General features: G+C 69.7%; 48 protein-coding genes and 1 pseudogene (1 of these 49 running past the window's edge). 28 read left to right on the top strand and 21 right to left on the bottom strand.

What is annotated here, in order from left to right:
• From ACGFY9_RS37500 to ACGFY9_RS37450, 11 genes are all read left to right on the top strand, one after another.
• Window positions 1–1,337: the 3' portion of a hypothetical protein gene (locus ACGFY9_RS37500; RefSeq protein WP_393761814.1), read on the top strand. The gene continues 322 nt to the left of window position 1, outside the view; the window shows 1,337 of its 1,659 coding nt (coding positions 323–1,659); the start codon falls outside the window, past its left edge; the stop codon is at window positions 1,335–1,337.
• Between the two features lie 297 nt (window positions 1,338–1,634).
• Window positions 1,635–1,985: a hypothetical protein gene (locus ACGFY9_RS37495; protein WP_158713371.1), complete on the top strand. Its 351-nt coding sequence runs from the start codon at window positions 1,635–1,637 to the stop codon at window positions 1,983–1,985.
• 204 nt (window positions 1,986–2,189) lie between these two features.
• A complete protein-coding gene (pstC, locus tag ACGFY9_RS37490; protein ID WP_393761812.1) occupies window positions 2,190–3,194 on the top strand; it encodes a phosphate ABC transporter permease subunit PstC in 1,005 nt (334 codons plus the stop codon).
• Between the two features lie 55 nt (window positions 3,195–3,249).
• Window positions 3,250–4,512, top strand: coding sequence for a phosphate ABC transporter permease PstA (pstA, locus tag ACGFY9_RS37485; protein ID WP_393761810.1), 1,263 nt, complete (start codon window positions 3,250–3,252; stop codon window positions 4,510–4,512).
• Window positions 4,509–6,206, top strand: a complete 1,698-nt coding sequence (pstS, locus tag ACGFY9_RS37480) for a phosphate ABC transporter substrate-binding protein PstS (protein WP_393761808.1) — start codon at window positions 4,509–4,511, stop codon at window positions 6,204–6,206. Before pstA ends, pstS begins: the two co-directional genes overlap by 4 nt.
• Window positions 6,206–8,671 carry a hypothetical protein gene (locus ACGFY9_RS37475; protein WP_393761806.1) on the top strand — a complete coding sequence of 822 codons (2,466 nt, stop codon included), beginning with the start codon at window positions 6,206–6,208 and terminating at the stop codon, window positions 8,669–8,671. Before pstS ends, ACGFY9_RS37475 begins: the two co-directional genes overlap by 1 nt.
• Before the next feature lie 261 nt (window positions 8,672–8,932).
• Entirely contained in the window at window positions 8,933–9,910 is a 978-nt protein-coding gene (locus ACGFY9_RS37470; protein WP_393761804.1) for a substrate-binding domain-containing protein, read from the top strand.
• 99 nt (window positions 9,911–10,009) lie between these two features.
• Window positions 10,010–11,686, top strand: a complete 1,677-nt coding sequence (locus tag ACGFY9_RS37465) for a hypothetical protein (RefSeq protein ID WP_393761802.1) — start codon at window positions 10,010–10,012, stop codon at window positions 11,684–11,686.
• A gap of 154 nt (window positions 11,687–11,840) precedes the next feature.
• Window positions 11,841–12,803: a sortase gene (locus ACGFY9_RS37460; RefSeq protein WP_393761800.1), complete on the top strand. Its 963-nt coding sequence runs from the start codon at window positions 11,841–11,843 to the stop codon at window positions 12,801–12,803.
• A gap of 36 nt (window positions 12,804–12,839) precedes the next feature.
• Window positions 12,840–13,709, top strand: a complete 870-nt coding sequence (locus ACGFY9_RS37455; RefSeq protein WP_393761798.1) for a phosphate ABC transporter ATP-binding protein — start codon at window positions 12,840–12,842, stop codon at window positions 13,707–13,709.
• Window positions 13,706–14,443 carry a hypothetical protein gene (locus ACGFY9_RS37450; RefSeq protein ID WP_393761796.1) on the top strand — a complete coding sequence of 246 codons (738 nt, stop codon included), beginning with the start codon at window positions 13,706–13,708 and terminating at the stop codon, window positions 14,441–14,443. Before ACGFY9_RS37455 ends, ACGFY9_RS37450 begins: the two co-directional genes overlap by 4 nt.
• Before the next feature lie 220 nt (window positions 14,444–14,663).
• Here the strand turns inward: ACGFY9_RS37450 and ACGFY9_RS37445 are convergent, their stop codons facing one another.
• The 3 genes from ACGFY9_RS37445 to ACGFY9_RS37435 form a co-directional block, all read right to left on the bottom strand.
• Window positions 14,664–16,304, bottom strand: coding sequence for a phospho-sugar mutase (locus tag ACGFY9_RS37445; RefSeq protein WP_393761794.1), 1,641 nt, complete (start codon window positions 16,302–16,304; stop codon window positions 14,664–14,666).
• Window positions 16,305–16,539: 235 nt separating this feature from the next.
• Window positions 16,540–17,364 carry a purine-nucleoside phosphorylase gene (locus ACGFY9_RS37440; protein ID WP_033280227.1) on the bottom strand — a complete coding sequence of 275 codons (825 nt, stop codon included), beginning with the start codon at window positions 17,362–17,364 and terminating at the stop codon, window positions 16,540–16,542.
• 140 nt (window positions 17,365–17,504) lie between these two features.
• Window positions 17,505–17,942: a gamma-glutamylcyclotransferase gene (locus tag ACGFY9_RS37435; protein ID WP_019055782.1), complete on the bottom strand. Its 438-nt coding sequence runs from the start codon at window positions 17,940–17,942 to the stop codon at window positions 17,505–17,507.
• A gap of 142 nt (window positions 17,943–18,084) precedes the next feature.
• Here ACGFY9_RS37435 and ACGFY9_RS37430 point away from each other — a divergent pair, with 142 nt between their 5' ends.
• Together ACGFY9_RS37430 and ACGFY9_RS37425 are read left to right on the top strand one after the other, a co-directional pair.
• Window positions 18,085–19,533, top strand: coding sequence for an NAD(P)H-quinone dehydrogenase (locus ACGFY9_RS37430; RefSeq protein ID WP_318018421.1), 1,449 nt, complete (start codon window positions 18,085–18,087; stop codon window positions 19,531–19,533).
• Window positions 19,534–19,697: 164 nt separating this feature from the next.
• The gene (locus tag ACGFY9_RS37425; protein ID WP_393761791.1) at window positions 19,698–20,663 is read left to right on the top strand and encodes a DeoR/GlpR family DNA-binding transcription regulator; all 966 of its coding nucleotides are present in this window, start codon (window positions 19,698–19,700) and stop codon (window positions 20,661–20,663) included.
• A gap of 151 nt (window positions 20,664–20,814) precedes the next feature.
• On the opposite strand, the gene ACGFY9_RS37420 is transcribed toward ACGFY9_RS37425, so the two are convergent.
• Together ACGFY9_RS37420 and ACGFY9_RS37415 are read right to left on the bottom strand one after the other, a co-directional pair.
• Entirely contained in the window at window positions 20,815–21,390 is a 576-nt protein-coding gene (locus ACGFY9_RS37420) for a TetR/AcrR family transcriptional regulator (RefSeq protein WP_393761789.1), read from the bottom strand.
• A gap of 116 nt (window positions 21,391–21,506) precedes the next feature.
• Complete coding sequence (locus ACGFY9_RS37415) at window positions 21,507–23,279, bottom strand: acetyl/propionyl/methylcrotonyl-CoA carboxylase subunit alpha (protein ID WP_393761787.1); 1,773 nt, start codon at window positions 23,277–23,279, stop codon at window positions 21,507–21,509.
• A 389-nt stretch (window positions 23,280–23,668) separates the two neighbouring features.
• Between ACGFY9_RS37415 and ACGFY9_RS37410 the strand changes: the two genes are divergently transcribed.
• A complete protein-coding gene (locus tag ACGFY9_RS37410) occupies window positions 23,669–24,145 on the top strand; it encodes a hypothetical protein (protein ID WP_393761785.1) in 477 nt (158 codons plus the stop codon).
• Here the strand turns inward: ACGFY9_RS37410 and ACGFY9_RS37405 are convergent, their stop codons facing one another.
• Together ACGFY9_RS37405 and mmpB are read right to left on the bottom strand one after the other, a co-directional pair.
• Window positions 24,146–24,766 carry a Maf family protein gene (locus tag ACGFY9_RS37405; protein ID WP_393761783.1) on the bottom strand — a complete coding sequence of 207 codons (621 nt, stop codon included), beginning with the start codon at window positions 24,764–24,766 and terminating at the stop codon, window positions 24,146–24,148.
• A gap of 37 nt (window positions 24,767–24,803) precedes the next feature.
• A complete protein-coding gene (mmpB, locus tag ACGFY9_RS37400; protein ID WP_393761781.1) occupies window positions 24,804–24,935 on the bottom strand; it encodes a morphogenic membrane protein MmpB in 132 nt (43 codons plus the stop codon).
• A gap of 139 nt (window positions 24,936–25,074) precedes the next feature.
• Here mmpB and ACGFY9_RS37395 point away from each other — a divergent pair, with 139 nt between their 5' ends.
• Entirely contained in the window at window positions 25,075–26,166 is a 1,092-nt protein-coding gene (locus ACGFY9_RS37395; protein ID WP_393761779.1) for an SGNH/GDSL hydrolase family protein, read from the top strand.
• 56 nt (window positions 26,167–26,222) lie between these two features.
• On the opposite strand, the gene ACGFY9_RS37390 is transcribed toward ACGFY9_RS37395, so the two are convergent.
• Window positions 26,223–26,432 carry an acyl-CoA carboxylase subunit epsilon gene (locus tag ACGFY9_RS37390; protein ID WP_393761777.1) on the bottom strand — a complete coding sequence of 70 codons (210 nt, stop codon included), beginning with the start codon at window positions 26,430–26,432 and terminating at the stop codon, window positions 26,223–26,225.
• Window positions 26,433–26,445: 13 nt separating this feature from the next.
• Window positions 26,446–28,047: an acyl-CoA carboxylase subunit beta gene (locus ACGFY9_RS37385; RefSeq protein WP_393761775.1), complete on the bottom strand. Its 1,602-nt coding sequence runs from the start codon at window positions 28,045–28,047 to the stop codon at window positions 26,446–26,448.
• 136 nt (window positions 28,048–28,183) lie between these two features.
• Between ACGFY9_RS37385 and ACGFY9_RS37380 the strand changes: the two genes are divergently transcribed.
• Together ACGFY9_RS37380 and ACGFY9_RS37375 are read left to right on the top strand one after the other, a co-directional pair.
• The gene (locus tag ACGFY9_RS37380; protein ID WP_393761773.1) at window positions 28,184–29,047 is read left to right on the top strand and encodes a biotin--[acetyl-CoA-carboxylase] ligase; all 864 of its coding nucleotides are present in this window, start codon (window positions 28,184–28,186) and stop codon (window positions 29,045–29,047) included.
• A 118-nt stretch (window positions 29,048–29,165) separates the two neighbouring features.
• Complete coding sequence (locus ACGFY9_RS37375) at window positions 29,166–30,293, top strand: adenylate/guanylate cyclase domain-containing protein (RefSeq protein ID WP_393761771.1); 1,128 nt, start codon at window positions 29,166–29,168, stop codon at window positions 30,291–30,293.
• A gap of 4 nt (window positions 30,294–30,297) precedes the next feature.
• Here ACGFY9_RS37375 and ACGFY9_RS37370 read toward each other — a convergent pair whose 3' ends face one another.
• Window positions 30,298–30,903 carry a hypothetical protein gene (locus tag ACGFY9_RS37370; RefSeq protein ID WP_393761769.1) on the bottom strand — a complete coding sequence of 202 codons (606 nt, stop codon included), beginning with the start codon at window positions 30,901–30,903 and terminating at the stop codon, window positions 30,298–30,300.
• Between the two features lie 146 nt (window positions 30,904–31,049).
• Here ACGFY9_RS37370 and ACGFY9_RS37365 point away from each other — a divergent pair, with 146 nt between their 5' ends.
• From ACGFY9_RS37365 to hutH, 3 genes are all read left to right on the top strand, one after another.
• Window positions 31,050–31,844 carry an enoyl-CoA hydratase/isomerase family protein gene (locus ACGFY9_RS37365; protein ID WP_393761767.1) on the top strand — a complete coding sequence of 265 codons (795 nt, stop codon included), beginning with the start codon at window positions 31,050–31,052 and terminating at the stop codon, window positions 31,842–31,844.
• 397 nt (window positions 31,845–32,241) lie between these two features.
• Window positions 32,242–33,387: a diguanylate cyclase domain-containing protein gene (locus ACGFY9_RS37360; RefSeq protein ID WP_393761765.1), complete on the top strand. Its 1,146-nt coding sequence runs from the start codon at window positions 32,242–32,244 to the stop codon at window positions 33,385–33,387.
• 75 nt (window positions 33,388–33,462) lie between these two features.
• The gene (gene hutH / locus ACGFY9_RS37355) at window positions 33,463–35,001 is read left to right on the top strand and encodes a histidine ammonia-lyase (protein WP_393761920.1); all 1,539 of its coding nucleotides are present in this window, start codon (window positions 33,463–33,465) and stop codon (window positions 34,999–35,001) included.
• A gap of 42 nt (window positions 35,002–35,043) precedes the next feature.
• Here hutH and ACGFY9_RS37350 read toward each other — a convergent pair whose 3' ends face one another.
• Window positions 35,044–35,856: a hypothetical protein gene (locus ACGFY9_RS37350; RefSeq protein ID WP_393761763.1), complete on the bottom strand. Its 813-nt coding sequence runs from the start codon at window positions 35,854–35,856 to the stop codon at window positions 35,044–35,046.
• Between the two features lie 41 nt (window positions 35,857–35,897).
• Complete coding sequence (locus ACGFY9_RS37345; RefSeq protein ID WP_393761918.1) at window positions 35,898–36,191, bottom strand: LAETG motif-containing sortase-dependent surface protein; 294 nt, start codon at window positions 36,189–36,191, stop codon at window positions 35,898–35,900.
• Window positions 36,192–36,321: 130 nt separating this feature from the next.
• Here ACGFY9_RS37345 and ACGFY9_RS37340 point away from each other — a divergent pair, with 130 nt between their 5' ends.
• Window positions 36,322–36,675 (top strand): hypothetical protein, encoded by a 354-nt coding sequence (locus ACGFY9_RS37340; protein ID WP_328679704.1) that lies wholly within the window; start codon window positions 36,322–36,324, stop codon window positions 36,673–36,675.
• 229 nt (window positions 36,676–36,904) lie between these two features.
• The gene (locus tag ACGFY9_RS37335) at window positions 36,905–38,155 is read left to right on the top strand and encodes an Ig-like domain-containing protein (protein WP_393761761.1); all 1,251 of its coding nucleotides are present in this window, start codon (window positions 36,905–36,907) and stop codon (window positions 38,153–38,155) included.
• An 81-nt stretch (window positions 38,156–38,236) separates the two neighbouring features.
• On the opposite strand, the gene ACGFY9_RS37330 is transcribed toward ACGFY9_RS37335, so the two are convergent.
• From ACGFY9_RS37330 to ACGFY9_RS37320, 3 genes and pseudogenes are all read right to left on the bottom strand, one after another.
• Window positions 38,237–38,803, bottom strand: coding sequence for a DUF6817 domain-containing protein (locus ACGFY9_RS37330; RefSeq protein ID WP_393761759.1), 567 nt, complete (start codon window positions 38,801–38,803; stop codon window positions 38,237–38,239).
• Window positions 38,804–38,859: 56 nt separating this feature from the next.
• Window positions 38,860–39,300 (bottom strand): annotated as a pseudogene (locus tag ACGFY9_RS37325) (transposase family protein); the annotation flags it as partial.
• A 12-nt stretch (window positions 39,301–39,312) separates the two neighbouring features.
• Window positions 39,313–40,272 (bottom strand): SMP-30/gluconolactonase/LRE family protein, encoded by a 960-nt coding sequence (locus tag ACGFY9_RS37320; RefSeq protein WP_393761757.1) that lies wholly within the window; start codon window positions 40,270–40,272, stop codon window positions 39,313–39,315.
• Between the two features lie 373 nt (window positions 40,273–40,645).
• Here ACGFY9_RS37320 and ACGFY9_RS37315 point away from each other — a divergent pair, with 373 nt between their 5' ends.
• Window positions 40,646–41,254, top strand: coding sequence for an exonuclease domain-containing protein (locus ACGFY9_RS37315; RefSeq protein ID WP_393761755.1), 609 nt, complete (start codon window positions 40,646–40,648; stop codon window positions 41,252–41,254).
• Window positions 41,255–41,293: 39 nt separating this feature from the next.
• Here ACGFY9_RS37315 and ACGFY9_RS37310 read toward each other — a convergent pair whose 3' ends face one another.
• The 5 genes from ACGFY9_RS37310 to ACGFY9_RS37290 are packed head-to-tail and all read right to left on the bottom strand — an operon-like array spanning window position 41,294 to window position 48,037.
• Entirely contained in the window at window positions 41,294–41,659 is a 366-nt protein-coding gene (locus ACGFY9_RS37310) for an Imm50 family immunity protein (RefSeq protein WP_393761753.1), read from the bottom strand.
• Window positions 41,649–42,146 (bottom strand): Imm50 family immunity protein, encoded by a 498-nt coding sequence (locus tag ACGFY9_RS37305; protein WP_393761751.1) that lies wholly within the window; start codon window positions 42,144–42,146, stop codon window positions 41,649–41,651. The genes ACGFY9_RS37310 and ACGFY9_RS37305 overlap by 11 nt, the downstream gene beginning before the upstream one ends.
• A complete protein-coding gene (locus ACGFY9_RS37300; protein ID WP_393761749.1) occupies window positions 42,136–46,797 on the bottom strand; it encodes a putative T7SS-secreted protein in 4,662 nt (1,553 codons plus the stop codon). Before ACGFY9_RS37300 ends, ACGFY9_RS37305 begins: the two co-directional genes overlap by 11 nt.
• A complete protein-coding gene (locus ACGFY9_RS37295; protein WP_393761747.1) occupies window positions 46,797–47,483 on the bottom strand; it encodes a hypothetical protein in 687 nt (228 codons plus the stop codon). The genes ACGFY9_RS37300 and ACGFY9_RS37295 overlap by 1 nt, the downstream gene beginning before the upstream one ends.
• Complete coding sequence (locus ACGFY9_RS37290) at window positions 47,480–48,037, bottom strand: hypothetical protein (RefSeq protein ID WP_393761745.1); 558 nt, start codon at window positions 48,035–48,037, stop codon at window positions 47,480–47,482. Before ACGFY9_RS37290 ends, ACGFY9_RS37295 begins: the two co-directional genes overlap by 4 nt.
• Window positions 48,038–48,247: 210 nt before the next feature.
• Between ACGFY9_RS37290 and ACGFY9_RS37285 the strand changes: the two genes are divergently transcribed.
• The 4 genes from ACGFY9_RS37285 (at window position 48,248) to ACGFY9_RS37270 (ending at window position 54,750) form a co-directional block, all read left to right on the top strand.
• A complete protein-coding gene (locus ACGFY9_RS37285) occupies window positions 48,248–49,714 on the top strand; it encodes an ABC transporter permease (RefSeq protein WP_393761743.1) in 1,467 nt (488 codons plus the stop codon).
• Window positions 49,715–49,857: 143 nt separating this feature from the next.
• The gene (locus tag ACGFY9_RS37280; protein WP_393761741.1) at window positions 49,858–50,544 is read left to right on the top strand and encodes an ABC transporter ATP-binding protein; all 687 of its coding nucleotides are present in this window, start codon (window positions 49,858–49,860) and stop codon (window positions 50,542–50,544) included.
• 278 nt (window positions 50,545–50,822) lie between these two features.
• On the top strand, window positions 50,823–54,155 hold the full coding sequence (locus ACGFY9_RS37275; RefSeq protein WP_393761739.1) for a S8 family serine peptidase: 3,333 nt from the start codon (window positions 50,823–50,825) through the stop codon (window positions 54,153–54,155).
• An 82-nt stretch (window positions 54,156–54,237) separates the two neighbouring features.
• Window positions 54,238–54,750: a hypothetical protein gene (locus ACGFY9_RS37270; protein WP_393761737.1), complete on the top strand. Its 513-nt coding sequence runs from the start codon at window positions 54,238–54,240 to the stop codon at window positions 54,748–54,750.
• Here ACGFY9_RS37270 and ACGFY9_RS37265 read toward each other — a convergent pair.
• Complete coding sequence (locus ACGFY9_RS37265; RefSeq protein WP_393761735.1) at window positions 54,740–55,672, bottom strand: helix-turn-helix domain-containing protein; 933 nt, start codon at window positions 55,670–55,672, stop codon at window positions 54,740–54,742. The genes ACGFY9_RS37270 and ACGFY9_RS37265 overlap by 11 nt on opposite strands.
• Before the next feature lie 173 nt (window positions 55,673–55,845).
• Here ACGFY9_RS37265 and ACGFY9_RS37260 point away from each other — a divergent pair, with 173 nt between their 5' ends.
• Window positions 55,846–56,886 carry an NAD(P)-dependent alcohol dehydrogenase gene (locus ACGFY9_RS37260; protein ID WP_393761734.1) on the top strand — a complete coding sequence of 347 codons (1,041 nt, stop codon included), beginning with the start codon at window positions 55,846–55,848 and terminating at the stop codon, window positions 56,884–56,886.
• Window positions 56,887–57,157 lie beyond the last annotated feature (271 nt).

Raw genomic sequence — 57,157 nt, 5'->3', positions numbered from 1 at the left:
CGCTGCCGTGGCCGGTCCCGGTGTGCGCCGCCCTGCTGGTCCTGGCCTCCGTGACGGCCACCGAGCTACGGGCACGCGCGCGTGCACGCCAGCGGCACAGCGCCCTGGCCGCGACCGACGGGGTCACGGCCGTACCGCCGGACGCGGACGGGCCGGTGCGGCGGGGCGGGCTCTTCTTCAAGTTCGGGGCCGGTATGGCCGTACCCGGTGTCGTCCTGCTCGCCACCTCCGGCCTGTGGCACGCGGCGGACGACCGCCGACTGGCCGTCGCGGAGGGCCTGTTCACGCTGGGCCTGGCACTCACCCTGCTCCTCTCCGGCGCCCTTGGCCGACGCCGGGCGGTCACCCTGCGCGCGGCACCCGCACCCGTCCTGCGCGTCCTCGTCGGCAAGGACGAGCACGAGGACGCCGTGATCTACGCGACGGACGACACGGAGGCGCTACGGCCGCTGTTCACGATCGCGACGAGGGCGGTGGGCGACGACGAGGGGGAGGGGGACGGGGACGACAAGGACGACGAGGCGGCGCGGGAGGAACTGGAGGAACTCCTCGACGCGCACCCGCCCCGTGATCCCGCCCCCCTACGGGAAGCCGTCCTGTACGGCACCCCTTACGACGGCGCCGAGATCCTGCTGTTCACCGCGCCGGAGAAGCCCGGTGAACCGCCCGTGACGCAATGGTCCACCGGGCCCGTACGACCGTTGCCCGAGGGCGACGCGCGGCGGCGGCTCGCCCGGGAGGAGCGGGCGGCGGTGCGGGCGGCGCGGGACGAGGAACTCGCCGCGACCGTGCGGGCGGGGACCACCGTGGTGCCGGTACGGCGCTGGCGGGCGGGGCCGGTGGACTGGCTGGCGAGCTTCCTGACGATGCTGTGGTGCGCGGGGTACTTCCTGTTGGGGGTCGACGACAGCCTCTGGTTTCAAGGGCTGCTCCTCCTCACCGGCCTGCTGTGTGCCGTCCGCGTCCCCGTGAAACTCCGCTGGCGCGTCACCGCCGACCGCACCGGCATCTGGCTGAACCGGCTGCGCGCCCCGCGCCACGTTCCCTGGGACGACCTCCGCTCGGTCCGTCGGGAGTCCTTCGAACTGCAACTGAGGGTGCGCGACGGCGACGACTGGTCGGTGGCCGCGCCCCGCTGGCCCTGGCTGCAACGCAGACGCCAACTCGTCCACCCCTACGACGCGTTGGCCGCCGAACTCGCCGCGATGATCGCCGACCCCGCGCTGCGCCCCACCGGCGAGAGCGAGGAGAAGGAGCGCGGGCGGCCGCTGTGGCCGTTCGCCGTGGGTCTCGGTATCGCCTGGATCGCGGTGCTCGTCACGCGCTGGCTGTCCTGACCGCTGTGCGGGGCGGTGCCCCCATGCCGACGCTTCCGTCCGCTTATTGGCAACGTTGTCCAGACCGCGAGGTGAGCGCTTTCCCTGTGCCTGTCCTAGGGGTTACCTAGGGGATACTTCGACATGAAGCGTGGGCCCGGGCGTCACGTTTGTCTCGTCGCGTTCATCTCCGCCTCAGTAGATTGCTGATGCCGTCCATAGCGCCGTACCTGCGGGTTTTACTCATCAATGGGCGGCAGGGGTGGGGACATGGAGCGGTCCGATGAGGCGGCAAGACCTGCCGTCGCGGTGATGGGCATGAGATGTCAGATCGACATCGACGGCCGGGGCGGGTTCGGCTGGCGGCTGGTCGCCCCCAACGGTCGGGCGGTGGCGGTGTCGCTGACCTCGCACGACAGTCATGCGCGATGTCGTACGGCCTTCGTGCGGCTGTGCGCGCGCCATGCCGAGATGGGCGGTGGCATCCAGCACAGCACCGAGGGCGGCGGCTGGGTGTGGGTGGTGTGGGAGACGTCCGGGCGGCATCTGGCCGGCGCGGCGCGGACGTACGAGCGGCATGCCACATGCCGTGCCGCGTACGACCGTTTCCGCGCGATGCTGCCCGAACTGGTGGGTGCGGGGCCTGAGTTATTCGGGGACAGTAGCTGACGTTCGGTCAACTTGCCTACTCCGTAGGTGAGTTCATCAACTGATACTGCCCATCGGCGAGTTGTCCATGGTGCGGGCGGGGTCGGCGCAACGGTTGTTGCCCCCAGGGAACCTCTCGTTCACACCTCGGGGTGAGCAAGTCAATCGTGGGCCCGGAGCGTCGGGGCCGTGCCTGTGCCGAGACGAACCAGACAGCCGCAGCCCGTGACCGCTCTCGCGGCCGGGCCCGACGACGACGTGCCGAGACGCCTGTACGCCGACCCGGGTCTGCCCGACCGGGTCTTCCGCGCGGTGCTGCGCTCCGGCGGCACCTTCGTGCTGGGCGTCATGCTGCTCGTGGGCGGCTTCCTGCTCTACCGGGCGTGGCTGGCGCTGGACAAGGCCGGCTGGTCCTTCCTCACCACCGCTCAATGGGCGCCGGACCAGGGGAACTTCGGGATCGCGGCCGTGCTCGTCGGGACCGTGCTGATCGCGATCGTCGCCGTCTCCGTGGCCGTACCGCTGGCCACCGGCGCGGCGCTGTACATCTCGGAGTACGCGCCGCCCCGGCTGCGGCAGACCCTGATCAGCGTCGTCGACCTGATGGCCGCCGTGCCGTCCGTGGTCTACGGCCTGTGGGGCGTGTTCTTCCTCCAGGACAAGGTGCTGCCCGTCGCCCGCTGGATCTCCACCTACTTCGGCTGGATCCCGGTCTTCGACGTGCGGGGCGCCGACCCGGCCGACCCGCTGGCGCCCGAGAGTCTGTACACGTCCTCGACGTTCATCGCGGGACTCGTCGTCGGCATGATGATCGCGCCGATCGTCTGCTCGATCATGCGCGAGGTCTTCTCCCAGGCCCCCGCCGGTGAGCGCGAGGGCGCCTACGCGCTCGGGGCGACCCGCTGGGGCATGATCCGCAGCGTCGTGCTGCCCTTCGGGCGCGGCGGGATGATCGGCGGCACCATGCTCGGGCTCGGCCGGGCGCTCGGCGAGACCATCGCCATCTTCATGATCATCTCGGTGACCTTCGACATCCAGTGGCACGTCCTGCAGTCCGGGACCAGCTCGATCGCCTCGCTGATCGCGCTGCACTACGGCGAGGCCAGCGAGTTCGGCATGTCCGCCCTGATGGCGGCCGGCTTCGCGCTGTTCCTCATGACGCTGATCGTCAACTTCGCCGCCTCCTCCATCGTCGCCCGCTCGCGCTCGGGCGCGACGAGCGACGCCTGATAACGGCCCTCGTCCGTTTCACCGCCCTCGGTACGCCACACAGGAATGAGCGACCATGACCGTTGCCCCTGAAGCGCCCGGCGCGCGTCAGGCGACCGGCCGCCCGCGCACCACGCTGCCGGGCCCCGCGCGCGGCACCGAGCCGGGCGGGGAGCGCCGCCGCACCCTGACCCGGCTGCGCGCCACCGACACGTACGCCGTGGTCGGCGCCGCCGCCTCCGCGCTGTCGCTGACCTGGCTGCTGTTCGCCTGGGTGCTCCCCTTCAACGGCGCGGTCGGCTTCGTCGTCCTGGCCTACGGCCTCTTCCTGCTGATCTACGCCCTGCTGGTCTCCTTCGACGAGGACGGGCCCGCCATCGTCGACCGGATCGCCGCGGCGGTCGTCCGGTCGATGGGCGTGCTGCTGGTGGTGATCCTCGCGTTCGTCGTCGTATACGCGCTCGTCGAGGGCCGCAAGGCGCTGGTGCACCTGAACTTCTTCACCCAGGACATGCACCTGGCCGGCCCGCTGGAGCCGCTCAGTGTGGGCGGCGCGCTGCACGCGGCGGCCGGCACCCTCATCATGATCACCATCGCGCTGCTGATCACCGTGCCGGCCGGACTGGTCTGCGCGGTGTTCCTCACCGAAGTACCCGGCGGCTACGCCCGGTTCGTGCGCACCATCGTCGAGGCGATGACCGCGCTGCCGTCGATCGTCGCCGGCCTGTTCATCTACGCCACCGTGATCCTGGGCCTCGGCCTGAGCCAGTCCGGGCTCGCCGCCGGTCTCGCCCTCTCGGTGATGATGCTGCCGATCATCATCCGGGCCGCCGACGTCGTCATCCGGCTGGTGCCCGGCACCCTGCGCGAGGCCAGTTACGCGATGGGGACCAGCCGTTGGCGCACGGTGTGGCACGTCGTCCTGCCGACCTGCCGCTCGGGCCTGACCACCGCCGTGATCCTCGGCACCGCGCGCGGCATCGGCGAGACCTCACCGGTGCTGCTGACCGCGGGCTACACCAACGACCTCAACCTCAATCCGCTGCACGACCCGATGGTCTCCCTGCCGCTCGTCACCTTCGAGTACGTCAAGTCGCCCGAGCCGAACATGATTTCGCGCGGTTTCGGTACGGCGGCCCTGCTGATGACGCTGGTGCTGCTGCTGTTCGTCGCCGCGCGCATCGTCGGAGGGCGCGGACCGGGCCAGTTGAGCCGCCGTCAGGAACACCGGCGCGTCCTCGCGTCGCGACGTGACGCGCGTCGCTTCGACAGTCGCGCGGCCGTCTTCGCTTCCACCCCGAGCCCCAACGCCCTTACCGAAAACGGGAGTTCGTCGTGAAACCCGCCACTCGTCTCCGTCTGGCGGCCACCGTGCTGTCACTGCTGTGCGCCGTGCTCGCCGCCCAACCGCCGTCCGCCGCTGCCGCCTCCTACGCGAAGATCACCGGCTCCGGTTCGACCTGGAGCTCCAACGCGGTCCAGCAGTGGGTCCGCAACGTCAAGGCCAACTACGGCATGACGGTGAACTTCTCGGCCAACGGCTCCTCGCAGGGCCGCCAGCAGTTCAAGAACAACACCGTCGACTTCGCGGTCTCCGAGATCCCCTACGGCCTCAAGGAGCAGGGCGTCACCGAGGTGCCGCCGAGCCGCGGCTACGCCTACATGCCGATCGTGGCCGGCGGTACGGCGTTCATGTACAACCTCAAGATCAACGGCAAGATGGTCACCAATCTGCGGCTGTCCGGGGACGTACTCACCAAGATCTTCACCGGGAAGATCACCCGCTGGAACGACCCCGCGATCTCCGCCGACAACCCGGGCCTGACCATGCCGGCCCGCGCGATCGTCCCGGTCGTCCGCTCCGACGGCTCGGGCACCAGCGCGCAGTTCACCACCTGGATGTCCAAGGAGTACCCCGCCCTGTGGAGCGACTACTGCTCCCGCACCGGGCGCGGCAGCGGCAACTGCGGCATGACCTCGTTCTATCCGCTGCTGAGCGGCTCCACGATGGTCTCCAAGTCCGGCTCGCTCGGTGTCTCCGGCCATGTCCGCCAGCCCTCCGGCGAGGGCGCGATCACCTACGTCGAGTACTCCTACGCGAAGAACACCGGCTTCCCGGTGGCCAAGGTGCTCAACAAGGACAACTACTACGTCGAGCCGACCGCAGCAAGCGTCGCGGTGGCGCTGACCAAGGCCGAGATCAACGAGAACAAGCAGTCCTCGAACTACCTCACCCAGATCCTGGACAACGTCTACACGAACCCGGACGCCCGCACCTACCCGCTCTCCAGCTACAGCTACATGATCCTGCCGACGAAGGTGGAGGCGGGCTTCACCACGGCCAAGGGCAACTCCCTCGGCACGTTCGCCCGTTACTTCCTGTGCGACGGACAGCAGCAGGCGGACGACCTGGGCTACTCGCCGCTGCCGAAGAACCTCGTCGAGGCGGGCTTCGAGCAGATCCGCAGGGTCCCGGGCGCCCCCACGAGCACCATCAACATCAACGACTGCCGCAACCCCACCTTCTCCGGTGGCGTCAACACCCTGACCAAGAACGCCCCTTACCCCAAGTCCTGCGACAAGAAGGGGTCGACGCAGTGCACCACCGGCACGGCCGGCGCGGCCGGCACCGACACCCCGGTGAAGCCCGCAGCAAACGGCGGTAGCACATCGGGCGGCTCCAACTCGTCGACCGGCGGCTCCACTTCGGGCGGTTCCTCCGCCTCGGGCGGCACCGCAGGCACCGACACCAACGGCGACGGAAAGCCCGACAGCACCGCGAGCGCCGCGGCCGGCGGCACCTCCGGGGCGTCCATCGACCCCGACACCGGCGAGGTGGTCAGCGGCGACGGGACCGGCACCGGCGACACGTCCGTCGTGGCCAACCCGGTCGCCCTCGCCTCCGACAACGCCCTCGGGATGCGCGGCGCCCTGATGGCCCTGTCGGCCGTACTGCTCGTCGCGGTGGTCGTCGGACCGCCGCTCACCGCGCGGATGCTGGCCGCCCGCTCGCGCCGCAAGAGGGAGTTCTGATGAGACGGCTGACGGTACGGACGGTGCCCGGAAGGCGGCGGGTGACCGCTGGCGTGGGCTGTCTGCTGTCCGCCCTGGTGCTGGCGGTGCTGCCGCTGCCCCACGGAGCGGACCGGGCGCAGGCGGCGACCACCGAGGCATCGGCGGTGACCAAGAGCGGGACGAAGGGGCCGTACGACGACTTCTCCAACCTCAAGGTCACGGTGCATCAGACGAAGGACCTGACCGGGCAGGGCGTGCGGGTGACGTGGACGGGCGGGGCGCCGTCCGACAACTCGTACTCCAACTTCCTTTCGGTCATGCAGTGTTGGGGCGACGAGGCGTCCGGGCCGGACCGTACCCAGTGCGAGTACGGACTGGCGTCCGGCGCACAGGCGGGGAACGGCCGGTTCGTGTATCAGGGCGGCACCTCGGTCGGTGACCCGCTGGAGACCGGGTCCTCGACCCCGGTCGACAGGAACGGCACCCACTACGCGCCGTTCCGGCCGGTCGAGGGGCAGGGCGACCCGACCACGAGCGGGACGGACATCACGTACTTCAACGACGGGGACACCAACGCCGTCGCGTTCCTGCCGAACGACGGAGACGGCGGCGGCGACATGTCGTTCGAGCTGAAGTCGGCCGTGGAACAACCCGCCCTGGGCTGCGGCGCCCGCACCACGTCGGCCGGCACGATCCAGCCCTGCTGGCTGGTGGTGGTGCCCCGCGGTACCCACAACGCCAACGGGAGTCCGTACAAGTCGGGCGACGCGGTCTCCTCCTCGCTGAGCCAGTCGAACTGGGATCAGCGCATAGCGTTCCGGCTCGGGTTCGCGCCGGTCACGGACAGCTGCGACCCGAGCAAGCCCGAGCGCGGAATCATGGGCTCCGAACTGGCCACCGACGCCGTCACGTCCTGGCAGAGCGCGCTGTGCCGGACCGGAACCTACCGGTTCAACTACACCCAGTCCGGCGAGCAGCAGGCCCGGGACGCCGTGACCTCGGGTGACACGCTGGCGGGGCTCGCCATGACGGTGGATCCCGTCGAACCGGTCGACGGGGGACCCCAGGTGGTGCACGCGCCCGTCGCGGTCACCGGGCTGACGATCGGCTTCGTCTGGATGTACGACGTCACGGGCGGCACCGTGCCGCTGACGGAGCTCAAGCTCAACCAGAGGCTGCTGGCCAAGGTGCTCACGCAGTCCTATCCCCTCAGCCTGATCAAGCCGGGCGACAAGGTGCCCGACTACCTCGCCGCCAACCCGGATTCCCTCGTCAAGGACCCGGAATTCCTCAAGCTCAATCCGGGTCTCGCGGGCCAGGCGGCCGCCAACACCCCCTTGGGTCTGGCCGTCGCCGTGGACAACACCGACTCCGCCAACCTGGTGTGGAAATACATTCTGGCGGACACCGATGCGAAGGAATTCATCGCGGGGAAGGCCGATCCCTGGGGAATGAAGGTGAACCCCGCGTACGAGAACGGGGTGCTCTCGGATTCCCTGGATTTCTTCCCCAAGACGGACCTCGCGCCCACCACCACCCAGTGCGGGGGAGGCTACCCCGATTTCACGTACACCGGCCTCGACGTGGTCCCGTACATGAACGACATGCACGACGCGGCGCTGAAAATACGCCGTGGCTCCATCGGCACCGCGTACAACTGCGACTTCACCACGCTCCCCACGAAGCCGGCGGCGATCGATCGCCCGATCCCCACGCAACAGCGCCAGTTCGGCCTGGTCGACAACGCGTCCGCGGTGCGTTACCTGCTGGGCGCCGCCGCCCTGCCGAACGCCGACGGACAGTACGTCAAGCCCACCAACGACTCCCTGCTCAAGGCGGTCGCCGAGATGCCCGACTCCGACGTGGCCGGAGTCAAGGCGCCCGCCCCCGGCAGCATGAGGGACGGCGCCTATCCGCTGACCGCCGTGGTCTACGCGGCGGCCTCCCTAGACCAGGCCAAGGACGCCCGCCTCGACTACGCCAGGGTGATGCGCTACGCGGCCGGCGACGGCCAGACCCAGGGCACCGTGAAGGGCCAACTGCCCTACGGATACGCCCCGTTGCCCGCGGCGATGCGCACGCGGGCGCAGCAGGCGGCGGCCCGGCTGGAGAAGGGCGTGCCGGACGCCGACGAGTCCGCCGGCGGCACGTCCGGGGGGAGCGGTGACCTGAGCGGCACCGGCAGCGGCGGCTCGGTGTCCGGCGGCGTGGACGGCGGCACCGGCGGCGCCACCGGTACCGGCGCCACCGGCACGTCGGGCGCCACCGCCGACGCCTCGGACACCGCCAGGCCCTCCACCGCCCCGACGGAGACCGACCCGGCCAAGCAGAACGTGGCCCAGTCCGGCGGCTACACCCCCTCGGACGTGCTCGGGATCGTCCGCTGGGTGCTGCTCGGCGTCCTCGTCGCCGGCGGAGCGGCAGCCCTCGCGGGCCCGGTCATGGTGCGCCTCTCCATGCGCCGCCGGGCGGCCGGCGGCTGAGTTTCCCGGGTGTCCGGATTCCCGGGACGCATTCACGTCCCGGGAAATCCGCACACCGTCAAGTGAATTCCCTTGGAGTCGATTAGGAAATGGAGTCGTAACCTGATGACCGGCTGGAATTAGTGGTCCCGGGGCGCGATTCTACGGAATTGTTCTGCGTGGCCGGCCGACGGGTCGGCGGCGAAAGAGATCCGGATTCTGCCTGTACGTCTTCCGCTTGTACGTCCTTTGCTCGATCCGTTTCCACGGAGGAGAACTCAAGTGAACGTCAAGACCCGCCTGCGTATCGGTGCCGGTGTCGGTGCGGTTGCCCTGGGCCTCGGAGCCCTGGCCGCCCCCGCCTACGCCGACCCCGGCTCGGCCACCGACTACCGTCAGCTCGCCGGTGTCGGCTCCGACACCACCCAGGACGTCGTGAACGCCCTGGGCGACGCGATCACGAACAGCAGCGGCAAGGTCATCGCCTCGTGGAACGCCACCGGCACGACCCCGATCACGACCAAGGCGACCGGCAGCTGCACGATCCCGCGCCCCGACGGCTCCGGCGCCGGAATCACGGCCCTGAACACCGCCCTGGACGGCTCCACCGGCTGTGTGGACTTCGCCCGTTCCTCGCGCGGCCCGAACAACACCACCACCACGGACCTGACGTTCATCCCGTACGCCAAGGACGCGGTGTCCTGGGTCAAGCAGGACGGCAGCGCGCTGCCCGACAACCTGACGACCGCCCAGCTCAAGGCGATCTACGAGTGCACCCTGACCACGCTCAACGGTGTCACGCTGACCCCGATCCTGCCGCAGTCGGCCTCCGGCACCCGCGCCTTCTTCCTCAGCTCCATCGGTGTGACGGCCCCCGGCTCCTGCGTCACCTCGGACTCCACGATCCAGGAGAACGACGGCTCGGCCGTCGACAGCGCCGGTGACATCTTCCCGTACTCGGTGGCCCAGTACACCGCCCAGGAGACCCTCGTCGTCGACGACCGCCGCGGCTCCGCCGTGCTGGGCTCCGTCAACGGCGCGGCCGCGCGCAACGACGACCTCACGCTGAACCTGGGCTTCCCCTACCTGCGGAACGTCTACAACGTCGTCCCGACCGCCAAGCTGTCGGACTCCCTGATCGCGGCCACCTTCGTGGGCACCGGCTCCGCGGTCTGCCAGAACACCTCCACCATCACCGACTACGGCTTCGGCGGCCTCGGCAGCGACTGCGGCAGCACGACCCTCAAGGGCGAGAGCTGATCACCGTCCAGTAGCCGCGCAACGGCCGGGCACCCCCGTGGGTGCCCGGCCCTGTCGGCGTATTCATCCACGACCCGAACCCCGTGGGGGGACCACCACATGACTCACCGTCTCGCACAACTCAGATCACCCGTGGCGCTGTTGAGCTGCTGCGCGTTGCTGTTCGCCGCCCTGGCCGGGGTCCTCGCCTTCTCGGGTCGGGCACAAGCGGCCACGACACTGGGCAAGTTCACGGTCGCACCGGCCACCGGCAGCATCTCGGACAACCCCATGACCACCTCGGTCACGTCGAGCGCGGGGTGCCCGAACACCACCCAGGTCACGGCCGTCCTCAAGGTGTACAAGCCGACCGACTCCGCCGTGCAGACCAACCTCGCCCAGAGCGTCACCAAGCCCCCGCTCGGCACGGCCCCGTTCACCGTGGACATGAAGGCGCTCGCCGGGACCACCGCGAAGAGCCTGGAGCAGGCGCTGCGCCAGTGGATCCCCGACGGATCCCTCGACGGCACCTACACCCTGGGCCTGGGCTGCGGCGGCGGCACCACCGCCGACGGCTTCCTCGCCAAGGTCCGTGTCACGGGCACCAGTTGGGCCCTGCTCGAACAGCAGCCCACGTCCCTCGCCCTGACCGCGGCCTCCGGCGTCCCTGTCGGCGGCGACCTCAAGCTCACCGCCACGGTGGCCCCCGCCGCGGCCGGCTCCGTCGAGTTCAAGAACGGCGACACGTCACTCGGCACGTCGGCGGTCGCGGACGGCAAGGCCGAACTCACCGTCAAGGCACCGGCGATCGGCGGCCTCACGACGTACAGCGCCGTGTTCACCCCCACCGACCTCGACGCCTACGCCGGCTCCGAGGCCACCGTCACCCCGACCATCGACTACGCCATCTCCGCCAAGGACGCCGACGGAAAGGCCCTCGCCGCCGATCCCACGCTGTCCATCGGCCAGAAGGTGAAGGTCACCGTCCAGGGCTTCACACCCGGGGCCATCGTGGGCGTGACCCTCACCGGTTCCAACGCGACCTACCCCGACGTGACCGCGAGCGCCGACGGCGCCGTCACGGACTACGCGTTCACCGTGCCCGACGCCCTGCCCAACGGCGACCACGGCCTCCACTTCACCGAGAAGTCGGGCGTGTTCGGGTCCTTCGACTTCGTCAGCACCGACGCGGCCACCTCCAGCCCCAGCCCCAGCGACAACCCCGACCTCACCGTGACCGACGAGGACGGCACCGACCTCGGCACCGACCCGGCGCTCGAACCCGGCCAGAAGGTGAAGATCACCGCCCGCGGCTACACCGCGAGCGCCGCGGTCAAGGTCACCCTCGCCGACAGCGACGCGACCTTCGCGGACGCCAAGGCCAACTCCGCCGGGACCGTGGACAGTTACGCGTTCACCGTGCCGAGCGACATCGCCGACGGCGACCACACGCTGACGCTCGCCGAGGACAAGACCGACGGGCACAGCGTGGCCTTCGCGTTCACGACCGGCAGTGACGACTCCAGCGAGTCGCCCTCGCCCAGCGCGTCCGACTCGGCCTCCGGCGGCACGGACACCGGCGGCTCCACGAGCGGCGGTTCGGACACGGGCGGCACCACCGGCGGCGACAGCGGCACCGGCACGGGGACCGGCTCCATGGCGGCCACCGGCACCGAAGTCGGCGCGATCGGCCTGGCCTCGCTCGCGTTCCTCGCCGCGGGTTCGGCGCTCGTCCTGCACATGCGCCGCAAGGGTCTGCTGACCTTCGGCGGCGGCGACACCCCGCAACACCGCTGACCGCCCGGGCGGTCCGGGGGCGCACGCCGACGCACCCCCGGACCCGCCCACCGGCCGTACGAGAGACGCAGCACCAGAGACGCAGCACGACAGGCGCCGTACGAGAGACGCCGTACGAAGGAAACCGTCCCGCTCGCTTCGAGGAGCGCACCCCGTGACCACGCTCGCCCCGCCCACGGCCGACGCGTCGGTGCCGGCCGACGGCCCGCCCGACCCGCCACCACCCCCGCCGACCACACAGCCGCGGCAGGAGACCCCGCGGCCCCCGGCCCGCCCCGGGCTCGCACTCGCCGGGGCGGCCCTGTGCGTCCTGGCCGCCGTGCTCCTCGGCTTCGCCGCGAACCTCACGGTCGTCGGCCACCTCCAGCACGCCAGGAACCAGCAGACCGCGTATGACGAATTGCGCAAGGAACTCGCCCTGGGCACCGCCCCCGTGGGCCAACGCGACTACGAGGGAAGGATGTTGAAGCCGGGCGAGCCCGTCGCCCTGCTGCGCATCCCCGCCCTCGGCATCAAGGAGGTCGTCGCCGAGGGCACGACCTCCGAGGTGCTGATGTCGGGCCCGGGCCACCGCCGGGACACCCCGCTGCCCGGCCAGGCCGGCACCGCCGTGATCATGGGCCGCCAGTGGGGCTACGGCAGCCCCTTCCTGGAGCTGCACAACCTGCCCGTCGGCGCCGGCATCGAGCTGACCACCGGCCAGGCCAAGGCCGTCTACCAGGTCACCGGCATCCGCCGCGCGGGCGACCCGCTGCCCGCCCCCATCGGCCAGGGACAGGGCCGGCTCACCCTGATCACCGCCACCGGAGGCCCGTACACACCGAGCGGTGTGCTGCGGGTGGACGCCCAGCTGATCACCCCCGTGCAGGCCAACCCGCCGCGCGACCTGCGGGCCGGCTGGATCTCCGCGTCCGAGGAGGCGCTGGGCGGCGACGACAGCGCCTGGCTCCGCGTCTTCCTGTGGTCCCAGGGCCTGTTGCTCGCCGCCCTGCTCGCGGTGGTCGCCCACCGGGTCTGGGGCCGCTGGCAGACCTGGATCTGCGCCGGCCCCCTGCTGCTCGCCCTGGGCCTCTCCGACTCCGGGGCCATCGTCTCCCTGCTGCCCAACCTGCTCTGAACCACCCGACCCCGTACGGGAGTTGACCTCACCACCATGTCCACCGACATCACCGGGAACGCCCCCTCGGCCGCGCGCCCCGACCTCACCGACACACTCCTCCAGCCACCGCTCGCCATCACCGGTCAGGGCCCCGCGAGCCTGCGCGCCGACTCCGTCTCCGCCTGGTTCGCCGACCACAAGGTCCTCGACCGGGTCTCGCTCACCATGCCCGCCCGCGAGGTCACCGCACTCATCGGCCCCTCCGGCTGCGGCAAGTCGACCTTCCTGCGCATCCTCAACCGCATGCACGAACTGATCGGCTCCGCCTCCCTGGCCGGCCGCGTCCTCCTCGACGACGAGGACATCTACGACCGCGGCCGCCGCATCACCCACGCCCGCCGCCAGATCGGCATGGTCTTCCAGAAGCCGAACCCCTTCCCCGCCATGTCGATCTACGACAACGTCCTCGCCGGCCTCAAGCTCAACGCCATCAAGGCCACCCGCGACGGCAAGGACGGCCTGGTCGAGGAGTGCCTGATCAAGGCGGGCCTGTGGAAGGAGGTCAAGGACCGCCTCCGCCAGCCCGGCGGCGCCCTCTCCGGCGGGCAGCAGCAACGCCTGTGCATCGCACGGTCGTTGGCGGTACGACCCCGGGTCCTCCTGATGGACGAACCCTGCTCGGCACTCGACCCGACCTCCACCCGGCGCATCGAGGAGACCATCGCCGAGCTCAAGTCCGAGGTGACCATCGTCATCGTCACCCACAACATGCAGCAGGCCGCTCGCGTCTCGGACAGCTGCGCCTTCTTCCTCGCTTCGCAGAACACCCCGGGCGTGATCGTCGAGCACGGCGACACCCAGGCGATGTTCAACTCGCCTCAGGACGAACGGACTTCGGACTACGTGAACGGACGGTTCGGATGACGGCACGGCCGGGTGCGGTGGTCCGGGTGGCCGGCGGTGTCGCCGTGACGCTCCTGCTCGTCGCCGGCTGCGGGGGCGGGGCAGGGGCCACCGACAGGGCGGCCGGCCCGACGGCCGCCCCGGCCGCCCCGGCCGCTTCAGTACTACCCTCGCCGTCCGCGCCGCCACGGTCCGTCGCCCCGACGACCCCCTCGGCCACTCCGCGCCCCCGCACACCGGCATCGGTCCCGGCCGTCCCGTCCCCGTCCGCCTCCGACGCCCGGGTACCCGGCCCGGACCTCTCCCGGAAGGTTCCGTCCGCCGCTCCCCGCCGCACGCCCACGCGGTCCGCCGCGTCCGGCACCGACACGGCGACGACCGGGCGTCCCACGTCCACGACGATCCGGATCGGCAGCTGGTCCTCGACCGTGGTCCGGGGCGACCAGGCGGAGGTCGACGCCTGCCGGCACGCCGTGCAGTGGACGGGCCCCGCGATCGGCACCGAGGACGGCTACGAGCTGCGAACCGTGGTGATCGTGGGCCACGACTACTGCGGCTTCGACCGGTTCGCCACGCTGCCCGTCGGCACCAGGGTCAACATCAGTACCCCGCGCGGGACTTGGACCTACCGGGTCTACGCCCACTACGTCACCCCGGGCCGGGGCGTCCCGGCGGCAGGCCTCTACTGGGGCGACCTCACCCTCCAGTCCTGCGTGGGACCGGACACGGGGTTCAGTTACCTGATGCGTGACTGAACCCCGTGCGCGGCTCGTGCGCGGACGCGGCCCGCCCGGTTAGGGGGCAGGCGGGGCGCAGACCGGCGGATGTCTCCAAGGGGGGGTGAGGAGCACATCCGTTTAGCTGTTCCAGCATGGAACGGATGCGGCGGGAGAGGGCGGCCGGGGAGCATGCGACAGCCCAACTCCCGGTGAATCAGCGGGAGCTGGGCTGAAGTGACGGTGGCTCGGATGCCGCTCAGATACCGGCCGAGGCCGACAGGTCCCGCTTGATCGTCGCGAGGGTCTCGGCGGCCCGCGCCCGGGCCGCCGGGAGGTCGGCGTGCGCGGCGACGGGCACCACGACCTCCAGGTAGCACTTCAGTTTGGGCTCGGTACCGCTCGGACGGACGATGACGCGGGCTCCGTCGAGCGTGTAGCGCAGCCCGTCCGTGGGCGGCAGCTTGTCCGTCCCCTCGGTCAGATCCTCGGCCTTGGTGACGGCCAACCCGGCGAGCGCGGTCGGGGGTTGCTCGCGCAGCCGCCGCATGGCATCCGCGATGACGGTCAAGTCCTCGACGCGCACGGAGAGTTGATAGGTGGCGTGCAGACCGTGCTCCACGGCGAGATCGTCGAGGAGGTCGAGCAGATCGCGCCCCTCGGCCTTCAACTCGGACGCCAGCTCGGTGATGAGCAGGGCGGCCGTGATGCCGTCCTTGTCGCGGACGCCGTCCGGGTCCACGCAGTAACCGAGGGCTTCCTCATAGCCGTAGCGGAGGCCCTCCACCCGGGCGATCCACTTGAAGCCGGTGAGGGTCTCCTCGTAGGGCAGACCCGCCTTCTCGGCGATACGGCCGAGGAGGGACGAGGAGACGATCGACTCGGCGAAGGTGCCCTGGGCGCCGCGACGGACGAGGTGGGCGGCGAGGAGCGAACCGACCTCGTCGCCGCGGAGCATCCGCCAGTCCCCGTCCGCTTTCACGGCCACGGCGCAACGGTCGGCGTCGGGGTCGTTGGCGATGATCAGGTCGGGGTCCGTGGCGCGGGCCTGCGCGAAGGCGAGGTCCATCGCGCCGGGCTCCTCCGGGTTGGGGAACGCGACGGTCGGGAAGTCCGGGTCGGGCTCGGCCTGTTCGGCGACGAGCACGGGCTCGGGGAAACCGGCCCGCGCGAACGCGGCCAGCAGCACGTCCTTGCCCACGCCGTGCATCGCCGTGTAGACGGTGCGGGCGGTACGGGGGGAGCCGGGGGCGAGGACGGCGTCCGTGCGGGCGAGATAGGCGTCGAGGACGGAGTCGTCGAGTGTTTCCCACCCTTCCGTCGGCCGGGGCACGTCGTGCAGGGAGCCGATCGCCTCGATCTCGGCGGCGATCTCCGCGTCGGCCGGGGGCACGATCTGGGAGCCGTCGCCGAGGTAGACCTTGTAGCCGTTGTCCCGGGGCGGGTTGTGGCTGGCGGTGACCTCCACGCCCGCGATCGCGCCCAAGTGCCGTATGGCGAAGGCGAGTACGGGGGTGGGGAGGGGGCGGGGCAGTACGGCCGCCTTGAGTCCCGCGCCGACCATCACGGCGGCGGTGTCGCGGGCGAAGTCGGCCGACTTGTGGCGGGCGTCGTAGCCGATGACGACGGTTCCGGTCCCGTCGGTGTGCCCGTTCGCCTTCAGGTACGCGGCGAGTCCGGCGGCGGCCCGGATGACGACCGCGCGGTTCATCCGCATGGGCCCGGCGCCGAGTTCGCCTCGCAGCCCGGCGGTCCCGAACTGAAGCGTCCCGCGGAAGCGCTCCGCGAGCTCCGTGACGTCCCCGGCGTCGATGAGCTTGGCGAGCTCGTCGCGCGTGTCCGCGTCGGGGTCCTCGGCGAGCCAGGTCCTGGCCCGCGCGATGAGTTCGTCGTCGTGCACGTCGGGGCAACCTCTCGTGGGTGGGTGGTGCGTCAGCTTCTTGGCTTGCTGCGTCGGCTTCCCGGCTCGCCGGGACGGTCTGTTGCGTCTGTTTCTCGGCTCACCGAGATGGTCTGTCGCGTCTGCATCCCGGTCCAGCGGGACGGTCTGTTGCCTCGCCTCTTCGATGCCCGAGACGGGTGGGTGGGTGGCAGACATCCGGGGGTCCAGGGGGCGGAGCCCCCTGGGACGGTGCCTACAGCCGGCCGAGCACCTGGGCCAGCAGTGACCCCATCTGCGTGGCGGAATCCCGGCCCGCCTGGAGTACTTCCTCGTGGTTGAGGGGCTCACCCGTCATACCCGCGGCGAGGTTCGTCACCAGGGAGATACCCAGCACCTCCGCACCCGCCTCGCGCGCGGCGATGGCCTCCAGCACGGTCGACATGCCCACCAGGTCCGCCCCGATCACCCGAGCCATGCGGATCTCCGCCGGAGTCTCGTAGTGCGGCCCGGGGAACTGGGCGTAGACCCCCTCCTCCAGCGCCGGGTCGATCTCCTTGCACAGGGCGCGCAGCCGAGGCGAGTACAGATCCGTGAGGTCGACGAAATTGGCGCCGACGATGGGGGACGTGGCGGTGAGGTTGATGTGGTCGCTGATCAGGACCGGCTGGCCGGGACGCATGCCTTCGCGCAGGCCACCGCAGCCGTTGGTCAGGACGATGGTCTTGCAGCCGGCGGCGACGGCGGTACGCACGCCGTGCGCGACGGCGGCGACCCCGCGGCCCTCGTAGTAGTGGGTACGTCCGAGGAAGACCAGCGCCCGCTTGTCACCGATGCCGTAGGAGCGGATGCGACCGCCGTGGCCCTCGACGGCCGGCGGCGGGAAACCGGGCAGCTCGGTGACGGGGAAGTCGGCCTCGGGTACGCCGAGCGCGTCGACGGCCGGTCCCCAGCCGGAGCCCATCACAAGGGCGACGTCGTGGGTCTCGGCGCCCGTCAGTTCGCGCAGGCGCGTGGCGGCGGCGTCAGCGGCGGCATGGGGGTCGCCCTGGATGTCGTCCGGAAGAAGAGATGCGTTCACGCGGATGAGCGTAGCTGGTCTGGGCCTACGCGCGTAGATGACAGAGCTCACGGGATTGCGATCGTTGTCTTGTCGTTTCCAACGAGACCTGTGACGGGCGTTATGTGTGGGAAGCCCTCAGCGGAATCGCGGGGGAATCCTCAGCAGGGCCGCTTCCGCAGCTCCATCACATAGTCGTGCGGGGCGCCTGCCGACTCGGCGGCGTCGGCGAGTTCGCCGAGGTAACGGGCGGACGGCAGCCCTCCCTCGTACCCGTTCAGCACGTACACCCAAGCGGGTTCCTCGCCCTCCAGGGTGTGCACCCGTACCCGCATCCGGCGGTAGACGTCGAGGCCGACGCCCTCCCACCGGTCCATGGAGTCCTCGTCGGGCGGCGCGATCTCGTACAGCGCGACGAAGACCTGGGAGCGCGGGGCCTCCACGATCGTCGCGAGCGCGCCCTCCCAGCCCATGTGCTCGCCGCCGAAGGTCAGCCGCCACCCGTTCAGCCAGCCCGTGGCGCGCAACGGCGAGTGCGGGGCGCGGCGGGTCATCAGCCGCGCGTCGAGATTGCCGGCGTACGCGGCGTAGAGCGACATGCTTCGAGAGTACGGCAGCGAAACCACCCGCCACTCCCGTAACCGTGGGTACTCCAGCCCACCGACAAGGGGACCCCCGGCCCCCCCCGCCGACACCACTCCCGTCGCCCCCGGGCGGAAGCACCTTGAAGCGTGCGGGACAATGGGGTACGTGACTCGGATCGTGATCATCGGTGGCGGACCCGGCGGCTATGAAGCGGCGCTGGTGGCAGCGCAGCTCGGCGCGGAGGTGACCGTCGTCGACTGCGACGGTCTGGGCGGGGCGTCGGTGCTGACCGACTGCGTCCCGTCGAAGACCCTTATCGCGACGGCCGAGGTGATGACCACCTTCGACTCGTCGTACGAGGAGCTGGGGATCATCGTCGCGGACGACACTCCACCCCTGGAGCAGGCCGCCCGGGTCGTCGGCGTGGACCTCGGCAAGGTCAACCGCCGTGTGAAGCGCCTCGCGCTGGCCCAGTCGCACGACATCACCGCGTCCGTGACCCGGGCCGGCGCCCGTGTCATGCGCGGCCGGGGCCGGCTCGACGGCATGCAGGCGATCGACGGTTCCCGCAAGGTCATCGTCAAGGCCGCCGACGGCACCGAGGAGACCCTCGTCGCCGACGCCGTCCTCATCGCGACCGGCGGCCACCCCCGTGAGCTGGACGACGCCCGCCCGGACGGCGAGCGCATCCTCAACTGGACCCAGGTCTACGACCTCACCGAACTCCCCGAAGAACTGATCGTGGTCGGCTCCGGTGTCACCGGCGCCGAGTTCGCCGGCGCCTACCAGGCCCTCGGCTCCAAGGTCACCCTCGTCTCCTCCCGCGACCGGGTCCTGCCCGGCGAGGACCCGGACGCCGCCGCCGTACTCGAAGACGTCTTCCGGCGCCGCGGCATGAACGTCATGGCCCGCTCCCGCGCCCAGTCCGCCAAGCGCGTCGGCGACAAGGTCGAGGTCACCCTCGCCGACGGCCGTGTCATCACCGGCTCGCACTGCCTCATGGCCGTCGGCGCCATCCCGAACTCCGAGGGCATGGGCCTGGAGGAGGCGGGCGTCAGGCTGCGCGACTCGGGCCACATCTGGACCGACAAGGTCTCCCGTACGACCGCTCCGGGCGTGTACGCCGCCGGTGACGTGACCGGGATCTTCGCGCTCGCCTCGGTGGCCGCGATGCAGGGCCGTATCGCGATGTACCACTTCCTGGGCGACGCGGTGGCCCCGCTGAATCTGAAGACGGTGTCGTCGAACGTCTTCACCGACCCGGAGATCGCCACGGTCGGCTACTCACAGGCCGACGTCGACGGCGGCAAGATCGACGCCCGCGTCGTCAAGCTCCCCCTGCTCCGCAACCCGCGCGCGAAGATGCAGGGGATCCGGGACGGCTTCGTCAAGATCTTCTGCCGCCCGGGCACCGGCATCATCGTCGGCGGTGTGGTCGTGGCGCCGCGCGCCTCGGAACTGATCCATCCGATCTCGATCGCCGTCGACAACAACCTGACGGTCGAACAGATCGCGAACGCCTTCACCGTCTACCCGTCTCTTTCGGGCTCGATCGCCGAGGTGGCCCGGCAGCTCCACACGCGGAAGGCGACGGGCGAAGTCTGAGCCGAAACGGACTCCCCGCTGGTCACGGGGAGTTGTCGACCATTCGGGCGGCATAGGCGGCGAGACTAGGCCCTATACCACTTCCTGTCCTGCTGTACGAACAACTTCCGTTATTCGGCGCAAACACCTGAAAGCAGACGGTCGTTGGGGTTACTGTCAGTTTCGTGTTCGCTGCAGAACGTCGCCAATTGATCCTCGAAATGGTGCGAGCGAATGGGGCCGTATCGCTCCGTGAGCTCGCCCGCGTCGTCCAGACCTCCGAAGTGACCGTACGGCGGGACGTGCGCGCACTGGAGGCAGAAGGACTCCTCGACCGCCGGCACGGCGGTGCGGTATTGCCGGGCGGGTTCACGCGAGAATCCGGCTTTCCGCAGAAATCGCATCTCGCGACCGCCGAGAAGACGGCCATCGCCGATCTCGCCGCCAGCTTCGTCGAAGAGGGCGAGGCCATCGTGGTGGGGGCGGGTACCACCACCCAGGAGCTGGCCCGCCGGCTCGCCCGGGTGCCCGGACTGACCGTGGTCACCAACTCCCTTCTGGTGGCCCAGGCGTTGGCCCATGCCAACCGCGTGGAGGTCGTCATGACCGGCGGCACCCTGCGCGGTTCCAACTACGCGCTGGTGGGCAGCGGGGCCGAACAGTCCCTCCAGGGCCTGCGCGTCTCCCGGGCCTTCCTCTCCGGGAGCGGCCTGACCGCCGAACGCGGCCTCTCCACGTCCAACATGCTGTCGGCGTCCGTCGACCGGGCCCTCGTCCAGGCGGCCGCCGAGGTCGTCGTCCTTGCCGACCACACCAAGCTCGGCACGGACACCATGTTCCAGACCGTGCCCACGGACGTCATCACCCGCCTCGTCACCGACGAGCCCCCGGGCCACGACGACCGCGCGGCCACGGAGTTGCAGGCGCTGGCCGACCAGGGGGTGCAGATCGCCGTGGCCGGCGCATCGGGAAGCCAGGGGGGTGAACAGACCCCGACGCGGGACCAGCGCCGCCGAGACGTACCCCTCCCGGCACCGCGACGGGGTCAAGTACCGGGCGGGGGACCGGGGTTGAGGGCAGCGGGTGTCCTCGGCGGGGAGTCACCTGAGCGGGAGCGTGCGGCTAGGGTGGCGGATCTGCGGAGGCGTTGATCGGTTCGATTTCGGCTTGCAGGCCGGTGGGGGCTGGTCGCGCAGTTCCCCGCGCCCCTTAAAAACGCGGGCTGGCCCATGTCTTTCAGGGGCGGCGCGGGGAACTGCGCGACCAGCCACGACGGCGCCGCACCCGAAAACCGAACCAGCGCTACGGCTTCAGTCCCCGCAACGTCAACGTCAGCAACCTGTCCGCCAGTTCAGGGTCCCCAGGATTTCCCTCAGCCGCCAACGCGATCGCATGGGTCAGCTGGAGAAGGTCCCCGATCTCGACATCCCCACGCACGTCACCGGCCTCCTGCGCCCGGAACAGCAACGCACCCCCCGCCTCCCGGATCGGATCGCTGCACCGGGCCAGCGCGGACGTCCCGTCATGGGCGACCGCCATCAACGCCCGGGAAAGCCCCCGGTACTCACTCGCGTGGGACACCATCTCCCGCAACCAGGTCACCAGAGCCACACACGGTTGCGGCGCGGCCAGCAACTCCCGGGAACGCGCGAGGAGTTCACTCACCGCGTCCTCGAACACCGCGCTCATCAGGGACTGCCGATTGGGGAAGTGCCGGTACAGCGTGCCGATACCGACACCCGCACGCCGCGCCACGTCCTCCAGGGACGCGTCCGTACCGTGCGCGGCGAAGCACACCCGGGCCTCGGCGAGCAGCCGCTCGTAGTTGCGGCGGGCATCGGCACGCAGCCCCGCCGGCGGCTTGGCTGTGTCGGCCATGGTTCCCACCTGCCCTCCTCGGCTCGTTTCCGTCAGCATGCCAGGCGTTCATTACAGAAGTGCCCGGCGGAGACAGGCTGTTCCTGTCCGCCGGGCACCTCTGGACGTGCGGTGGGTCAGTCCTTGATCTCGCAGATCGCGGCGCCGGAGGTGATGGACGCGCCGACTTCCGCGCCGAGTCCCTTGATGGTGCCGGACTTGTGCGCGTTCAGCGGCTGTTCCATCTTCATGGCTTCGAGTACGACGATGAGGTCGCCCTCCTTGACCTCCTGGCCCTCCTCGACCGCGACCTTGACGATCGTGCCCTGCATGGGCGAGGCGAGGGTGTCGCCGGAGGCGACGGGGCCGGACTTCTTGGCCGCGCGGCGCTTGGGCTTGGCGCCGGCGGCGAGACCGGTGCGGGCCAGGGACATGCCGAGCGAGACGGGGAGGGAGACCTCCAGGCGCTTGCCGCCGACCTCGACGACGATCGTCTCGCGGTCGGTGTCCTCGTCCGCCTCGGCGTCCGTGGGGGCCGCGAAGGGCTTGATGTCGTTGACGAACTCGGTCTCGATCCAGCGGGTGTGGACCGTGAACGGGTCCGCGGAGCCGGTGAGTTCGGGAGCGAACGCCGGGTCGGTGACGACCGCGCGGTGGAAGGGGATCGCGGTGGCCATGCCCTCGACGGTGAACTCGTCCAGCGCCCGCGCCGCGCGCTGGAGGGCCTGCTCGCGGGTCGCGCCGGTGACGATCAGCTTGGCCAGCAGCGAGTCCCACGCCGGGCCGATCACCGAGCCGGACTCGACACCGGCGTCCAGGCGGACACCCGGGCCGGACGGGGCCGCGAAGGTGGTGACGGTGCCGGGGGCGGGCAGGAAGCCGCGGCCCGGGTCCTCGCCGTTGATGCGGAACTCGAAGGAATGGCCGCGCAGTTCGGGGTCGCCGTAACCGAGTTCCTCGCCGTCGGCGATGCGGAACATCTCACGCACCAGGTCGATGCCGGCGACCTCCTCGGTGACCGGGTGTTCGACCTGGAGGCGGGTGTTGACCTCCAGGAAGGAGATCGTGCCGTCCTGGCCGACGAGGAACTCGACGGTCCCGGCGCCGACATAGCCGGCCTCCTTGAGGATCGCCTTGGAGGAGGCGTACAGCTCGGCGACCTGCGCCTCGGAGAGGAACGGCGCGGGCGCCTCCTCGACCAGCTTCTGGTGGCGGCGCTGCAGCGAGCAGTCACGGGTGGAGACGACGACCACGTTGCCGTGGGCGTCGGCCAGGCACTGGGTCTCCACGTGGCGGGGTTTGTCGAGGTAGCGCTCGACGAAGCACTCGCCGCGGCCGAAGGCGGCAACCGCCTCGCGCACCGCGGAGTCGTACAGCTCGGGGACCTCTTCGAGGGTGCGGGCCACCTTCAGACCGCGGCCGCCGCCGCCAAAGGCGGCCTTGATCGCGATGGGCAGGCCGTGCTGCTCGGCGAACGCGACGACCTCGTCCGAACCCGACACCGGGTCCGGCGTACCGGCCACCAGCGGGGCGCCGGCGCGCTGGGCGATGTGCCGGGCGGCGACCTTGTCACCGAGGTCCCGGATCGCCTGCGGCGGCGGGCCGATCCAGATCAGGCCCGCGTCGAGGACCGCCTGCGCGAACTCCGCGTTCTCGGACAGGAATCCGTAGCCGGGGTGGATGGCGTCGGCACCGGACTCGCGGGCCGCGGTCAGGACTTTGCCGATGTCCAGGTAGCTGCTTGCGGGTGTGTCACCGCCCAGGGCGAATGCCTCATCCGCGGCGCGGACATGCAGAGCGTCCCGGTCCGGGTCGGCGTATACGGCCACGCTCGCGATCCCGGCGTCCCGGCAGGCCCGGGCTACGCGGACAGCGATTTCGCCACGATTGGCGATGAGCACCTTGCGCACGATTGAGGCTCCCTCCTTGAAACAAGCCGAGTTTAGGGACTGCCGACACGGCGCATCGACCCGTCCCCAGTGGTGAGCTTGCCCACACGGAGCGTGATGCGAGGCTCGCTCGACCCGCGAAATCCCTTGTCGCACCTCGGTACGCAGGACTCCTCGTGGAAACCCTAGCTCTCCGGTGTGGGCAAGGTCTCTGTGAGAGCGTGCCGCGCGCCACGCCGTTTCTTTGTGGAGACCCTACGAATGGCCCAATGATTCTTTGCCCCCAACACAACCCTTGTCCCGCGGTTTACCCGTTAGTAGCGTTCGGGTTGTCTCGAACGTACTTGAGGTAACAAGGCTCTTGATCGAGCGGTAGTCGGAAGTGGGTGGGGCCGGTGGTGCGCAGGCCGGTGGCATGGATCTTGGCGCTCGTCCTCTTCGTGGAGGCGCTCGGAGTGGCCGCGCTGAACTGGTTTCTGGGGATCGTCGTCGACCGTCAGGACATGTCCCTGGCCGGCCTCGACCCGGACGCCATGTCCGTCTCCTCGAAGGTCGGCGGCATAGTCTTCGGCCTCTACTTCGCCCTGTGCGGAGTGGTCGCCCTGCTCGTCGCCCTGCGCGACCGGGCCCCGGCCGGCTTCGGCCGCATCCTGCTGATCAGCGTGGCCGTGGTGCACGGCCTGCTGGGCGCGTTCGCGTGGGGCCTGGTGGGCCCGGGAGCGTTCGTGACCATGGTGGTGGTGCTCGGCCTGGTTGTCCTGCTCCTGATGACGTACGACCGCCTTGAAGGACCGTCCGAGGGCGGTGCCGGGCAGAGCGTGGACAAGGGCGGCGAGAGCGAGGGCCCGGGGCCTATCGCGCCCCCGGCCGCTCCCAGCCCCTCCTGATCATCCCTCTCGGGGCGTCCACAACTCCGTGATGCCGACGCCCAGTTCGGCCAGCAGGCGGCGAACGAGCGGCAGGCTGATGCCGATCACGTTGCCGTGGTCGCCGTCGATGCCCTCGATGAACGGTGCGGAGCGGCCGTCGAGGGTGAACGCCCCGGCGACGTAAAGGGGTTCGCCCGAGGCGACGTACGCGGCGATCTCGGCGTCGGTCGGTTCGCCGAAGCGGACGACGGTGGACGCGGTCGCCGAGACGTACCGGCCGCTCGTCGTGTCGTAGACGCAGTGGCCGGTCTGGAGTGTCCCGGCCCGCCCGCGCATCGACTTCCAGCGGGCGGTGGCCTCCTCGGCGTCGGCGGGCTTGCCGAGGGCCTCGCCGTCCAGGTCGAGCACCGAGTCGCAGCCGATCACCAGGGCGCCCTTGACCTCGGGCTTCGCGGCGACGACGGAGGCCTTGGCCTCGGCGAGCGCGAGGGCGAGTTCGGCCGGGGTGGGGGCGCTGACGGCGTCCTCGTCGACCCCGCTGACGATCACCTCGGGGTCGAGTCCGGCCTGGCGCAGCAGGCCCAGCCGGGCGGGGGACTGGGAGGCGAGCACGAGTCGGCGGCGCGGCTGATCTGTCATGCATTCAGGGTATCGGCGCGAATTCGCCGCGCTCGCCTCAGCCGGAGAACCCGAGCACGATCATCGCCAGCACCATCGCCAGCGCCATGAGGATTCCGAGCCGCCGCAACATGACCTCCGTCTCCCGGAGGTCCTTGGGAGGCTTGTCATCGGGGTCGGACCACAACATGCTTCCGAGCTTGCGGCGGTTTGGGCCGGGGCGCCTGAGTACGGGTACTCAACTTCCCCGGCTTCCTTTCGATGCCTCCAAAAGGGTCCGCGGTTCCGTTAGGGTAATGGGACTGTGGTTCCTTTTGGAGAGGTGTGTCATGTTCACTGCTGCCTGGACCGCGTCACCCCAGCTCCCTAGCGAGGGCTTCACTCCGAACTGGTCCCGTGAGGGGTTCTGGCGCCAGTCCGTGCGGCAGGTCGTGCGGTTGACGGCGGGCGGGGAGAGGGTGCGGGTGCGGTTCTCCAACGCGTACGGGAACTCGCCCGTGCGGATCGCCGCGGGCTCTGTGGCCGCCGGTGGGGTTGTGGTGCGGCTGGCCTTCGAGGGCTCGGCGGAGGGGGAGATGCCCGCGCGCGGGGAGTTGGTGAGCGACGCGGTCCAACTCGCCGTAGCAGCAGGGGAGTCGGTGGCTGTCACGCTGTACTTCGACTCCGCTACCGGACCGGCTACCTTCCATGCGCAGGCGTTCGCGACCAGTTATCGGGGTGCGGGGTGCCTGCTGGGTGAGGACGGGTTCACCGAGTCGAGTGAGTCCTGGTATTTCCTGTCCGCCGTCGAGACCGACTCCGGGCGGGGGGACGGGATTGTTCTTTTCGGTGACTCCATCACGGATGGGTTCGGGTCCACGCCGGGGGCCGACCGGCGGTGGTCGGACGCGGCGGCCTCGCGGACGGGGCGGGCCGTGTTGAACGCGGGGATCGGGGGGAATCTGCTGCTCAACGACTCCGCGTGGTACGGGGAGCGGGGGGTGCGCCGGTTTGAGCGCGATGTGCTTCAACTGGCCGGGGTGGACACGGTCGTTGTGTTGCTGGGGCTCAATGACATCGGGTTCAGCGAGACGGATGCGCAGCCTACGTACAAGCCGGCGCCGGTGGTTTCGGCTGGTGAAGTCATCGGTGGGTACCGGGAGTTGATACGGCAGAGTCGTGAACTCCGTGTGATGGGGGCGACCTTGTTGCCGTTTGGGGGGTCTGATCACTGGGGGGAGCGGGCGGCGAAGGTCAGTCATGAGGTCAACGAGTGGGTTCGTTGCTCGGGGGAGTTCGATGGGGTCGTAGATCTGAATCGGGTGATGGCCGACCCGGGGGACTCGGATCGGCTGCACCCTGCTTATGACTTCGGGGATCATCTGCACCCCAATGACGAGGGGTACGAGGTGATGGCTGAGGCTTTGTTGCGTTGTTTGTAAGCCGCGGGCCGGTGGGGGCTTGTCGCGCAGTTCCTCGCGCCCCTGGGGGACTTCCCTTAGCCGGGCCAATAAGTGCGGGTCCATGCGCTTGGGCCCGGGTGGGGGAGCCTTGCGCTCGCGATGCGTGATGGGTCGGACCAGGCGTCCCGCTGTCTTGGGGTGCCCGGTGTTGGGGTGGCCGCCGCCGCTGCTCGGGCTCTTACTACCGCCAGGGCGGCGGCCAGTTCCTCCGGGGTCGGGTTGCCCCGTACGACTTTGATGTTCATGGGGGGCGCTCCTTTACAGGGGGATGTTGCCGTGCTTCTTCGGGGGCAACGACTCGCGCTTGGTGCGGAGTTGGCGTAGGCCCCGGACGACGTGGCGGCGGGTGTCGGAGGGGAGGATGACCGCGTCGATGTAGCCGCGTTCGGCCGCGATGTAGGGGTTGAGGAGGGCGTCCTCGTACTCCTGGATCAGGCGGGCCCTCGTCGCCTCGACGTCGCCTGCCGCCTCCGCCTCGGCGATCGTGCGGCGGTGCAGGATGTTGACCGCGCCCTGGGCGCCCATGACGGCGATCTGGGCGGTCGGCCAGGCGAGGTTGAGGTCGGCGCCGAGGTGCTTGGAGCCCATGACGTCGTAGGCGCCGCCGAAGGCCTTGCGGGTGATCACCGTGATCAACGGGACTGTTGCCTCCGCGTAGGCGTAGATCAGCTTCGCGCCCCTGCGGATGATGCCGTAGTGCTCCTGGTCGACCCCGGGGAGGAAGCCGGGGACGTCCACGAAGGTGATGACCGGGACGTTGAACGCGTCGCAGGTGCGGACGAAGCGGGCCGCCTTCTCGGAGGCGTCGATGTCCAGGCAGCCCGCGAACTGCATCGGCTGGTTCGCCACGATGCCTACCGGGCGGCCCTCGACCCGGCCGAAGCCGGTGAGGATGTTCGGGGCGAAGAGTGGTTGTGTCTCGAAGAACTCGGCGTCGTCCAGGACGTGTTCGATCACCGTGTGCATGTCGTACGGCTGGTTCGCGCTGTCCGGGACCAGGGTGTCCAGCTCGCGGTCCTCGTCCGTGACGGTGAGGTCCGCCTCCTCGGGGAACGCCGGGGGCTCACTGAGGTTGTTGGACGGCAAGTACGACAGCAACTGCTTGACGTACTCGATCGCGTCCTTCTCGTCGCCCGCCATGTGGTGGGCCACGCCCGAGACCGAGTTGTGGGTGCGCGCGCCGCCCAGCTCCTCGAAGCCCACGTCCTCGCCCGTGACCGTCTTGATGACGTCCGGGCCGGTGATGAACATGTGCGAGGTCTGGTCGACCATCACCGTGAAGTCGGTGATCGCGGGGGAGTACACCGCTCCGCCCGCGCACGGGCCTACGACGAGGGAGATCTGGGGGATCACGCCGCTCGCGTGCGTGTTGCGGCGGAAGATCTCGCCGTACGCGCCGAGGGAGGCCACGCCCTCCTGGATGCGGGCGCCGCCGGAGTCGTTGATGCCGATGACCGGGCAGCCCGTCTTGAGGGCGAAGTCCATCACCTTGACGATCTTCTGGCCGTAGACCTCGCCCAGGGCGCCGCCGAAGACCGTGAAGTCCTGGGAGAAGACGGCGATGGGGCGGCCGTCGACCGTGCCGTAGCCGGAGACGACTCCGTCGCCGTAGGGGCGGTTCTTCTCCAGGCCGAAGTCCGTGGAGCGGTGCCGGGTGAACTCGTCGAACTCGACGAAGGACCCCTCGTCGAGGAGCAGGTCGATGCGCTCACGGGCCGTCAACTTGCCCTTGGCGTGCTGCTTTTCGACCGCACGTTCCGAGCCGGCGTGCGTCGCTTCCTGGATACGGCGCTGAAGATCCGCGATCTTCCCGGCAGTGGTGTGGATGTCGGTCTCTTGAGGCGCTTCCGGCTCGGACATCGGGATTGCGGCTCCCTGCCTGCTCAAAAGGGGGACGGGTTACTCATCCGTAGAGTAGTGGCGGGCCTACCGATCGGCAGTGCGGCGTACAACACACCTTGGGTGGCTTGCACGACACACACCTAGGGTGGATTGCATGACGCCGCGAGATGCCTCAGACGACAGCAGCCGTTGGTCCGATCTGGAACGGCCGCCCCTCAACGCCGGCGCGCTGCGCCGCGGACTCGTGCGGGCGGGCGGGCTGTGGACCGGCGTGGAGGTCGTGCAGCAGACCGGTTCCACCAACTCCGACCTCGTCGCCCTGGCCGCCGCCGGCAAGGCCGCCGAGGGCACCGTCCTGGTCGCTGAGGAGCAGACCTCCGGGCGCGGGCGGCTCGACCGGCAGTGGACGGCACCGGCCCGCTCGGGTCTGTTCTTCTCCGTGCTGCTGGAGCCCAGCGACGTTCCCGTGGCCCGCTGGGGCTGGCTCCCGCTGCTCACCGGGGTCGCCGTCGCGACGGGCCTGTCCCGGGCGGCCGGGGTGGACACGGCACTCAAGTGGCCCAACGACCTCCTGGTGACTGTCGGCGGCGAGGAACGCAAGGCCGGCGGCATCCTCGCCGAGCGCGCGGGCGACGACGCGGTGATCGTCGGCGTCGGCATCAACGTCACCCTGCGCGAGGACGAGCTGCCCGTTCCGCAGGCGGCCTCCCTGGCTCTGGCGGGGGCGGTCACGACCGACCGCGATCCCCTCCTGCGGGCCGTGCTGCGGTCCCTGGAGCACTGGTACGACAAGTGGCGCGCGGCGGGCGGCGACCCGCTGGAGAGCGGCCTCCAGGAGACCTACGCGGCCGGCTGCTCGACGCTCGGGAGGGTCGTCCGGGCCGAACTGCCCGGGGACCGGTCCATCACCGGCGAGGCCGTCGCGATCGACGGCGACGGGCGGCTCGTGCTGGCCACGGAGGACGGCGTGCAGGAGCCCGTGGGGGCGGGCGACATCGTCCACCTGCGCCCCGCGTGACCCCGGCCGCTCTTGTGGCGGCTCTTCCCGTCTGACTCAAGGAGTGAGCTGGCCCACACCTGCCGTAGCATTGGGCCCGGTCGATACCTGACCGTGGCAGATCGGAAGGGCAGCAGGCGTGACCGTCGACGACACGGGCTCCGGCGCGGACGCGGACGGCCGGGTGGCCCCCGATGCCGCCGAACCCGGCGAGGATCCGCTCGCGCTGCGTCTCGAAGGACTCATCCTCGGCGCGGAGCGCCGTTACACCCCCTTCCAGGCGGCCCGCACCGCCGGCGTCTCCATGGAGCTGGCCACGCGCTTCTGGCGGGCCATGGGCTTCGCCGACGTCGGCCAGGCCAAGGCGTTCACGGAGGCGGACGTCCTCGCGCTGCGGCGCCTCGCCGGTCTCGTCGAGGCGGGGCTGCTGAGCGAGGCGATGGCGGTGCAGGTGGCCCGCTCCACCGGGCAGACCACCGCGCGGCTGGCGGGCTGGCAGATGGACTCGTTCCTGGAGGGCCTGACCGAGCCGCCGGAGCCGGGCATGTCCCGCACCGAGGTGACGTACCCGATCATCGAGCTGCTGCTGCCCGAGCTGGAGGAATTCCTCGTCTACGTCTGGCGGCGCCAGCTCGCCGCGTCGGCCGGCCGGGTCGTCCAGGCCGGCGACGACGAGGAGATGGTCGACCGGCGTCTGGCCGTCGGCTTCGCCGATCTGGTCGGGTTCACGCGGCTGACCCGCCGCATGGAGGAGGAGGAACTCGGCGAACTCGTCGAGGCCTTCGAGACCACCGCCGCCGACCTCGTGGCAGCACGCGGCGGCCGCCTCATCAAGACCCTGGGCGACGAGGTCCTCTTCTCCGCCGACGACGCCGCGGTCGCCGCCGAGATCGCCCTGCGCCTCATCGAGACCATGGCCAACGACGAGACGATGCCCGAACTCCGCGTCGGCATCGCCTTCGGCACGGTGACGACCCGCATGGGCGACGTCTTCGGCACGACGGTCAACCTCGCCTCCCGCCTGACGTCGATAGCTCCTCGCGACGCCGTCCTCGTCGACAGCGCTTTCGCCGAGGAACTCATCCGCAGCGGCGAGGCCCCCGCCTCCGAGGCTGAGGCGGCGGAAGCCGCGGCCACCGCCGAGAAGGAGGGCGAGGAGCCCCCGACCTACCGCTTCGCCCTCCAGCCGATGTGGCAACGCCCCGTGCGCGGCCTGGGAGTTGTCGAACCCTGGCTCCTCACCCGCCGGGACTCGTCACCGGCGTAGCACCTCAGTCGCGATGGACCAATTGGTCTACGCAGAGCCCGATGATCGGCACGCACAGACTCGGCCGACTCGGCGCGGGGGCAGGGGAGTTGGGGGCACGGCTGGGTGTGGGCGTGGGCGTCGACGTGGGAGTCGAGGCCGGCCGGGGAGCCGGTGCCTGAGGCGGTGGCGTGGTGGCCGTCGTCGTCTCCGGGACGGTCGTCGGGTTCGCGTCCGCGGGTGTCGTCGGCGTCGCGGTCGCGTACGGAGTCGGTACGACCCCGGAGGTCGTCGTCGGGGTGGGAGTGATGCCGCCCATCACCGAGGTCGCGGAGGGGATCGCGGTCGGGTCGGCGCTGATGGTCGCGGCGGCGTTGGCGGGCCGGTCGGTGCCGTCGTCGGCGCCGGTGCCAGGGTCGGGCCGGGGTTCCGCCTCCGCCGTGCCCAGCCCGCCGACTCCCGACTCGGGCGCCAGGCGTACGAGGCTCAGCACCCCGGCGGCCACGGCGAGCCCTCCCACGGCGAGCAGGACCTTGCGGGGCCGGGGGCGGCGGTGCCGGCCCCTGGGGAGGGGCGGCGGCGCTATGTCCGCAGCGCCCTCGGCCGGCTCCGCCTTCGTGGTCGTCGTCACGATCCCTCCCCTGTGGTGTGGCGGACGCACGTTATGCGCTTCTACGGGCGGTGCGGCGGGAGTTGGGCGGGATGTCACCCGAACGGGGAAGGCGCGTGCGATGATCGGGGCGAGGTCTGTTAACCCACGTTAACCAGGAGGCGGTCATGGGCGAGGAGCGGTTCGGGGAGTTCGTGCTGGTGCGGCGGCACGGGTACGTCGCGGAACTGGTCCTGGACCGGCCCAAGGCCATGAACGCGGTCTCCACGGCGATGGCGGGCTCGATCGCCGAGGCCTGCGCGGCGCTGGCGGCGGACCGGGACGTACGCGTGACCGTGGTGACCTCGTCGCACGAGCGGGCGTTCTGCGTCGGCGCGGACCTCAAGGAGCGCAACTCCCTCACGGACGCGGAACTCGTACGGCAGCGCCCGCTCGCACGCCGCGCGTACACCGGTGTCCTGGAGCTCCCCATGCCGACGATCGCCGCCGTGCACGGTTTCGCTCTCGGCGGCGGCTTCGAACTCGCCCTGTCCTGCGACCTGATCGTGGCGGACGGTACGGCTGTGGTGGGGTTGCCGGAGGTGTCGGTGGGCGTGATTCCGGGCGGCGGCGGTACACAGTTGCTGCCCCGCCGGGTGGGTGCGGCCCGAGCGGCCGAACTGATCTTCACCGCACGGCGGTTGGAGGCACCCGAGGCGTCGGAACTGGGCCTGGTGGACGTCCTGGTGGAGCCGGGCCAGGACCGCGAGGAGGCCCTGGCGCTGGGCACGCGCATCGCCGCGAACTCGCCCGTCGGGCTCCGGGCGGCCAAGCGGGCGCTGCGGTTGGGGCACGGGTTGGATCTGCGGGCCGGTCTTGAGGTCGAGGACGCGGCGTGGCGGTCGGTGGCGTTCTCGGGGGACCGGGTGGAGGGCGTGGCGGCGTTCAACGAGAAGCGGGCGCCGGTGTGGCCTGGGGAGTAGCGGGGGAGGAAGGGGGGCTTGGGTGCGTTGCCGGGTGCGGGTGCGTTGTGGCTGGTCGCGCAGTTCCCCGCGCCCCTAGGGGGTTGGGGCTGGCCGCGCTGGTGGGCGGCCCCCGCTGTCGTTCATCCGCTCAGGACACCGACCCCTAGGGGCGCGGGGCTGTGACACGTGCGGCTCCGCCGCGTGGGCGCGTCTGATGCAGGCCCACCCGCCGACGCCGCCGGCGCTGACCCCCCAGGGGCGCGGGGAACTGCGCGACCAGCCCCCACCGGACGCGCACTCGACAGACCATCCCAAGCCCCCTTCCTCCCCACACCCGGCAGGCAGCCCAACGTTCACGACACCTGTTCGCCGCATCAATGTCCCGCTATGCACCAAACCTCCCTAGCCTGGAGTGATGGGTGAGGACAGGCGGCTGGCGGCCGTGGTGGAGCTGGCGCAGGGGATGGCGGCGGCGCACACCCCGCGTGAGTCCTGGCGGGCCGCGGCAGCCGGGGCGTGCCGGGCGCTGGACGGGAGTTTCGCGGCGCTGTCGGTGTGGGAGCGGGAGCTGGGGCGGCTGCGGGTCCTGGTGAACGTGGGGGAGCGGGCTGCGGGCGAGGAGGAGTTCCCGGACGGCGAGACCTACCCCGTGCACCAGTTCGCCGAGATCACCGAGTTCCTGCACGAACGGTGGGCCGGTGGCGGCGAGCCCAACGCCTGGGTCGAGACCGCCGAGGGCCCGGCCGCGGGCAGCCCCGGCTACTGCCACCAGCGCGTGGCCGCCCTACGGCGTCGTAGGCGCGGATGCTGTGTCGTCGCCCCGATCGTGCTGCACGGGCGGGCGTGGGGCGAGCTGTATGTGGCGCGGCCGGTCGGGGCGGCCGTGTTCGACCGGGAGGACGCCGACTTCGCGACCGTGCTGGCCTCCGTCGTCGCGGCCGGGATCGCGCAGACCGAGCGGTTGGAGGAGGCGCGGCGGCTCGCCTTCACGGACGCGCTCACCGGGCTCGCCAATCGCCGTGCCGTCGACGTACGGCTCGACGAGGCGATCGAACGGCACCGGCGCGACGGGGTCGTGGTCAGCCTCGTGGTCTGCGACCTCAACGGGCTCAAGCGCGTCAACGACACCCGGGGGCATGCGGTCGGCGACCGGCTGCTTGAGCGGTTCGGGTCGGTGCTGTCGTTGTGCGGGGCGATGCTGCCCGGCGCGCTCGCCGCGCGGCTCGGCGGGGACGAGTTCTGTCTGCTCGCGGTCGGGCCGCCCGCCGACGAGGTGGTCGACGCGGCGGTCGAACTGTGCCGCCGCGCCGCCGAGTTGGAGCTGGGTGAGGGCGTCGCGTGCGGGGTCGCGTCGACGGAGGATCCGATCGGGGCTGTGCGCAGCGGCCGTCGGCTGTTCCGGCTGGCGGACGCGGCCCAATACCGCGCGAAGGCCCTCCGCGCGGACAAGCCGGTGGTCGCCGGGCGGGACGGGCCGGATGATCCTGTGGTGCAGCTTGCGGACTCCCCCACGCCGGAGATGCCTGCCGAGCGACGGCGGTTCCGGGGGCGACGGACGTGACCTACCTGTAAGGGTCTAAGCGGTCACCCGGTAGTGACACCGCCGCATTCAATGCGTACGCTCCTGAATATGGATATGCACACTGTGGTGGTGGGGACGTCCGGGGTCACCGCGTCCGACGTTCTTGCCGTGGCGCGTGGAGGCGCCCGGATCGAGCTTTCCGGTGAGGCCGTCGCGGCGCTCGCCGCGGCGCGGGAGATCGTGGACGCGCTGGCCGCCAAGCCGGAGCCCGTGTACGGGGTGAGCACCGGGTTCGGGGCCTTGGCGTCGCGGCACATCAGTCCGGAACTGCGGGCACAGTTGCAGCGCAACATCGTTCGTTCACACGCCGCCGGGATGGGGCCGCGGGTGGAGCGGGAGGTTGTACGGGCCTTGATGTTCCTGCGGCTGAAGACCGTCTGCTCCGGTCACACAGGTGTACGGCCCGAGGTCGCGCAGACCATGGCCGACGTGCTGAACGCCGGGATCACCCCCGTCGTCCACGAGTACGGCTCCCTCGGCTGCTCCGGCGACCTCGCGCCGCTCTCCCACTGCGCGCTGACGCTCATGGGCGAGGGTGACGCCGAGGGCCCGGACGGGGTCGTACGGCCCGCCGGTGAGCTGCTCGCCGAACACGGCATCGCGCCCGTCGAGTTGCGCGAGAAGGAGGGCCTCGCCCTTCTCAACGGCACCGACGGCATGCTCGGCATGCTGGTCATGGCCGTCGCCGACCTCGACATGCTCTACAAGTCCGCCGACGTCACCGCCGCGCTGTCGCTGGAGGCACTCCTCGGCACGGACAAGGTCCTCGCGCCCGAGCTGCACGCCATCCGCCCGCACCCCGGGCAGGGCGCCAGCGCCGCCAACATGCTTGCCGTGCTTGCCGGTTCGGAACTCACCGGGCACCACCAGGACGGCGCGCCCCGCGTCCAGGACGCGTACTCGGTGCGGTGCGCGCCGCAGGTCGCCGGTGCCGGTCGGGACACCATCGCGCACGCACGCCTGGTCGCCGAGCGGGAGTTGGCGTCCGCCGTCGACAACCCCGTTGTGCTGCCCGACGGGCGGGTCGAGTCCAACGGCAACTTCCATGGCGCGCCCGTGGCTTACGTCCTCGACTTCCTCGCCATCGCCATCGCCGACCTCGGTTCGATCACTGAGCGCCGTACCGACCGGCTGCTCGACAAGAACCGCTCGCACGGGCTGCCGCCGTTCCTCGCGGACGACGCCGGTGTCGACTCCGGGCTGATGATCGCCCAGTACACGCAGGCCGCGCTGGTCAGCGAGATGAAGCGGCTGGCCGTACCGGCGTCCGCCGACTCGATCCCGTCCTCCGCGATGCAGGAGGACCACGTCTCCATGGGCTGGTCGGCCGCGCGCAAGCTGCGCACCGCCGTCGACAACCTCACCCGGATCATCGCCGTCGAGCTCTACGCCGCGACGCGCGCCGTGGAGCTGCGCGAGGGCCTGGCGCCGGCGCCCGCGTCCCGGGCGGTCATCGACGCCGTACGAGCGGCGGGAGTCGAGGGTCCCGGGCCGGACCGGTTCCTGTCTCCCGACCTCGCGGCGGCGGACGCGTTCGTGCGGGGCGGGCATGTGGTCGAGGCCGTGGAGAAGGTCACCGGGCCGCTGAGGTAGGGCAGTTGGGGCCCGGCCATGGCAATGGCCGGGCCCCGTACGTCACTTCAGCTTGGCGGACTGTGCGTCGATCACGCCGGACGGCACGGTGTAGGCCTTGTTCGCGATCAGGGCGCCGATGTTGACCGTGTAGTACGTGACGAGGGTGCTGCCGTGGCGCACCACCTCGGTGTGCACGGTGCCCTTCTGGCCGCCGGTGTCCTCCATGACGCTGCTCGCGCCGAACGCCACCGATTCGTCACCGCTGTTGGATGCCTTCTCGGCGACGACCCCGGTGTATTTCGTGCTGTCCTTGCCCACGGTGAGGGCGAAGCCGCCGGAGCAGCTCTTGATCCCGTCGGAGACGGACTTGAAGGCCTTCTCCGCGCCGTCGCCGTCGTACGAGGACAGTCCGATGAGAGTGACCGGGTGGTCCAGCGAGGCGTTGAACGCGTCCTCCATCTCCTTCTCGGTCATGTCCTCCACGGACTTGGAGGGAGAGGCGGAGGCCTTCTTCGTCTCGGTGGCCGTCTCGTTGGTGGCCGAGGCGGCGTCACCCGGCGCCTGCGCGGACATGGCCCAAGCCAGCGGCTCGCACTGCTGCTTGTCGACGGTGACAGCGGTCTTGGCGGCCGGGACCGACTTGTCGACCGGCGCGATCTCGTAGCCGACGAGATCGCTCTTCGCGAGGATCAGCTTCTTCAACTCGGCGGCGGAGAGCGCCTTGGCAGTGTTCTTCTCCGAACCCTGCGCGGCGTTCTCGGTGTTGCTCTCGGCCTTGTCCGAACCGCCGTCGGAGCAACCGGTGATGAGGGCCAGCGACAGTGCGCCCACCGCGACGGTGACGCACAGCCGTATGCCCGATGATCTCTTCATGAGCGGACTATGAAGCTTAAGTCAAGGAAACGTCAAGCAACTTAAAAGCCGAGGCGTTCCCGTCGTACCGAATACGCCACGAAACCGGCGCCGAGGCCGAGGAACACCGTGCCGCCGACGATGTACGGCGTGGTGTTCGGGCTGCCGGTGTCGGCGAGTTGGGTGCCGTCGGAGGAGGCGGTGACGGCTGTCGAGGTGACCCGTGCCTGCTGGGTGACCTGCGGGGCAGGTGTCGCCGAAGTCTCCACTCTGGCCTGGTCGGTCACCGTCGCGTTGGCGGAGGGGACGAACCAGAGGGCGCCCAGCAGGGTGCCCGCGGCGGTGGCGGTCAGCATCGTTCGGCGAGCGGTTGACACGGAATATCGATCCCCTTGTGGCGCTGGCGAATTGGCCGTGTGGAGCGATGCTAATGAACTGTGCGGGTCGCGGGAAAGTCACGGGAGCTGTGGGCCGTACGCTCCCGGCATGAGCACTCCAGAGACATCACGTTTTGTACGCCTTCGTGTCGAACTCGTTCTTGAAGTCGAGAACGAGGACGCCGTGACCAAGGCCGCGCTGGCCAAGATCGCCGAGGATCCCGAGCTGCCCGGCGACGAGCGCGGGCACGCCGAGACCGCTGTGACGGAAGACACCGCCGAGGCGCTCGCCTATCTCGTGGACCCGTTCGACCTGGTCAGTGAGATGCCCGGGGTCGAGCTGGCCCAGGCCTCGTGGAGCAGTGAGGAGATCGACTACGACCCGGATTCGCCGGATTGGGACATCGACGAGGATGATGTCGACGGCGATGAGGAAGCAGACGGGGTGGCAGTGGTCGGCTGAGCCGTGCGCGGGAGAATGTGACCCCGGGCGGCAATAGCTGCCCGGGGTTTCGTCATGGACGTGGTGTGCCCCACATCTGGGCGACAGGCGGAACGGTACGCATCAGCCGTAGCGTTGGTTTCTTAAGAAATTGTTTAACGGGGACTGCGGCGACTACGGGGACTACGTACGGAGCCAACGGGGTCACTCGGGGTTTTCAGGTTTTTCGGCAACGATGGAGAAGCGTGTGATGACGGACAGTAAGCGGCGCAAGGGTCTTGTGGCCGCGTCCGCACTGCTCGGCGGTGTGCTCGTGCTCACGGCGTGTTCCGGCAGCGACGACAAGTCCTCCGGGAGCGACGCGAGCCAGAGCTCGCAGTCCAAGGCCGACGAGGCGGCCGCGAAGAAGTCCTCCGAGGCGCAGATCAAGATCACGCCGGCGGACGGTTCGGACAACGCCTCCATCAACAACTCGGCCGCGGTGACGGTGAGCAAGGGCACGCTCACGGCCGTGACGATGACGACCGCGGACGGCAAGGCCGTCGCGGGCACCATCTCCGCCGACAAGCTCAGCTGGAAGCCCAGCGCACAGCTGGAGCGCTCGACCACGTACAAGGTCGCGGCCACCGCGAAGGACTCCGCCGGGCTCGCCGCCCACGAGAACGCCTCCTTCACCACGGTCTCCCCGGCCAACAGCTTCATAGGGAACTTCACCCCCGAGGACGGCTCGACGGTCGGCGTCGGCATGCCGGTGTCGATCAACTTCAACAAGGCGATCACGAACAAGGCCGCCGTCCAGAAGGGCATCACGGTCACCTCCACCAGCGGCCAGGAAGTCGTCTGCCACTGGTTCAACACCCAGCGCATGGACTGCCGCCCCGAGGACTACTGGAAGGAGAACTCCACCGTCACGCTGAAGCTCGCGCTCGACGGCGTCGAGGGCGCCTCCGGGGTCTACGGCGTGCAGCAGAAAACGGTCACCTTCCACATCGGCCGCAACCAGGTCTCGTACGTCGACGCGAAGTCCAAGCAGATGAAGGTCGAGCAGGACGGCAAGGTCGTCAAGACCATCCCGATCTCCGCCGGTTCGCCCGAACACACCACGTACAACGGCCAGATGGTCATGTCCGAGAAGTTCACGCAGACGCGTATGAACGGTGCGACGGTCGGTTTCACGGACGACGACGGCAAGGGCGAGTACGACATCAAGGACGTCCCCCACGCCATCCGCCTCACCAGCTCCGGCACGTTCATCCACGGCAACTACTGGGGCTCGCCCTCGGTGTTCGGCTCCGTCAACACCAGCCACGGCTGCGTGGGCCTCCAGGACGTGAAGGGCGCGGGCGACAAGAACATGCCGGCGGCCTGGTTCTACAACAACTCGATGGTCGGCGACGTGGTCGTCATCTCCAACACCGGCGACAAGACGGTGGCACCGGACAACGGCCTCAACGGCTGGAACATGGACTGGGCGCAGTGGAAGGCGGGCTCGGCGGTCTGATCTGACCGGCCAACTCAGCTCCACCTGAAGGCGGTTGCCCCCGACTGGGGGTGACCGCCTTTTCGCTGCCTGGTGTCGAGGTCAGCCCAGTTGGCGGGCCACGGCCTCGCGTGCGGCGGGGGAGAGCAGGGTGCCCGCGCGGGTGAGGAGGGCATGCAGGGCTGGGCCGTAGCGCTCGGCCAGTTCCGTGTTGTGCGTCAGTACGTCCAGTTCGTTGGCGGCCGTGATGTCGAAGAACGCCCGCAACTGGTCGGCGGGTGGGCTGAGTTCGCGGCCGGTGAAGCGGTCCCGGAAGGCGAACTCCGTGGTGCCGTCGACGCGAGGGTAGACAGCGGCACGGTCGCAGCTGGCGTAGAGGTAGACCAGCGCCTCCGCCTGTTCGCCGATCAGCGCGACGAGCGTGGCCCGGTCGGAGAGGGGCAGCAGCGCCGGTGCGAAGCCGTCCGTACCGTACGTCGCGTGGCACAGCCCAGCGGTCTGGACGACGGCATCCGCTTCCCAGTCCGCCAACAGCCCCTGAACGCGCCCCAGATGGGCCAGCAGCGTGCCACCGGGATGGGGCATCCCATCGGCTCCTCGGTCGTACAGAAACGCATCGATCGCCGCGCGTCCCTTGCCCGTCAGGTGGTGCTGCTCGGCTGGTGCCATGGCTGGGGGTCCTCTCGCCGGTGGTGCCGTAACACGGGGTCGAAACACCGAGCCTTTCAGCGGTGCCGCTCCAGGGCGAGGACGGCGGCGGTGATTGACGACATGCGGCTCGGGCCGCACCGGGCCTTGCGGAGGACGCGCCAGGACTTCAGTCCTGCGATGCCGGACTCGACCGGTGCCCGCGCCGCCGACAGCGCACGGCTGACGGTCTGCTGGGTGGGCGTGAGGTCACGGCTCGGCGGGCGTCTGAGGGGTGTGGTCACCCATGGGCCGGCTCCCATGTGGGCGCGGTCGGCGAGGACCGGAACACGCTGGCGTTCCCAGATCCGGATGATCCGGATGATCCGGTGAGTACGGGCCGCGGTCAGGGCGTGCGTGCGGCCGGGCAGTGCGGGTGAGATCCACAGCGGTCGTCCGGCCGGGTCGGTCACCACCTGTACGTTCACGCCGTGGCGTAGGTGTTATTGGGAGAAGTCGGCCCGGCTGTCGCCGACCCGGCCCGCCCGCGTTCAGCGCAGCCGCGCGAGCAGCAGATTCGGATCCGTGCGCGTGAGGTACGCCCCGCTCGCCACGTACACGGTCGAGCCCTTGACCGCCACCGAGGTCGGGTTCTCGATCCCGTCCGCCGCCGTCAGCACCGTCTGAACCGTGCCGTCCGAGCTGACGATACTGGCCTGGTTGGTGCCGTTCTGGGCGGCCAGCACCTGGTCGCCGCGGCCGGTGAAGGTGAAGTCGTCGATCCCGGGCAGGCCGGTCGCCTTGACGGTGTCCGTACCTGCCGTGCCGTCCTTGTCGATCGGTACCCGAAGCAACGTGCCGTTGCCGGTGTTGCTCACCCACACGGCGCCGTCGTGCACCTTGACACCGTTGGCCCCCAACGAGGACGTCGAGGTCGCACCGGGTTGGAAGTCGCCTCCCTGTGTCCACAGGGAGGCGACCCTCGTCCTCAGCGACACCTTCCACACGGTGCCGGACGAGGAGTCGGTCGCGTACAAGGTGTCACGGCTCGCGTCGATCGCCAGGCCGTTCAGCACCTTCACTTCGGGCATCGCCACCACCAGCACGGGAGTGCCACCGCCCGCCGGGATCCGATAGATGCCGGAATTGGCGCCCGCGTTGTAGTTGACGTAGAGCGTGCCGTCGGCGGTGCGTACGATGCCGGACGCCGTCGCGCTGCCGGTGGTCGGCGCGGGAAGGGTCGCCAGTACGGTGATCGCCCCGCTCGTGGTCACCTGGGCCACCTGCCGGGACTTCTGGAACGTCACATCGGCGGCCCCACCCGGCTCCAGCGTGATGTTCTCCGGCTGCTGCAGGGTGGCGATGTCGAAATGGACGACCTCGCGCGCATCGCTCAGCGGCGCGGTGGCACCGGAAGCGGTGCCCATGGTTTGTGTGCCGACGGCCAGTCCGGCGAGCGCGACCGCGCTCAGCAGAAGGGAGCGGCGACAGCGGCGAAGGCGACTGGACATGAGGGCTCCCGGGTCATAGGCGGACCGATACGAGCGGTTGACGAGCCTGACGCTCGCAACCTTGTCTGAGGACAGTCCAGGAATCGCATGAGAAACCCCCTTATCGCCGCGCCGCCCGCGCCGCCCGCGCCGCCCGCGCCGCCCGCGCCGCCCGCGCCGCCCGCGCCGCCCGCTCGGGCCGGCGGATTTCAGCTGATGTGCGCGAGCAGCTGATCCGGGTCCGTGGGCGTGAAGTACGCACCGCGTTCGCGCCGACGCACGACTGAAGTCCTGAAGGATCTTCCGCTGAAAACGCTCAATGGGTCGAAGTCATGAGGTTGCCGTCGTCGTACCGGAAACTGTGGTGGAGATCCGCGCCGGAGGGAGAGCCGCTGTGCCCACGTTCGTCGTGTTCGACCTTGAATTCACGTCATGGCCAGGGGCGCTTGAGCAGGACTGGGGGTCGCCGGGACAGCTTCGCGAGATCGTGCAGATCGGCGCGCTGCGGCTGCGTGAGGACTGCTCGGTCGTCGAGGAGTACGAGGCGCTGGTCCGGCCGGTGGCCAATCCCCAACTGTCCGCATATTTCTGCGAACTCACCGGCATCGACCAGGAGACGCTGGACCGGGAGGGACTCCCCGCAGCGGAAGCGCTCGGTGACTTCCTGGGGTTCTGCCGGGGGCGGTCCGTCCTCTCGTACGGCAACGACATGGTCGTCCTCGGCGAGAACATCGGCTGGGCACGATCCCGGGGCGAAGAGGTCAAGAACGGCTTCCTCGACGCCCGTTTCCTGAACATTAGGCCCTGGCTGAACTCCGTCGCACCGGCGACGTCCGCGTCCAACGTCGGCCGCTTGTGGCGGGACCTGGGCCTCCCGAAGCCCGCGACGGGCGAGGAACATTCCGCACTCTTCGACTGCTATTCATTCGCTGCGGCCCTTGCGTACTTGTGCGAGGTTGGGGCTGGATTGCCCGCGATTCTGCAGGCTCCGGGGGCGGAGTAGGGGTGGGCGTCGATGGACGGTGTGGTGCGAGCTGTCACTTCACGGGGTGTCTGAAGCGTGGTAACCGCGTGTCTTGGTCAGGCGAACTGCTGACGCCTGGAATCTGACCCCGGATGTCTCGGTCCCGAGTACAACCTTGATCGATCCGTCCTCCTGGGCGGTCAGGTTGACTTCACGGGCTTCGGCGGGGCCCCACCCGGTGACTCGTAGCCCCGCGATATCCACGAAGACGAGGTAGTACTCGAAAGCGTTGAACCCCTTTCCCTCCCAGTCGGCGGGAGGGTTCGAAGGGAGACTTCTTGTGTCGAATCCAATGGTCGCCGAGTTTTCCCTTTCATCGATGTGCAGATAGAAGAGATCACACGATTCCGGCAAGGTGAGGAGTTGCAACCAGTCAGCGCTCATAGAAAGTCTTCTCGTCCATTGCGGGAAGGTGGTTGTGACGCAACGAATCGATTTTGCTGGTGAAGAGATGCCGCTCGGCGTCCGATCCGTCTGCCTGTTTCCTGAAGGCGCTCATATGGGCGACGGTGATGGAGTCGCTGCAGTCGAATTCGAGTTTCACTCCGCGGCCATCGGCCCGTACCCGTATACGTCGTTCTGCGCCATGAGGGATCATCTCGATTCCGGCCGTGGCCGGCGGGTCCCACTCGGTCAGGGAGATGGTGTCCACGGCCAGGAAGCGGAACTGGCACTGGACCGTGTCCATGTGCTCGTCGATCCACTCCTGAGGTGCGGAGTCGGGAAAGCGGGGCAGATCGACGCGCAACGTCACGCTGGGACCACGCCAGTTCAGATTGATCGAACGGATCCTGACCTCGCTCAGGTCCGGGACCTTCCCGTAGAGCGATTGCAGTACCTCCCGATTCACGAGAAAAGCGTCAACGGTCATAGTAGTAATGCTCCTCGCAGCCGGGAATCTGTCCATTGCGGGTGTCCTCGAACGGTCGCACATGGACGTGCGAGGGCTGATAACCAGGCTCGCCGGGCTTCTGATGTCCGAACCAGTGGTCCTGGAACACTATAAGGTCCTGCCCGTTGGGATGCTCGTACACCTCTTCCGTGTAGTAGATCGGCTTGTGGTCCTCGGTCATGAGCTGCTTGGACCCTTGCCATTCCGGTGTCGTGGCCGGAACATGACGGTTCACCTCCAGAGGTTCGGCGCCCTCGGGAATTCCCGCCTCCTGCAATGCGAGTACCTTGGTCTCGTCGAGAGATCGGCCGACCTTTTCCGGGTATCCGGGGGCCAGTCCGAGCGGATCGATCCAGATGTTGGGGTTACGTACGTAAGTTGCTGGATTGGGGGCGGGCGCAAGGCCGAGCGGGTCCGGGGTGAGGTAGCGCGCCGTTTCCGGGTCGTAATGGCGGAAGTAGTTGTAGTGGAGGCCTGTTTCGGGGTCGTAGTACTGGCCCGGGAAACGGAGAGGTATGTACGTGCTGCTATTGGTCGCCCAGGCGGTGGCGCCCCACAGGGTGCTGCGGGTGCGCCAAGCGATGTCGCCCTGTTCGTCGATGAGTTCGGTCGGTGTGCCGACCAGGTCGGTGACGATGGCGAAGAAGCGGGAGTCGATCTCGTCCTGGGGGGCGTCCGCAGCGGTGATGCGTTCTGTTTGGGCGATGGGGCGTAGGCCCTGGTGGTCCCAGGTGAGGGTGACCGGGTCGGGAAGGGACGGGGATGTGGCGGTCTGTTCGCACAGGATGGTGCCGTCCCAGGTGAACACCACCTTCTCCACGACCGTTTCGCCGTCGGCGGCGAGGCGGAGCTTCGCCGTGCGGCGGCCCAGCGCGTCGTAGGTGTATCGCCACCGCGTTCCGTCCGGAGTCGTCACCGACGTCAGGCGATCCTCGGCGTCCCACTCGTAGCGCCAGGTGTCCGGCTTGCGGGAGAGGCGGGTTTTCTGGCGCAGGGTGATGCGGCCGAGTTCGTCGTGTTCGTAACGGACGTTGCCCGCGCGGGTGATGCGGGTGCCGGTGTAGGTGCGGTCGCCCGTCGCCTCCTGGCCTGGGTGCCCCGCGGGCCAGTGTGCTTGCGTCTGGTTGCCTGCCTCGTCGTACGCGTAACTCTCGGTCCAGCTCGCCGCGTGGACTGCCGTTACCCGGCCCGCCGCGTCCAGGTCGAAGCGGCGCGAGCCGGCGAGTTGGTCGTCGATCGCCGTTAGATTGCCGTCGGCTCGGTAGGTGTACGCGCGGTGCAGGAGTGAAGTGCCTGTTGCGCCGACGACCGACTGGGTTGTCAGGCGGCCCAGGGCGTCGAAAGTGTGCTCCAGCGTGAGCATCTCGCCCACCTGGCGGGTCAGTTCGCGGCCGACCTCGTCGTACGTGAAGTCGATGGAGCGGCCCGAGGCCGTCATGCCGGTGCGGCGGCCGGACGTGTCGTACGTCCACGTCGTGGTCGCGCCGGAAGGAGTCGTACGGGCGGTGCGGCGACCGAACTCGTCGTAGGCGTACGACAATTCGCGGCCGTCGACCGTCTCCGAGCGGACTCGGCCGTGGCGGTCGCGCAGGATCGTCAGGGTTATGTCGGGGCCCGTTGCCTGGGCCAGGCCGTCCGTCATGTCGTAGGCGTACGTGGTGACTTGGCCGGCCGCGTCCTTGCGGATCACCTGGCCCAGTTCGTTGCGCTCGAACGCGATGACCTGACCGAGGGTGTTCGTGCGGGTTACCAGGCGGCCTGTGGCGTCGTGGGTGTAGGTGAGGGTGCGGTCGTCGAAGTCCGTCTCCGCGATCAGACGGCCGGCCGTGTCGTAGTCGTAACTCCAGGTCAGGCCTTGGGGGTTGGTGACCTGGATGAGGTTCAGTTCTGCGTCGTGGCTGAATTCGTAGCGCACTCCGTCCGGGCCCGTGCGTGACGTCAACAGGTCGAAGTGCGTGTACTCGAAATGGGAAATGCCGCCCAACGGGTCCGTGTGGCTTGTGCAGTTGCCCTCGCCGTCGTACGTCCAGGATTCCGTCGTGCCGTCGGGTGCTGTGCGGCGGGAGAGGTGCCCCTCGACCGTCCACTCCCAGTGGGTTGTCGCGCCCAGGGCGTCCGTGAGTGTGACAGGTCGGCCGAAACTGTCACGTTCATAGCGGGTGACCCCACCGAGTGGATTCGTGATCCGCAGCGGGAGGCCGGTGCGGTCGCAGTGGACCGTCGTGGTCTGGCCGAGCGGGTCGGTCACCGTCGTCAGGTGGCCTGCCTCGTTGTACGTGAAGTGGGTGGTGTGGCCGAGGGAGTCCGTGACCGAGGTGCGGTTGCCGCGGGCGTCGTAGGACTGGCGCACGGTCGTGCCGTCGGGGTTCACCAGCCTTGTCGGCAGGCCGAGTTCGTTGTACTCGGCTCGTGCCTCGCGTCCGTCGGGGCGGGCGGCGGCGAGCAGGTTGCCGTTCTCGTCGTAGCAGAACGTCGTGGTGTGGCCGAGCGGGTCCGTCTCGGAGAGGAGGCGGTTGTAGCGGTCGCGCCGGTACCGGGTGATCGCGCCGAGTGGGCCGGTCACCGCTACGACCTGGTACGCGTCGTTGACGAGGAAGCGGCGGACGTTGCCCGCGGCGGTGGTCGTGGTCGTGACCCTGTGGCCCGTTTCCGGGTCCGTGTCGTCGTAGGTGACGCGCAGGCTCATGTGTCCGGCCGAGCCGCCCTCGGCCGTGCAGCGGTCCTGGTCGTCGTACTCGTAGGTGTAGCCGCGGTCGTTGGTGTCCGTCCACGAAGTGACGCGGCCCGCCGTGTCGTACGTGAAGCGCAGGGGGAGGCCGGAGGAGTTGGTGACGGCGGTCAGGTTGCCGTCCGTGTAGCCGTAATGCTTCAACTCGTCGCCCGTGGAAACGAGTTGGAAGGCCGTGATGCGGCCCTCCTCTGTCGTGACCCGGACCTCGTGGCCGCCGCTGGAGGCGACGGCGAGGGGGGTGCCCTCGCCGTCGTACTCGAAGGTGATCCAGTTGCCGTTGCGGTCGTCGATCTGCTCCAGGACCGCCAGGCTCTCGGTGCGGTCGGTGAAGTGCCACACCCGGCGTGTCCGGGAGTCGGTGACCGTGTAGCCGCCGTCCTCGCGGGCCAGGGGCCAGCGCGGGCCGTGGCTGGGGAGCGTGGGCAGGCCGGGGGCCGGGTGCGGGTAGGGCAGGAGCAGGCCGTCCTCGGTGACGAAGACGACACCTGTGGAGCTGATCTCCAGGTGCTGGTCGAGTGTGGAGGACCAGGACGGGCCGAACCAACGGCCCAGGCGGTAGCCGGACTCCACCCGTCGCTTGAGGATCAGGGGCAGGGCGCCGGGGAGGGTGACGTCCGTCTGCGGGAGGTACATCTTGCCGGTGGCGAAGTCGATCGGGTCGGAGCCGCGGCTCTCCACGGCCTTCTGGTCGCGGGTCACCTTCGTCGGGCCGTCCGAGACCGCGCTCTCCGCGGGCTTCGCCGCCTTCTCGGCCGTCTCCTCCACCGTCCGGCGGACACCCGACTGCGCCGCCCCCTCCAGCCCCTCCTTGGCGGCGAGCCGCGTCAGCCCTGCCTCCAGCCCCGCCCCGTCGCCGAAGAGGTTGGGGATCAGCCGCCCCGTCCCCTCCGACGGGTCCTTCATGAAGTCGTCCAGCATCGTCTTCGCGGCCCGCTCGGGGTGCGCGGCCGTCGAAACCAGGCCCGCCAGGGTCATGTTGACGTTCTGGACGTACGCGGCGGGGTGCGTGATGTTGTACGGGTCCATGGGGTTGAGGCCGCGGGCGAAGTTCAGGATGCCCGCCGTGCCCTTCACCACGCCGGCGTCGAAATGCAGGACCTCCGTGTTGACGGCCTGGTAGCCGTCGACCGCGTCCGCCTTCAACTGGGCCAGTGGGGGCGGTTCGGCGGGGGCGTGGGCCAGGGCCTTGCGGACCGCGCTCGCGGCCGTGCGGGCGGCCTCGTCGCGTTGGCGGCGGGCCTCGTTCAGGATCTCGTGGGCGCGTTCCACGGCGGCTGCGCCGGGGTCGGTTGTCGGCTCCTGTTTCCTGGCCTCGGCCGTGTCTGTATTCGTGTCCGTCTTCAGCTTCGCCTTGTACTCGTCCGACGCCTGTTTACCCGGCCCGTACAGATCGATCGCGTCCCGCGCCTGCCCCTGCGCCCACTCCACCGTCTCCGCGTACGACGACAGCGCCTTGCCCGCCGCGTCGCAGGCGTCCGCCGCCTGGAGCCACTTCGTGGGGTGCATGGCGAATCTCTTGCGGAACGCCTCGGCCGCCTCGCCCTGCCAGGACGACGAATCGAGCCTGCGCATGCCGTCGCCGACCTTGTCGAAGGCCGTGTAGAAGTCCGTCAGGTGCTTGGCCGTCGCGCGGATCGCCTTCGCGTCGCCGTGGAGCAGGTCCTTCGGCTGGTCGCTCTGGCCCAACTGCCGTTCGCCCGGGGTCGCGCCGAGGTCCGAGGCGATGCGGTCGCCCGCGTTCTCGACCTTGTCCGCGAGGTCGTGCGCGCCGACCTTGTCCAGCGCGTCGCCGGCGACGTCCGTGCCCTTGTCGACGAGTTCGCCGGTGAGCTTCTTGCCCTCGTCGACCACATCGCCGACCTTGCCCAGGCCGGAGTTGACCAGATCGCCGATCCCCATCAGCCCGCGTCCCCGCCCTGCCGGCTCTGATTCTGCGCGGCCTCCGCCGCCTTCGCCCGTTCCTCCGGTGACGGACCCAGCGGGCCGTCGAGCATGTCGTTGTACTCGTCACCGCTCAGCCCCGCCGCGCTCGCCAGGTTGGCCGGGTTGAGGCCCGGGCCCAACGGGCTCAGCGTGTGCGAGGTCATCACGTCCCGCGCCGCGTCCTTGTAGGCCTGCCCGCTGTTGTCCAGCGCCTTGTCCATCGACGCGGCGCTGTAGTCGACGCCGCCCGTGTACTCGTTGTCGCGCACGAGGTCGCCCCAGCTCTGCTTGGTGACCTCGTCCTCCGACGCGTACGGGTTGCCCATCCCCGCGTTCACCACGATCTTCATCGTGCCCTGGACGTACTGGTCCGTCTCGTACAGCGTGCCTGCCGAAAGACCCACGCCCGTCGCGAAGTTGTTCCCCTCGATCACCAGCGCGCGCACGCCCCACTCCCAGCGTTCGCAGAACGACGTGAACCCCGACAGCAACTCCTCGTTGCCCAACTCCAGCCCCGAGAGGGCGAGTTCCGAGAATCCGCGGCCCGCTCCGGCCAGGCTGTCGATGCCCAGGTCCTTCAACTCGCCCAGTACCAGGGTGATCCCCTGCGCCATCTCGTCGAGCCCGGTCGCCTTGATGTCCTCGCCCGCGTCCCCGCTCATCCCCGTATCCCCTCCGCGTCGACCGCCGCCGCCTCCGGCACGATCCCCGACACCGGTGGAAACAGCGCCTCTTCGCCCTCGGTGCCCACATCCAGCGCCACTCCGCACGGCACACCCACCGCACTCACAGCCGGCACCGCCGCGTCCAACAAGCGGGCTCCCAGCAGCCGTTGATACGGCCACTCCCGCCCGCCTTCACTCCTTGCTATCGCGAACCTCGCCAACGCCGACTCGTTCGAAAACGCGTAGATCCACCGGATACCGCCGAAATCGCCGACCAGGGGTGTGTTGTCCGCGTCCGTGGGGACCAATACCGCCGTGCGGCGGAACTCGCCCAGCAGCACCGCGAATTCGTGCCGCCCGCGCGCCGTGACGTCGTCGCTGATCAGAGGCTCGGAGCCGTCGGCGGGTGCGGGAGGTGGACCCGCAGGTGCGGGACGTGGACCCGCCTCGCTCATCTCCGCGTAATCCAGCAGCCGGGACCGCCGTATGCCCCCGGCCACCCCGCCGCTCTCCCCGCCGTTCTCCATGTCGTTTCCCCCGCGATCGGACATGGGTGAAATCATCACACCAGCACATCGCGTACGGCAACGCGGATACCCGCGACACGCCCCGGGCGGCGCCGTAAACGTCGTAGAACGGCATATAGCGCAGCACCGTTGACAGCCATGCGCGGGCCAATTCCTGGTCTACCGACAGCCTTCTCATCGTTCTCTTATGTCGGCCTTATGGCATCATCACGCGCCGTACCTAGCTTGCGGGCCATGTTCTTCACCTACCTGAGGCGCGAGTTGCGCCGCCGCAGAAAAGCGGCCCTCGTCGTCGCCTCCGGCCTCGCACTGGGCATTGCGCTGGTCATCGTGGTCAACTCCGTGTCCTCCGGCATGGGGAAGGCACAGGACAAGGTCCTCCAGTCGCTGTACGGACTCGGCACGGACATGACCGTCACCAAGGCGGCCACGGCGAGCGCGAGCAGCTCGCAGCAGCCGCGGTTCCAGTTCGACGCCAACAACAACGACGACAGCAAGACGCAGAGCAGTGACCGCGTCATGGTCCAGGGCTTCACCACCCTCGCCTCCAGCACCGTCACCAAGGTGGCGGGACAGAGCGGCGTCTCGGACGCCGTTGGCGGGCTCAGCCTCAACGTCGTCAAGGTCGACGGCCAGTTCACCCGCGGCCAGTTCCAGCAGAACCAGGGGAGCGGCACCGGCGGCGGAACCCGCGGCGGTGGCACCGGCGCGCCGCAAGGCGAAGTCACCGGTGGTGGCGCCAACTTCAACATCAACTCGTACTCGGTCTACGGCACGGACGTCACCAAGCCCGCGCTCGGCCCGCTGACCTCCTCGAAGATCACCAGCGGCCGTACGTTCACCACCGCCGAGGCCAACTCCAAGGTCGTCGTCGCCGACTCGGCGTACGCCAAGGAGAAGAAGCTCAAGGTCGGTTCGACGGTCACCATCAAGAGCGTCAAGTACAAGGTGATCGGCATCGCCACCGCCACCAGCGGCGACGCGGCGGCCAACCTGTACATCCCGCTGACGCAGGCGCAGACCCTGAGCGGTGACAAGAACAAGGTCACCACGATCTACGTCAAGGCGACCGACTCCAAGCAGATCTCGGCCGTCAAGAAGACCATCACGAGCAATGTCTCGGGTACGACGGTCACCACCTCCGCCGATCTCGCCGACACCGTCTCCGGGTCCCTGTCCACCGCCTCCTCCCTCGCCACCAGCGTCGGCAAGTGGCTGTCGATCGCGGTCCTGATCGCCGCGTTCCTGGTCGCCGGGCTGCTCACCTCCTCCGCGGTCTCGCGCCGGGTGCGGGAGTTCGGCACGCTGAAGGCGCTCGGCTGGAAGTCCGGCCGGGTGACCCGGCAGGTGGTCGGCGAGGCCGTCGTCAACGGACTGGTCGGCGGCGTCCTCGGCATCGCGCTCGGCCTGGCGGGCGCGTACGTCGTGACCGCGATCAGCCCGACCCTGTCGGCCTCCCTCGGCAACACGGCCGGTGGTGGCGCCCGGGCGGGCGGCGGACCCGGCGGCGGCGGTGGCTTCGGAGGCGGCCGGCAGGCCGCGGCCAAGACCCTCGACGTCGCCCTCACCGCCCCCGTCAACGCCACCACCATCGCCCTCGCGGTAGGCCTCGCCGTAGCCGGCGGCCTGATCGCCGGCGCCTTCGGCGGCTGGCGAGCGTCGCGACTCCGCCCGGCTGACGCCCTGCGCAGAGTCGAGTAGCCAACACCGGTACGGCAGCGCCCTGAAGGGGCGCGGGGAACTGCGCGACCAGCCCCCACGCACCCGCAGACGAACGACGGCGCAACTTGGGGTCCGTCATACCGGCGGACCCCAACCCCCTTTACTTCCCCAGGAGTTGCACCATGTACGAACTAAGAGGCGTCACCAAGCTCTACTCACGCGGCAAGGAAACCGTCCACGCCCTCGACGGCGTCGACCTCACCATCGGCGACGGCGACCGCCTGGTCATCCAGGGCCCCACCGGCGGCGGCAAGTCCACCCTGCTCCAGATGATCGGCGCCCTCGACCGCCCCACCGCAGGCGAAATCGTCCTGGACGGCGTCGACTTGGCGAAACTCTCCGAGGCCAAGCTCACCAAGGTCCGCAGCGAGAACATCGGCTTCGTGTTCCAGTCCTTCAACCTGATCCCGACGCTCACCGCGCAGGAGAACGTCGAGACCGCCCTCGTACCCCTCGGCGTGAAGACGAAGGAACGGCGTCAACGCGCCGCCGACGCACTGGTCTCGGTGGGTCTGGGGGAGCGCCTGGGCCACCTCCCCGGCGAGATGTCCGGAGGACAGCAGCAGCGCGTCGCCATCGCCCGCGCACTCGTCAAGCAGCCCAAGGTGCTGCTCGCCGACGAACCGACCGGCAACCTCGACGAGTCGATGCGCGACGAGATCATGGACGTACTGGAGCGCATGTGGAAGGAGCACGGGCTGACCTTCATCATGGTCACCCACGACTCCGCCATCGCGAAGAAGGCGCCGCGTCTCGCCACCATCCGCAAGGGGAAGATCACGGTGAAGGAGAACGCCGGGTCGAAGTAACTCGGCTGGCGTGGACGGGAGTTCAGGGTTTCCGGCGGAGCCCCTAGCGGAGTTCTCGCCGGCTTCACCCGTCGACTGCGTAACGGAGTCCGGGCGACGGCGTAACAGTTCGCGGCTGCGCTTTCTCACCCTCCTCTCATCTCTTGAGCGGGTGATCACCCCTCGGCATACTGCGTATTCCGGGGGGTGTCACGCACGGGTGTGCTGGCTTTCCCCCGGTCGGGTGAACGGGGAATTCGCCCGGTACCTCAGCTCCAGGGGGAGCCTTGCGCAGACACGTGAAGAGAGCGTGCGCGGCCACCGTCGCCGCGTCCGCCACCGTAGCCCTCGCCGCCGGAATGACCACCCCGGCGTCGGCGAAGCCCGAACAGCGTGCGGCCGGTGCCGCACAACTCGGTGCCGCACAGGCCGGGCTCAAGGGCAGCCACCACATCACCCTGATCACCGGCGACCGCGTCACCGTCGACGCGAAGGGCCGGGTCGCCGGTCTGGAACCGGCGAAGGGCCGTGAACACATAGCCGTATCGGTCCGCAAGCTCGACGGGCACACGCTCGTCATACCCGTCGACGCGGCCCAGCTGATCGCGTCCGGCAAGCTCGACCAGCGGCTCTTCGACGTCACCGAGCTCAACAAGTCCGCGGAGCGCGCCTCCCAGAAGGCCGGCCTGAAGGTCATCGTCGGCTATCAGGGCGCCGCCACCGCCGCCAAGGCCGACGTCCGGGACGCGGGCAGGCTGCGCCAGTCCCTGAAGACCCTGAACGCCGACGCCGTCCAGACCCCGCAGCAGGACGCACCCGAGCTGTGGAAGGCCGTCACCAACGGCGACAAGTCGGCCGCCGGCATCGCGCACGTCTGGCTCGACGGCGTCCGCAAGGCCAGCCTCGACAAGTCCGTGCCGCAGATCGGCGCCCCGAAGGCGTGGGCGGCCGGCTACACGGGCAAGGGCGTCAAGATCGCCGTACTGGACACGGGAGTCGACGCCGACCACCCGGACCTGAAGACCCAGGTCATCGAGTCCAAGAACTTCTCCACGGCCACCGACGCGAACGACCACTTCGGGCACGGCACGCACGTCGCCTCGATCGCCGCGGGCACCGGTGCGAAGTCGCACGGCAAGTACAAGGGTGTCGCGCCCGACGCGAAGATCCTCAACGGCAAGGTCCTCGACGACAACGGCTCCGGTGACGACTCCGGCATCCTCGCCGGCATGGAGTGGGCGGCGGCCGAGGGAGCCTCCGTCGTCAACCTCAGCCTCGGCGGCTACGACACCCCGGAGATCGACCCGCTCGAAGCCGAGGTCAACAAACTCTCCACCGAGAAGGGGATCCTCTTCGCGATCGCCGCGGGCAACGAGGGCCCCCAGTCGATCGGTTCGCCCGGCAGCGCGGACGCGGCCATCACGGTCGGCGCGGTCGACGGCAACGACAAGCTCGCCGACTTCTCCTCCACCGGCCCGCGCGTCGGCGACGGCGCCATCAAGCCGGACGTCACCGCGCCGGGCGTCGACATCACCGCCGCCGCGGCCCCGGGCAGCGTCATCGACAAGGAGGTCGGCGAGAACCCGCCCGGCTACCTCACCATTTCGGGTACGTCGATGGCGACCCCGCATGTCGCCGGCGCCGCCGCGATCCTCAAGCAGGAGCACCCCACGTGGGGCTACGCCGAGCTGAAGGGCGCGCTCACCGGGTCCGCGAAGGGCGGCAACTACACGCCGTTCGAGCAGGGTTCGGGCCGTATCGCCGTCGACAAGGCCATCAAGCAGAACGTCATCGCCGACCCGGTGTCGGAGAGCTTCGGCGTCCAGCAGTGGCCGCACACCGACGACACCCCGGTCACCAAGCAGGTCACCTACCGCAACCTCGGCACCGCGGCCGTCACCCTCAAGCTCACGGTGGCCGCCACCAACCCCAAGGGCCAGACGGCTCCTTCGGGCTTCTTCAAGCTCGCCAAGACCTCGGTGACCGTACCGGCCGGCGGCACGGCCTCGGTCGGCCTGACCGTCAACACCAAGCTGGGCGGCACGCTCGACGGCGCCTACTCCGCGTACGTGACGGCGACGGGCGGCGGGCAGAGCGTCCGTACGGCCGCGGCCGTGGTGCGCGAAGTCCAGTCGTACGACCTCACGTTGAAGTTCATCAACCGTGACGGCACTCCCGCGAAGTACTACACGGCCACGGTGGCGGGCCTGTCCGGCCTCGGTGCCGGCGGTTACTTCTCCCCCTACGACGAGTCGGGCACCGTCAAGGTCCGTGTCCCCAAGGGCGGTTACGTCCTCGACACCGGGATCTTCGTGGACCCGGAGGACTTCACCAAGGGCGCCGACTGGATCGCCCAGCCCAAGCTGAACATCGCCAAGAACACCTCGGTCACCCTCGACGCCCGCACCGCCAAGCCGGTCGACATCACGGTGCCGGACACCGCCGCCAAGTCGGCCTTCGCGTCACCGGGTTACTCGCTCATGACGGCGGACAGCGGCGCCTCCTTCGGCTGGCTCCTGGAGACGTACGCCAACTTCCGCTCCGCGCACCTCGGTCCGCAGATCACCGACGGTTCGCTTTCCGAGCAGTGGGACGCGCACTTCCTCAAGGGCACCGACGAGCAGTACGACACCACGACCGGCGGCAAGGTCAAGCAGCTCGCCACCGGCTTCACCAAGCACTACAAGGCGAGTGAACTCGCCACGGTGAAGGGCCGACTGGGCGCCGCGGCGAGTGGCAAGACCGGCCTGTTCTACGCCTTCGGCTACCTGCCCGACGGTGGCGGCGGCGCCTCCGCCACCGCCAGCCCGCAGCCGCTGCCCGGCACCCGCGTCCTGCACGTCTCCACCATCAACGGGGCGCAGTGGGAACTGGACTTCGAGCAGGACGCCGGGCGCGACGCGGACGGCTTCCCGATCGCCGAGGCCTACTACGTCTCGAACGACCTGGAGACCTTCAAGGCCGGCCAGACGTACACCCGGACCTTCAACACGGCGGTCTTCGGCCCGCACCTCGACGACGTCTACGGCGTGTACCGCGACGGCAACGAGATCTCCGGAATCGTGCCGCTGTTCGCCGACTCCGCGCAGCACGCGGGCTCGTCGGTGTTCACCTCGGTCAACACGACCCTGTACCGCAACGGCACGAAGGTGGGCTCCAACCAGGACCCGCTGCTCGGCGAGGGGGTGTTCAAGGTCCCGGCCGCCAACGCCTCGTACAAGCTGACCACTTCGGTGATCCGCAGCGTCAAGGTCGCCGCCGCCTCCACCCGGATCGACGCGAGCTGGACGTTCTCCTCGAAGAAGCCGTCCGGTGCCAACGAGGTCCAACTCCCCGTCTCCACCGCCCGCTTCAACGCGACGACCGGCCTGGACAGCCGCGTCGCGGCCGGAAAGAAGGCGACCTTCCCGGTCACCGTCGAGGGCGCGGCCGCCGGCCGCAACCTCAAGTCCCTGGGCGTGTGGGTGTCGTACGACTACGGCCAGACCTGGAAGAAGGTCACCGTCGTCAACGGCAAGATCACCGTCACCAACCCGGCCAAGGGCAAGGCCATCTCGTTCCACGCGAAGATCGCCGACAAGAAGGGCAACAAGTCGACGATCTCGATCTACAACGCGTACTACGGCAAGTGAGCCTCAGAACGCGGTGAGTTGAGTGGCGGACGGCCTGCCGGAAGTTCACCTTCCGGCGGGCCGTCCGTGTTTTCCTGGCCCCATGACCGTCGCCGTGACCGCCATGATCACTGCCGTCGTCGGCGTGCTCGGCACCCTCTTCGCCCCCGTTCTCAGCCAGCGCCTCACCGCCCGGCAGCGCGCAGAGGAGGCCCAAGTCGCCGAGCGGGTACGGAGGTTCGAGGAGCGGCGGGACGCCTACACGGCCATGAACAGGGCTTCACGGCAGTTCCACACGCTGCTCAAGGACGCCCTGCACCGCATCCGCGACGGCGTCTACACCGAGCTGGAGCGCGACCAGTTGGAGGAGGCCCGCCGCGACTACCGGGACCGTTACGCCGAGGCGCAGATGGTCGTGCCCGAGCGGATCCTGGACGCGTCCCGCTCGGTGAACGAGGTTCTCGCCGGTGTCGACGCCGTTGCCAAACGTCTTGACCGTGGCCTTGCCCGGGACGGTGAGAGCGCCGAGGAGGCGCTGGTCCAACTGAAGGAGGCCGAGCCTCGGTTGGCCGCGATGCGGCGGCTGATGCGCGCGGATCTGGGCGTCACGGAGTGAAGCCCGGGCGTTGGGTCGACGTCCCCGCCCGGGTCGCGTCCGTGCCCCAGCTCGCCAGCAGGCGCAGGGCGTCGGCCGACGGGGAGCCCGGCTCCGCGTGGTAGGTGATCAGGGACTGCTCGGAGCTGTCGCTGAGGCGGAAGCCCTCGAAGTGGAGGGTGAGGTCGCCGACCAGGGGGTGGTGGAGGCGCTTGACGCCGTAGGTCTTCTCCTTGACGTCGTGGGTGGCCCACAGGCGCCTGAACTCCTCGCTCTTGACGGAGAGTTCGCCGACCAGGGCGGACAGGCGCGGGTCGTCCGGGTGGCAGCCCGCGTCCATGCGGAGCATGCTGACGATGTCCGTGGCCTTCTGCTCCCACTCCACGAACAGTTCGCGGTACTCGGGCCGCAGGAACACCAGCCGCGCCCAGTTCCGCTCCTGCGGCGGCAGCTCCGACCAGTCGCCGAAGACGGCCGCGGCCATCCGGTTCCACACCAGGATGTCCGTGCGTGGGCCGCAGACGTACGCCGGGACCGTCTCGATCGCGTCGAGCAGCTGCCGTAGCGGAGGCCGTACGTGCTGGGTGGGGGCCGACGGTTTCTTCTTGTGCTGCTTCGGCTTCGCGAGGTGGGTGAGGTGGGAGGACTCGGCGTCGGAGAGGCGCAGGGCGCGGGCGATCGCTTCGAGGATCTCGGCCGACACGTTCCGCCCGTTGCCCTGCTCCAGACGCGTGTAGTACGCCACCGAGACCCCGGCCAGCTGCGCCAGCTCCTCGCGGCGCAGCCCGGGCACCCTGCGGTGCCGCCCGAAGTCCGGCAGCCCGACGTCCTCCGGCTTCAGCCGGGCCCGCCGGGTGCGCAGGAACTCGCTCAGCTCGGCACGCCGGTCCAGCGGCGGACCGGCGTCGGCGGGCTCGGGGGCGGATTCGGGCTGTTCGTCCATACGGCCCAGTATTCCCGGTCCTACGTCCAGGAGCCTGATCCCGCTGGTGGTAGGCACAGCGGACGTACGCAGAAGCGTGGCCTGGGTAGCCTCAGGACTTTCGGGCAGGCTTGGCAGCGTGCCCGGCCGGAAGGCAGCCGGGCGCACAATCCCCCCGCTAGGAGAGTTTCGGCATGACCACAGTCGCCGCATACGCAGCCCCCGCCGCCAAGGCTCCCCTGGAGCGCACCACCATCGAGCGCCGGGCCGTACGTGAGTTCGACGTCCTGATCGACATCAAGTTCGCCGGTATCTGCCACTCGGACATCCACCAGGCCCGCGAGGGCTGGGGCGAGGCCATCTTCCCGATGGTCCCCGGCCACGAGATCGCCGGCATCGTCTCCGAGGTCGGACCCGGTGTCACCAAGTTCCAGGTCGGCGACCGCGTGGGCGTCGGCTGCATGGTCGACTCCTGCCGCGAGTGCGACAACTGCAAGGCGGGCCTGGAGCAGTACTGCACCGGCGGCAACGTCGGCACGTACAACGCCATCGGCAAGGACGGCGAGCCCACCTACGGCGGCTACTCCGAGAAGGTCGTCGTCGACGAGAACTTCGTCCTCGGCATCCCCGAGGGCATCTCCCTCGACGAGGCCGCTCCGCTCCTCTGCGCCGGCATCACCCTGTACTCGCCCCTGCGGCACTGGAACGCCGGCCCCGGCAAGAAGGTCGCGATCGTCGGCATGGGCGGCCTCGGCCACATGGGCGTCAAGATCGCGCACGCGCTCGGCGCGGAGGTCACCGTCCTCTCGCAGTCCCTGCGCAAGCAGGAGGACGGCCTCAAGCTGGGCGCCGACCACTACTACGCGACCAGCGACCCGAAGACCTTCGAGGAACTGCGCGGCACCCTCGACCTGATCATCTCCACGGTGTCGGCTCCGCTCGACCTCGGCGCGTACCTCTCGCTGCTGAAGACGGACGGCGCGCTGGTGAACGTCGGCGCCCCCGAGGAGCCCGTCTCCCTCAACCTGTTCTCGGTGATCGGCGGCCGCAAGACCCTCGCCGGTTCCGGCATCGGCGGCATCCCGGAGACCCAGGAGATGCTGGACTTCTGCGCCGAGCACGGCTTCGGCGCCGAGATCGAGCTGATCTCCGCGGACCAGATCAACGAGGCGTACGAGCGGGTGCTGGCGAGTGACGTCCGGTACCGGTTCGTGATCGACACGGCCACGATCTGACGGCGTCGCTTCTAGCAGGGGTGCGGGGTGCGGTGCGCTGTCGAGTGCGGGTGCGGGTGCGTCGTGGCTGGTCGCGCAGTTCCTCGCGCCCCTAAAGGGTCGGACCAGCACAGGCGCTTTTAGGTGCGCGGTGGTGCGCGCCCACGCGGCGGAGCCGCAAATCGATACAGCCCCGCGCCCCTAAAGGGTCGGACCAGCACAGGCGCTTTTAGGTGCGCGGTGGTGCGCGCCCACGCGGCGGAGCCGCAAATCGATACAGCCCCGCGCCCCT

It is taken from the genome of Streptomyces sp. NPDC048504, assembly GCF_043200035.1.
Taxonomy (GTDB): Bacteria; Actinomycetota; Actinomycetes; order Streptomycetales; family Streptomycetaceae; genus Streptomyces.
Note: the sequence above shows the minus strand (reverse complement) of the source record. Positions and strands in the feature narration are given on the sequence as shown.

Bases quoted from the DNA above. Each gene is read 5' to 3' on its own strand.
- ACGFY9_RS37495 (WP_158713371.1), top strand. From the start codon at position 1,635: ATGAGATGTCAGATCGACATCGACGGCCGGGGCGGGTTCGGCTGGCGG.
- pstA (WP_393761810.1), top strand. From the start codon at position 3,250: ATGACCGTTGCCCCTGAAGCGCCCGGCGCGCGTCAGGCGACCGGCCGC.
- ACGFY9_RS37475 (WP_393761806.1), top strand. From the start codon at position 6,206: ATGAGACGGCTGACGGTACGGACGGTGCCCGGAAGGCGGCGGGTGACC.
- ACGFY9_RS37465 (WP_393761802.1), top strand. From the start codon at position 10,010: ATGACTCACCGTCTCGCACAACTCAGATCACCCGTGGCGCTGTTGAGC.
- ACGFY9_RS37455 (WP_393761798.1), top strand. From the start codon at position 12,840: ATGTCCACCGACATCACCGGGAACGCCCCCTCGGCCGCGCGCCCCGAC.
- ACGFY9_RS37450 (WP_393761796.1), top strand. From the start codon at position 13,706: ATGACGGCACGGCCGGGTGCGGTGGTCCGGGTGGCCGGCGGTGTCGCC.
- ACGFY9_RS37435 (WP_019055782.1), bottom strand. From the start codon at position 17,942: ATGTCGCTCTACGCCGCGTACGCCGGCAATCTCGACGCGCGGCTGATG.
- ACGFY9_RS37430 (WP_318018421.1), top strand. From the start codon at position 18,085: ATGGGGTACGTGACTCGGATCGTGATCATCGGTGGCGGACCCGGCGGC.
- ACGFY9_RS37420 (WP_393761789.1), bottom strand. From the start codon at position 21,390: ATGGCCGACACAGCCAAGCCGCCGGCGGGGCTGCGTGCCGATGCCCGC.
- ACGFY9_RS37405 (WP_393761783.1), bottom strand. From the start codon at position 24,766: ATGACAGATCAGCCGCGCCGCCGACTCGTGCTCGCCTCCCAGTCCCCC.
- mmpB (WP_393761781.1), bottom strand. From the start codon at position 24,935: ATGTTGTGGTCCGACCCCGATGACAAGCCTCCCAAGGACCTCCGGGAG.
- ACGFY9_RS37395 (WP_393761779.1), top strand. From the start codon at position 25,075: ATGTTCACTGCTGCCTGGACCGCGTCACCCCAGCTCCCTAGCGAGGGC.
- ACGFY9_RS37390 (WP_393761777.1), bottom strand. From the start codon at position 26,432: ATGAACATCAAAGTCGTACGGGGCAACCCGACCCCGGAGGAACTGGCC.
- ACGFY9_RS37385 (WP_393761775.1), bottom strand. From the start codon at position 28,047: ATGTCCGAGCCGGAAGCGCCTCAAGAGACCGACATCCACACCACTGCC.
- ACGFY9_RS37380 (WP_393761773.1), top strand. From the start codon at position 28,184: ATGACGCCGCGAGATGCCTCAGACGACAGCAGCCGTTGGTCCGATCTG.
- ACGFY9_RS37365 (WP_393761767.1), top strand. From the start codon at position 31,050: ATGGGCGAGGAGCGGTTCGGGGAGTTCGTGCTGGTGCGGCGGCACGGG.
- ACGFY9_RS37360 (WP_393761765.1), top strand. From the start codon at position 32,242: ATGGGTGAGGACAGGCGGCTGGCGGCCGTGGTGGAGCTGGCGCAGGGG.
- hutH (WP_393761920.1), top strand. From the start codon at position 33,463: ATGCACACTGTGGTGGTGGGGACGTCCGGGGTCACCGCGTCCGACGTT.
- ACGFY9_RS37350 (WP_393761763.1), bottom strand. From the start codon at position 35,856: ATGAAGAGATCATCGGGCATACGGCTGTGCGTCACCGTCGCGGTGGGC.
- ACGFY9_RS37345 (WP_393761918.1), bottom strand. From the start codon at position 36,191: ATGCTGACCGCCACCGCCGCGGGCACCCTGCTGGGCGCCCTCTGGTTC.
- ACGFY9_RS37340 (WP_328679704.1), top strand. From the start codon at position 36,322: ATGAGCACTCCAGAGACATCACGTTTTGTACGCCTTCGTGTCGAACTC.
- ACGFY9_RS37335 (WP_393761761.1), top strand. From the start codon at position 36,905: ATGACGGACAGTAAGCGGCGCAAGGGTCTTGTGGCCGCGTCCGCACTG.
- ACGFY9_RS37330 (WP_393761759.1), bottom strand. From the start codon at position 38,803: ATGGCACCAGCCGAGCAGCACCACCTGACGGGCAAGGGACGCGCGGCG.
- ACGFY9_RS37320 (WP_393761757.1), bottom strand. From the start codon at position 40,272: ATGTCCAGTCGCCTTCGCCGCTGTCGCCGCTCCCTTCTGCTGAGCGCG.
- ACGFY9_RS37310 (WP_393761753.1), bottom strand. From the start codon at position 41,659: ATGAGCGCTGACTGGTTGCAACTCCTCACCTTGCCGGAATCGTGTGAT.
- ACGFY9_RS37305 (WP_393761751.1), bottom strand. From the start codon at position 42,146: ATGACCGTTGACGCTTTTCTCGTGAATCGGGAGGTACTGCAATCGCTC.
- ACGFY9_RS37300 (WP_393761749.1), bottom strand. From the start codon at position 46,797: ATGGGGATCGGCGATCTGGTCAACTCCGGCCTGGGCAAGGTCGGCGAT.
- ACGFY9_RS37295 (WP_393761747.1), bottom strand. From the start codon at position 47,483: ATGAGCGGGGACGCGGGCGAGGACATCAAGGCGACCGGGCTCGACGAG.
- ACGFY9_RS37290 (WP_393761745.1), bottom strand. From the start codon at position 48,037: ATGTCCGATCGCGGGGGAAACGACATGGAGAACGGCGGGGAGAGCGGC.
- ACGFY9_RS37285 (WP_393761743.1), top strand. From the start codon at position 48,248: ATGTTCTTCACCTACCTGAGGCGCGAGTTGCGCCGCCGCAGAAAAGCG.
- ACGFY9_RS37280 (WP_393761741.1), top strand. From the start codon at position 49,858: ATGTACGAACTAAGAGGCGTCACCAAGCTCTACTCACGCGGCAAGGAA.
- ACGFY9_RS37270 (WP_393761737.1), top strand. From the start codon at position 54,238: ATGACCGTCGCCGTGACCGCCATGATCACTGCCGTCGTCGGCGTGCTC.
- ACGFY9_RS37265 (WP_393761735.1), bottom strand. From the start codon at position 55,672: ATGGACGAACAGCCCGAATCCGCCCCCGAGCCCGCCGACGCCGGTCCG.
- ACGFY9_RS37260 (WP_393761734.1), top strand. From the start codon at position 55,846: ATGACCACAGTCGCCGCATACGCAGCCCCCGCCGCCAAGGCTCCCCTG.